Below are 47,282 nucleotides of genomic sequence, written 5' to 3'. Positions count from 1 at the left end.
CGGAGATCCGCGTCGTCGACATCGTCGGTCTCGACAAGCAGGCCGACGGCGGCACGCACGTGTCGTCGACTGATCAGGTCGGCCGGATACGCGTCGTCAAGACCGAGTCGAAGGGCAAGGGCAACAAGCGGATCCGCATCGAGGTCATCGACGCTTGAGGTCGAGCGAGCACGAGTTGATGCAGTAGCGCTGACCGGTCGGCGCCGGCCCGTCACCGAAGACGTGACCGAGGTGGCCGCCGCAACGCTTGCAGCGCACTTCGGTGCGCGTCATGAACAGGCTGCGGTCACGATGCAGCGACACGGCCTCGGCCACCGCGGGCTCGGTGAAGCTCGGCCAGCCGGTGCCTGAGTCGAACTTGGTGTCGGAGGCGAACAGCGGGGCGTCGCACGCGGCGCAGTGGTACATGCCGTCGTCGTGGCAGTCCCAGTACTCGCCGCTGAACGCACGCTCGGTGCCGGCCTTGCGCAGCACGTTGTACTGCGCCGGCGTCAACTCGGCGCGCCACTCGGCGTCGGACTTGGTGACTTCGGTATCCATGCTCGTTTCGTCTCCCACCGGGGGTGCACCGTTACGCTCGCCGGGTGATCGACGTAGCGGCATTCCAGCGCGACGGGTACGTCATCGCGCCGCAGCTGTTCAGCGCCGACGAGGTCGAGTGCTTCCGCGCCGCGCTGGCCCGCGTCGAAGCGGGGGAGTACCGGACCGGCCGGCGCCCGACGCTCGACCTGCCGATCCCGCCCGACCCCAGTGCGCTGCGCAAGATCGACAACGCGTGGTGGGCCGACCCCGATCTGGCGTCGCTCGCCACCGACAAACGCCTCGGTGAGATCGCCGCCGCGTTGCTCGACACGCCGACGGTGCGGCTGTGGCAGGACCAGCTGCTCGACAAGCCGCCGACGGGTGTGGATACGGGGAACATCGGCTGGCACCAGGACTGGGATTCGTGGAAGACCGTCGCGTCGCGCGACGCGTTCGTGACGGCGTGGGTGGCCCTCGACGACGTCGACGAGGTGAACGGCGCCATGCAGGTGATCCCCGGGAGTCACGCGTGGGGTCACGTGCCCGGCGCCAGCAACTTCCTCGGCACCGACGTCGACGCCCAGCTGGCGCGCCTCGGTGGTGAGCCGCGCCACCTGTGCATGCGCGCCGGCGAGGCGAGCTTCCACCATGTACTGACGTTCCACGGCAGCGGACCGAACAAGAGCAAGCGACCGCGCCGCTCGCTCGCCGTGCACCTCGTCGCCGGCGACGTCACCGCCATCGACGAGGGCGAGGGTTGGCGCCACTACAACCTCGGGTTGCTCCAGAGCCGCGGCCGCGGTGTGGGCGACGCCTACGCCGACGACGAGCTATGGCCCGTCGTGTTCCGCGCCTAACGCGTCAAACGACGCGCTCGCCGCGTAGCCACACGCCGCGCACTTCGGTGAGCGCCGCGCCGGTGGCGAGGACGTCGGCGTCGTAGCCCGGCGCCAGCCGTCCCTTCCGGTCACCGAGGCCGATGACGTCCGCTGACTTCGACGTCATCGCTTGCAGTGCCCGCTCCGGCGTCATGCCGATGCCAAGCAAGGTGTCGTACGCGTAGGGCAGCACGTCGTGCGGCTTCGGCGGGCCGATGCCGGCGTCGGTTCCGACGACCGCGGTGCCGCCGTTGTGCACGAAGAACCGGAAGGCGTCGAGCATCGTCTCGAAGTTCGCCTTGATCACCGGTGGTGGTTCGCCCCCCGGCAGCTGACCGAGGGTGACCGACACCGGGATGCCGGCGGCGATGATCGCGTGCAGCAGCGTCTCGTCGGGCTCCGACCCACCGCTTTCGGTGAAGAAGGTGCAGTGCTCGATCGTGTCCACACCGACTTCGACGGCCGACGCGATGCCTCCGACCCCGTGGCAGTGGGCGGCGACGGGGAGCCCGACGTCGTGGGCGGCGGCGACGACGGCGCGCAGTTGGTCGGTGGTGAATTGCGACCTCCACATGGGATACGTCGGCGTCAGCGCGCCGCCCGTCACCATGATCTTCACGACGTCGCAGCCGCGCGCCCGGCGCTCGCCCACGGCGGCGACGAGCGCGTCGGTGTCGCCGCACTCGCCGCCGAGAAACCAGCAGTGACCCTGTTCCGGCGTGAGCGGCGGCCCAGCGGCGAGGATCGTCGGGAGCGTCGCGTCGTCGCGTAGACCCACCGTGACGTAGTTGCGATCACCGAGGTCGCGGATGGTCGTGATGCCGGCGCGCAGGGCGCGCTGGGCGTTGGCGCGGGCGCGCTCGCGCAACTCGTCGTCCGACACGCCGGCCACTTGCTCTTCGAGCGTGCCCTGGGCGTTGAACACGAGGTGCTGATGCGAGTCGATCAAGCCGGGAGTGAGCAGCGCGTCGCCGAGGTCGACCACGTCGACGCCCGCGGGTACGGACTCGCCGACGTCGGTGATGACGTTGCCGTCGACGACCACGACGGCGTTGTCGAGGAACCGGTCGCCGTCGAAGGCGCGGGCGGCGCGCAGAGCAATCACGGTTGACTCCTTCCCTGGAGGATGCTGAGGGCGGTGGCGACGATCCAGGCGTCGCCGAGGGTGAGGCCGCTGCGCTGGAACAGTCCGGTGTGCGACTCGTCGACGATGCTGAGCACCAACGCGGCGGCGATAACGGCCGACAGCGCTTTGCCGCCGCGCCGGCCGTGCACCGCCGGCATGGCGGCGAGGGTGGCGTAGCCGGTGAAGGCCGAAGCGGCGTGGCCGAAGCTGCCGCCGAAGCCTTCGAGCGGAAACGCGGCGACGCCGATCGTCGCCGCCGCGTTGACTGCCGCGAGGGCGGCGACGCGTCGCGACAGGTGGTCGCGCGCGCTGAGCGCGTACAACGCCAAGCCGACGGAGAACGCCAGGAAGCCGGCGGTCATCGGCGCCCGCGTCGACGACCCGATCGCGGCGAGCCGGCTGATCGGATCGTGCAGCGGGTTGTAGTGCTTGAGCCGCGTGCCGAGCACGCCCCACGCACCGATGAACGCCGCCGGCCCGGCGACGCCGCCGATCGCCGCGAGTCGAGTCGGGCGGTGCACGGGCGCAACTGTATGGTCGGTCGCATGGTGGTGCTCCGCGACGTGACGCTGCGCGACGGCTTGCAGGACGAGGCACCCGTCAGCACGCAGGCCAAGCTCGAGCTGTTCGAAGCCCTCGTCGCCGCCGGCATCCGTGATCTCGAACTGACATCGTTCGTGCGGCCCGACCGCGTCCCGGCGATGGCCGACGCCGAAGAGATGGTCGCGGCGACCGCCGGGTCGCCCGTCACCCGCTGGGGACTCGTGCTCAACGAGCGGGGCGCGCAGCGGGCGCTCGCCGCCGGCCTCCGGCACCTGCAGTGGGTGATCTCGGTGTCGGAGGCGCACCAGCGCGAGAACGCCGGTCAGTCCGTCGCCGAGGGCCTCGCCGGTCTCGCGCGGGTCGTGGCGTTGGCCGACGCCGACGGCGCCGTCGTCGAGTTGACGCTCGCCACTGCGTTTGGCTGCCCGTTCACCGGTCCCGTCCCGCTGGACGACGTCGTGCGCGTGGCCGAGGCCGCCGTCGCCGCCGGCGTGAAGGCACTCGGCCTTGCCGACACCATCGGCACCGCCGTGCCCACCGAGATCGGCCCGGCGGTGACGCGCGTCGCCGCGCTGGGTCTGCCCGTCGGCATCCATCTCCACGACACGCGGGGCCTGGCCATCACCAACGCGTTGCGCGCCATCGAGGCGGGCGTCGAGCGCGTCGACGGCAGCGTCGGCGGGTTGGGTGGTTGCCCGTTCGCCCCCGGAGCGTCGGGCAACCTGGCGCTCGAAGACCTGGCGCACGCTCTCGACGCCATGGGCGTCGAGACGGGCGTCGACGTCGCCGGCATGGTCGAGGCGGCGCGCGTCGCCTGCCGCATCACGGGCCGGTCAGTGCAGAGCCACGTCGGCGTCGCCGGCCCCCGCTTCGCCGGCACCCCGTATGCCACCTCCTGAAACTTGTGTTCTGTGGCACACGAATCGTGTGCCACAGAACACAAGTTCGCGAGGGGTTAGGCGTCGACGGGGGTTTGGGCGGTGGCGGGGGCGTGCTTGACGTCGGACTCGTCGAAGGTCTTGGTCCAGCAGGCGAACTCGAGCTTCGTGCCGTTCGGGTCGTTGAAGTAGATCGAGCGCACGAACACGTCTCCGTCGTCGGTGGCCGGGTCGTAGTTCTCCTTGTGGCCGCCGTCGAGCGAGTCGCAGTGGTTGATCGTCATCGTGACTTCGACGCCCTTGTCGATCAGCTTCTGGCGGTAGGCGTCGAACTTTTCGGGGTCGACGTCGAAGGCGAGGTGGTTCATCGTGCCGATGGCGGTGATGCCGAAGCGGTTCTGGATCGACACGCCGCGCTCGGGTTCGGGCGCGTGCTCACCGAAGTAGAAGAACGCGATCCCGTCGACGCCGTTGCCCATGTCCATGAAGAAGTGCTGGCCGTGGCCGCCCGGTAGCTCGAGGGTCTTGACGAGCTTCATACCGAGCACGTCCTCGTACCACTCGACGGTTTCCTTCATGTCGCGGGCGACGAGGGCGAGATGGTTGAAGCCCCGGAGCTCGAATTCGGCGTTCGTGAACTGGGTACCGGCCATGAGGGCAATGTATACAATCCGCCGATGCCGCGGCTAGGACAGATCCCGAAATCGGACGACAACCCGAAGATTGTGCGCAGGATGTACAAGATCCTGTTCGGCGATCGCGACCCGGTCGCCGAGCCCGGCACCGCCACCGGCACCCCCGGCGACTGGTGGACGGTGTGGGCCAACTCGCCTGACGTGCTCGAACACGCGGTGGCCGGCTTCGCCCTTTACGCCAGCCCCGACCGCAAGATCAGCCCGCAGTTGCGTGAGCTCGGACAGACCCGCGGGGGCTGGGTCGTCGGCAGCCAATTCGTGTTCTCGCAGCACTGCAAGAGCTGCCGCGCCCTCGGCTTCTCCGAGGAGAAGATCGAGGCGATCAAGCATTGGCAGGTCAGCGATCAGTTCGACGAGCTCGAGCGCGCCCTGCTCGCCTACACCGACGCCCTCGTGCTCGCCCACGGCCGCGTCGCCGACGGCGTGTTCGCGGTGCTGAAGGAACACCTCAGCGACGAGCAGATCATGGAGTTCACCTACATCACGATGACCTACGTGCTGCACGCCGTGATGTCGGTGGCGTTGCGCACCGAGTACGACGAGCGCGAGGACCCGATCGTCGAGATCGCCGCGCCCGAGGGCTACGGCGCGGCCGACATCGGCCGCATGACCACGACGGGCGAGTAGCGGTTGACGGCTGGTCCCCTCGACGGCGTCCGCGTCCTCGAACTCGGTAACTTCATCGCGGGTCCGTTCGCCGGCCAGTTGCTCGGCGACTACGGCGCCGATGTCATCAAGGTCGAGTCGCCGGGCGACGGCGACCCGATGCGACGCTGGGGTGTCACCCGCGACGGCGACTCGCTGTGGTGGCCGAGCATCGGTCGCAACAAGCGCTCGATCGTGTTGGACATGCGGCAGGACGCGGCGCGCCAGATCGCCGTCGACCTCGCCAGCCACGTCGACGTGGTGGTCGAGAACTTCCGCACCGGCCAGCTCGACAAGTGGGGAATGGACTACGAGTCGCTGAGCGCGCGCAACCCGAAATTGATCCTCGTGCACGTGAGCGGGTTCGGCCAGACCGGTCCGCTGGCCAACAACGCCGGGTTCGGCAGCATCGGCGAGGCGATGGGGGGCGTGCGCTACACGACCGGCAGCCCCGACCGGCCGCCGGCGCGCACCGGCATCTCGCTGGGCGACGCGCTGGCGTCGGTCTTCGCCGTGATCGGCACGCTGGCGGCGCTCGTACGGGCGAAGGACACAGGCAAGGGCCAAGAGGTGGACGTCGCCATCTACGAAGCGGTCGCGGCGCTGATGGAGTCGACCATGGCCGATTACGAACTCGGCGGCGTCATTCGCACGCGCACCGGCAGCATCCTGCCCGGCGTCGCTCCAGCCAACGCGTACCCGACCGCCGACGGCGCCGAGGTCGCGGTCGCCGGTAACGCCGATGCCGTGTTCACCCGTTTGTGCGACGCCATGGGCCAGCCCGAGTTGGCGACGGACGAACGCTTCTCGTCGCATCACGCCCGCGGCGCCCACCTCGAAGAGATCGACGCCATCGTCGGCGCCTGGACCTCCACGCTGTCGTGCGAAGACGTGCTGGCCGTGCTCGAACGCCACGGCGTACCCGCCGGGCGCATCTTCACCGCGCCCGACATGCTCACCGACCCGCAGTACCTCGCCCGCGACATGGTGCGCCGCATCACCTCGTCACAGGGCTGGGAAGTGCCGGTCACCGGGGTGGTGCCCCGCTTCACCGAGACGCCCGGCACCATCCGCCACGCCGGCCCAACGCTCGGCGCGCACACCGACGAGGTGCTGCACGAGTTGCTCGGCCTCGACGCCGACGCCATCGCGTCGTTAAGGGCGCAGGGGGCGATCCAGTGACGGCCTACGACGCGGTGCGCGCCGCCATCGTCGAGAACCGCTACCCGCCGGGGCAGCGACTCGTCGAGCAGCGCATCGCCGAGGAACTCGGGCTGTCGCGCACGCCGGTGCGCGAGGCGCTGCGCCTGCTCGAGGCCGAAGGGCTCGTCGTCAGCGAGCGCAACCGCGGCGCCATGGTGCGCCGCCTGTCGGCCACCGAAGTCGCCGACCTCTACGGGCTGCGCATCAAGCTCGAGTCCTACGCCGTCGAGGTGGCCACCGAACGCGCCACCGAGGAGGCGTTGGGCGCCCTCGTCGCCGCCGCCGACGCCTTCGGCGAGGTGTGCCGCACGGTCGACGTCGACTCCGTCGCCGGCGTGCGGGCGTTGCACGAGGCGAACCGCCGGTTTCACGACACGATCATCGACGCGGCGCGCCACCGCCGCCTCGAGTCGATGCTGGCGCGCACCGTCGACATCCCGCTGGTGTTCCGCGCTTTCCAGTCTTTCGGCGCGGCGGAGATCGAGCGCTCCGACACGTTCCATCACCTCATCGCCGACGCGATGTGTCGCCGCGACGCCACCCGCGCCGCCGCGCTGATGGGCGAGCACATCGCGCAGGGCCGCGACGCGGTGCTGGACGCGCTGGCGGTGAGCGAAGGTGAAGCGCTCGAATGACGCGTGACTCGTTCCTGCGCAAGCTGTGCAACGACTTCTTCGACGCCCTCGAACGCGGTGATGTGGCCGCCGTCGCCGAGTTCTACGCGCCCGGCATGACGATGTGGGTCAACACCACGGGCGACACGATGACGCGCGAGGAGAACCTCGCCGTCCTCGAGCAGGGCAAGGGTCTCCTGCGACGCCGCCTCTACAACGACCGCACGATCAACACCTTCGACGACGGCTTCGTCGTGCAGTACACGTGCCACGTCGTGGCCAAGAACGGGACGCAGATCCCGCTGTCGTCGTGCCTCGTCGCCGAAGTCCACGACGACAAGATCAACAAGCTGTACGAGTACATGGACACCGGAAGGCTGGCGCGCGCATGAACGAGTACGAGATCCGTGACCTGTGCAACGAGTTCTTCGACGCCTACCAGGACGGGCGGGTCGAAACGCTGCGGCGCATCATGAGCGACGACTGCATCGTGTGGCACAACGTCTTCGGCAAGGAGACGACGCGCGACGAGAACCTCGCCGCGTATCCCGACAGTTATGCCGGCCAGCGCCGCCGCACCTACAACGACCGTCAGATCAACTGCTTCGAGGATGGTTTCGTCATCCAGCACTCGCTCAACGGCACGATGCACACCGGTCACCAGGGATCGATGCCGATCTGCATCGTCGGGCGGGTGCGCGACGGCCAGATCACGCGCATCGACGAGTACATGGACACCACGAAGTTCGCCGCCTGGATGGGCCAAGAGACGGGCCGCGAGAGGGGACTTGCCGCCGATGCGTAAGGACTGGCAGACGCTCGAGTTGTGCGACCGCTTCTTCGACGCGCTCGAGCGACGCGACTACGACACGGTCGAGAGTTGCTACGCGCCCGAGATCGTGGTCTGGCACAGCCACGATCAGCTGTACGAAACGCGCGAGTCGAACCTGGCCATGCTCAAACGCGGCATGCAGACGAATCCGAAGACGCGTTACAAGAACCGGCGCGTGCGGGTGTTCGAAGGTGGCTTCGTGCAGCAGCACACGATCTATGTCACCTACGAGAGCGGCTTCGTCGGGCAGATGGACGTGTGCTTCGTCGGCTACGTGCGCGACGGCAAACTCAGCCGCATCTACGAGTACTTCGACACCGGCCAGATCGGGAAGTTCCTCCCGCCGCGAGACAAGAAAGCAGGCAGCTAATGGCGCATCACATCGACATCGGCATCGTCGTGAAGGACCCGGACGCCTGCGTCCCGTTCTACCGCGACGTGCTCGGCCTCAAGTTCCTCTTCGACTTCGACCTGCCGACGGGCTCGCACATGTGGCAGTTCGCCGTGGGCGAGTGCGTGGTGAAGCTGGTGAAGCACAAGGAGACGCCGAGTGCGGCCAACCCGCCGGGCGGCTCGGCCGGCGGGACGGGTCTGCGCTACTGGACGATGGGCGTCGACGACATCGATCTCGCCATCGCACCCGCCGTCGAGGCCGGTTCGCCTGTCCCATTGCCCGTTACGCAACTTATGCCGGGAATTCGTATCGCCATGATCGAGGATCCCGAAGGAAACGTGGTCGAGCTTCTCGAACAACAACGAGCCGGCTAATGAGCGATTCGGGGGGACCGCCCGTAGCCGGACTCGTCGAGCGAGTAGCGGCGCTGTTGCCGATGATCGCCTCGAAGTCATTCGAGGCGGAGGCGCAGCGCCGCCCGCTCGACGAAGTGATCGAGGCGCTGAAGGAGACCGGCGTGTTCCGCTCCTTCGTGCCGAAACGCTACGGCGGCTACGAGATCGACATGGCGACGTACCTCGACATCGGCATCGCCGTCGCCACCGCCGACCCGTCGATGGGGTGGATCACCACCTTCTACATGGAGCACAACTGGCTCATCACCATGTTCGCCGAGGAGCTCCAGGACGAGATCTTCGGGCGCCGGCCCTACGTGCTCGCGCCCGGCAGCGTGAACCCGTCGGGCCGCGCCACGGCCAACGACGACGGCACGTTCACGTTGACGGGTCAGTGGAGTTTCGGCACCGGCATCTGTCACGCCGATTGGGCGTTGCTCAGCGGCAAGATCGAAGGCGACGCGACGGAGATGGCGCGCAACTTCCTCGTGCCCGTCGGCGAGGTCGAGGTGAAGGACACGTGGCACGTCGACGGCATGGCCGCCACCGGTAGCCGCGACATCGTGGCGAACGCGGTGACGGTGCCGGCGCGGCGCGTGTCGCTCATGCCGCCGCCCCACGTGCTGGCCAAGCCGGGCGATCCGTATTTGTTGCGGATCCCGATCCCGCCGTTTCTGTCCATCACCGCGGCCATGCCGGCGGTGGGTGCGGCCAAGCGCGCCCTCGAACTGTTCGAGCAGCGGCTGTTCGACCGCGTCATGTTCGGGACGCGCAAGACCCAGTCGGCGCGCGTGCCCACGCAGGTGCGATTGGCCAACCTGCGCGTCGAAGTCGACCACGCCGAGACGCTGCTGCGCGCCGCCGGCGACCGCATCCAGGCGCACGCGGACGGTGTCATCGACCTCGACCAGGTGGCGCAGCTCGAGTTGCGTCTCGGCATCGCCCACATCGTGCGGCGCTGCCGCGACATCGTGCGTGACGTCATGCAGTCGAGCGGCGCGTCGGCGCACTACCTCGACAACGAGCTGCAGCGGCTGCACCGCGACATCCACATGATCTGTGCCCACACCGTCTTCGACGTCGACCTCGTCGCCGAGGGGGTCGGGCGCGCCCTGGTCGCCCAGCACGAAAACTGACCCTTGCGCGGCTGTGCGTCGCGTGGTGAGGTAGCCGAGCCACTCCCCGTCATTCCTTTCTGACCGGGAGTTCTCCATGTCTTCGCAGCAGTTCCGGCGCGTGGCGCTGGCCGGCGCCATCACGGCGCTTCTCGTCGCGTGCCTGCCCAACGGCACGCCCAAAGTGGCGGCGGCCACCGCGTGTCCCAGCACCATCTCGTTCGGCACGACCGTGGCGTGCTCACTCGCCGCGAAGGGCGAGGTCGACGGCTTCGCCCTGAGAGCGTCGGCGGGCGACGTCGCCTACGTGCACGCCACCGGTGCCGCCGGGTCGGGCCTCGAGATGGACCTCGACGTACGCGACGCTGCGGGCAAGACGGTGTGCTCGGCTACCGCCGGGCCGAGCACCGAAGCCGTCTGCCGCTTGGCCTCTGCCGGTCGTTACACCGTGTCGGTGTTCGACTCGGGCAGCGACGACGTCGGCGGCTACCGCCTCGAGGCCCAGCGCGTCAATCGACCCGTCGGTGGGTTGGCGTTGGCCATGGCGCGGCCGCGGCAGGGTCTCATCGCCGTCGCCGGCGAGAACGACTGGTACACGTTCTCCGGTGCCGCCAACGCCCTTATGGTGGCGCGGGCAACCGTCGTCGGCACCTCCGTCATGGAGGCCGACCTCGACGTGTTCGCGCCCAACGGCGACGTCGTGTGCGCCACCCGCGCCGGCGTCACCGCGCAAGCCACGTGCACGCTGCCCAGCACGGCGAGCTACACGCTGCGCGTCGACGACTCTGCCGACGACGACACGGGTGCGTACGCGGTGACGATCCGTCCTGAGTGCACGATCAACGGGACGAGCGGTGCCGACACCATCACCGGCACGCAGGGCCCCGACGTCATCTGCGCCCTCGGCGGCAACGACAAGGTCGCGGGCGGCGCCGGCGACGACATCATCATCGGGGGAACGGGCGACGACGTACTCGACGGTGGCGCTGGGGCCGACGTGTTCCTCTCCGACCGCGTGGCCGACGGGGCCGACACGATCACCGGTGGCACGGCTACCGACGTGTTGTCCTATGCCGAACGGTCGGCGCCGATCTCGGTCGACGCCGACGTGCAGGCCGACGACGGCGCGGCCGACGAACACGACGACGTGCGCGCCGATGTCGAGACCATCCTCGGCGGTGCGGGCAACGACCACCTGGTCGGTAGCTCGCTCAAGAACATCCTCGTGGGCGGCTTCGGCGACGACGCGCTCGACGGCGGCAGCGGGGACGACACCTTCGTCGCCAACCCTGACCTCGACGGCGCCGACTCGTTCGTGGGTGGCGCCGGGCGCGACCTCGTCACGTGGTCCGAGCGCACCGCGCCCATCTCGGCGGACCCTGACGGCACCGCGGACGACGGAGCCACGGGTGAGCGCGACAACGTCGGCACTGACGTCGAGATGCTCACCGGTGGCCTCGGCAACGACACGCTGACCGGGGGCGCGGGCGACAACGTCATCAGCGGTGGTTCCGGCGATGACGTCATCGACGGGGGCGCCGGCAACGACGTCCTCTCGGGCGACGCCGGCGCCGACACCTTCGTCGTGCACGCGGCCGACGGCGCCGACACCATCGCCGGTGGCACCGCCGTCGACTCGATCAGCTACGCGGGCCGGGCCGCGCCCGTCTCCGTCACGCTCGACGGCGTGGCGAACGACGGCGAGGCCAACGAGCACGACAACGTGAAGGCCGACGTCGAGAACGTGACCGGCGGGTCGGGCGGCGACACCCTCACGGGCAGCCCGGCGGCGAACCGGCTCGACGGCGGCGCCGGCAACGACACGCTGCACGGCGGCGCGGGCAACGACACGCTCATCGGCGGTGCGGGCTACGACACCCTCGACGGCGGCGACGGCATCGACCGCTGCGACCCCGGCGCCGACGGCGCCCAGGTCACCTACTGCGACCAGGCGGCCTGACCATCCTCTTCCGATCCTCCTCCGAACTGGGCGTGCCAGCTCGTGCTGCGCACGAGCGGGCGCGCCCAGAACGGGGTTGGGAGTAGAACGGTCGCATGGACCGACTGGTGATTCGTGGGGGAACGGTGGTCGACGGGACGGGCGCGCCGGGCTACGCCGCCGACGTTGCCGTCGAGGCTGACCGCATCGTCGAGATCGGACCGAACCTGTCGGGCGACGACACGCTCGACGCGTTGGGCTGCGTCGTCGCGCCCGGATTCGTCGACATCCACACGCACTACGACGCGCAGGTGTTCTGGGACCCGGCGCTCACGCCGTCGAGCTTCCACGGCGTCACCACCGTCGTCGCCGGCAACTGCGGCTTCAGCCTCTCGCCGACGCGACCCGTCGACCGCGACCTCGTCGGGCGCACGATGGAGAAGGTCGAGGACATGGACCCGGAGTGCCTAGCGGAGGGCATCCCGTGGGACGAGTTCGAGACGTTCCCGCAGTATCTCGACTGTGTGCGCCGCCGCGGCAGTGCCCTCAACTTCGCCGCTTACATCGGCCACACGCCGGTGCGGCTCTACGTGATGCGCGAGGACGCGTCGGATCGCGCCGCCAAGCCCGACGAGATCGCCGAGATGGTCGGCCTCGTCGAAGAGGCGATGGACGCTGGCGCGGCGGGCTTCGCCACCAGCCGCGCCATCACCCACCTCGGCGCCGACGGCCGACCGATCCCGAGCCGCGTCGCCGAGCGCGAGGAGCTCGAGGCGTTGTTCGGCGCCGTCGGTCGCAGCGGCCGCGGCGTCGTGGCTGTCAACGGCGGCGAAGGCTTCGGCTTCACCGACTGCTACAAGGTGCAGCCGCAGATCGGCGCGCCCATCACGTACACCGCGCTGCTCACGTTCCCGGGCGGCGGCCATATGAAGGCGGTCGACATCCATCGGCGGAACCGCGAGCAGGGCGCCGACGTGTGGCCCCAGGTGAGCTGCCGCCCGCTGTCGTTCTCGATGACGATGGTCGAGCCCTTCACCCTCAACACCAACCCGGTGTTCGCCCAGCTGTCGGGGGCGTCGCTCGACGACCGCCGCGCCGCCTTCGCCAACCCGGCGTGGCGCGACCAGGTCAACGCCGCGTGGACGCTGCCGCCGCGGTGGCAGACCTTCGAGATCATGGAGTCGGCCAAACACCCCGAGCTCGTGGGGCGCACCGTCACCGACATCGCCGCCGCCCGCGGCGCCGAGCCGCTCGACGTCCTGCTCGACCTCGCCGTCGACGACCTCGAAGGGCTCCGGGTCAAGACGATCATCGCCAACGACGACGAGGAGGGCATCAGCGTCCTACTCAACGAGCCGGGCTGCGCCCTCGGGCTCTCCGACGCCGGCGCCCACGTCGGCCAGCTGTGCGACGCGCCCCTGCCCACCGACCTGCTCGGCCCCTGGGTCCGCGACAGACAAGTGATGTCGCTGGAGAAGGCGGTGCACAAGCTCACGCAGGAACCGGCGAACCTGTTCGGCTTCGCGGGTCGCGGCGTGCTGCAACCCGGTGCCTACGCCGACATCGTCGTGTTCGACCCGGCGACGGTTGGGCCGGGTCCGCTGCGCCGTGTCCGCGACTTCCCGGCCGACACGGCGCGCCTGACCGCGGATGCCCCCACCGGCATGCGCCACCTGCTGGTCAACGGCACGGCGACGCGCATCGACGAAGCACAACGCGCGGTGCGCGCCGGGCGCGTCGTCAGCCCGAGCCGGCGCGGCTGACCAGCGCGTCGAGCAGCGGCACCTGCCCGCCGAGGAGTTTCACTCGGGCGACCTCGATCGTGGCCCACATCGCCCGGTCGACTTCGGGGAATGACTGCCGGCGGCCCGAGCGCGGCGGCCACTCCATCTCGAACTCATTGCTGGTGATGGCGCTGACCTCCGCGTCGCCCGCCACCGCGAACGCGTGCACCCGCTTGCCGCCCGCCTGGAGCACCTCGCCGAGGTCGACGACGTCGCCGGCAGGAGGTGGTTGACCGAGCTCTTCGGCGAACTCGCGCCGCGCGACTGTGAGCGGGTCCTCGCCGTCGACGTACTCGCCCTTCGGCAACGACCACGCCCCGTCGTCCTTCTTGGCCCAGTACGGGCCGCCCGGATGCACGATCAGCACCTCGAGTTCCTCGCCCGTCCGGCGGTAAACGAGCAGCGCCGCGCTCTGCTTGGCCATGTGGTGAGTTTCGCCGACGGTCGCAGCATTGGGCGCGGGAGGTGGCGGCGCGCCAGTTTGCGTCGTAACGACGCGGCAGCCCGCCCGATAGGGGTCACGGGCGTCGAAGGCGGAGATGTCGATGCCACCAATCGCCTGCGCCATGCCCTCGATGAGTCCGAGATGAAGTCGGCACACGACGTCGCTTGCCTCGGCCGCGGCGTCTGCCAGCGGGCATGTTCGCAACACGACGTTGGCGCCGCCGTCCTCGCGTTGGACGACGACGGGGTCGAAGCCACCGCGTCGCAGTTGCGCGGCCAGGGCGTCCACCGGTGTGTCGGTTGTCGGCGACGCCGTTGCCGCGCCCGCGGCGCGGCCGACGGCCTCGGGGGATTCCCCGCGGCTGACGACGCGTGCGAGCAGGGTCGCGGTGCGCCGGTAGGGGTCTTCGTTCGCTCCGGCGGCCGGCCGGTACACGAGGCGCGGGCGCCCGCGCGCGTGGCGTTCCTCCTGTGCCTCGGTGACGAGTCCGGCGCGGACGAGGAGGGCGAGGTGCTTGCGCACCGCGTTCTGCGTGAGCCGTAATGCGCCGGCGAGTTCGGCCACAGTCACGTCGCCGGAAGCGGCGTCGACGATGCGCACGATTTCGCGGCGCGTCGTGTGGCCCAGCGCACGGGCTTGGTCCTCGCTGAGACGCGCAACGGTCATCACCCGTGACGGTACGGATATTTCCACCTTGTGGTGGAGATAAGGGTCGTTTGGCCCGCCACCTGGGACCTGCGGCCCCTACCTCGCCGCGGGGCGGCAACCGACGATGGCTATACGAACGAACGAGGAGGCCCTCGATGACGCAGACCGCACTTCCGCCGCGCCGCGACGGAAACAACGGCGCCGGCAACAGCACCGGCACCGGCAACGCCCCGGAGGTCGAAACCCAACTCCGCGCGCTCCGAGACGAGATCGACCACGGGCGCGACGTGCAAGGCGCGTGGATGCTGTTCACGATCGGCCTCGCCGTCATGGCGATGCTCGTCGCGCTGGTCGCGGGTTACGCGGCGATCCGGCATACGACGGGTCGCGCGTCGGCACCCTCGACGGGCACTTCGTCGCAGTCGTTGCCGGCCACCGCGAAGGTGAAGCTCAGCGAGTTCGCCCTCACGCCGAACACCGTCACGGTCGCCGAAGGCGCCACCCTTACGGTGACCAACGGCGGCACCGTCGAGCACAACCTCGCCATCAAGGGTCAGACGGCGGCCACCGCCATGCTGAAGCCCGGCGACTCGGCCAAGCTGTCACTCGCGGGCCTGGCGCCCGGGATGTACACGATGTTCTGCGCCGTTCCCGGTCACGAGGCCGCCGGCATGACCGCCATGCTGCACGTCGGCAACGTGGCGACCGCCACGGCGACAAAGGGATCCGCCGCCAAGGACGCCACCATCGATTTCAACGCCATGCCCAAGGCGAACTGGCACGCGTTCGACCCGACGTTGCAGCCGAGTGACGGCGGCTCGGTTCACGACGTCACGTTCCACACCACCGACAAGCTGATGGAAGTGGCGCCGGGCGTGAAGCAGCTGATGTGGACGTTCAACGATCAGGTTCCCGGCCCGACGCTGCGCGGCAAGGTCGGCGACGTGTTCAACGTGACGCTGGTGAACGACGGCACGATGGGCCACTCGATCGACTTCCACGCCTCGAAGGTTTCGCCGAGCGTCCAGATGCGCACGATCAATCCGGGTGAGTCGCTCGTGTACCAGTTCAAGGCCGGCTACGCCGGCATCTTCATGTACCACTGCGGCACCGCCCCCGCGCTGCACCACATCGGCAACGGCATGTACGGCGCCGTCATCATCGACCCACCGGCGCTCGACCCCGTCGACCACGAGTACGTCATGGTGCAGTCCGAGCTCTACCTCGGTCCGCAGGGTCAGCCGGGCGACCTGGCGAAGATGCAGGCGGTCAAGCCGGACGCCGTGGTCTTCAACGGCTACGTGAATCAGTACAAGTTTTCGCCGATCAAGGTCAACGCCGGCGATCGCGTGCGGGTGTGGGTCCTCGACGCCGGACCGTCGGAGAACTCGTCGTTCCACATCGTGGGCACGATCTTCGACACCGTCTACAAGGAAGGCGACTACACGTTGCGCCCGGGTCCGGGTCACGGCGGTTCGCAGGCGCTCGACCTCCAGCCGGCCCAGGGCGGCTTCGTCGAGTTCACCCTCGACGACGACGGCAGCTATCCGATGGTGACGCACAAGTTCGCCAACGTCATGAAGGGCGCGCTCGGGCTATTCCAAGTCGGCGACGCCGCTCCGATGAGTCACTGAGGTAACGACGCGAACGCCGTCAAACGAACTGGCGCTCGAGGCGCCGATCGGGGATCAGCCAGATCAGCGCCACGGTGACGTACAGCGCCACCGCGATCCAATGGTTCACGAACGCCAGTGGAATCGCCGACGCGTACAGCACGGGCGACGCCTTGCCCTTGAGGTCGCGCCCGAGTGCGGCGGCGAGGACCGAGTCGTGTCCGTCGACGCGCACGATCATCGTCTGCAGCAAGTAGTAGGCGAGGGCCGCACCGAGGGCGACGACGCCGTAGACGGCGGCCGGCGTGCGGGCGAAGTGGTTCTCGCCCATCCACTCCGTCACGAACGGGAACAGCGACAGCCAGAACAGCAGATGCAGGTTGGCCCACAGGATGCCGCCGCTCACGTGCGTCGTCGCGTGCAACAGGTGGTGGTGGTTGTTCCAGTAGATGCCGAGGTACACGAAGCTCAACACGTAGCTGAAGAACACCGGTACGAGCGGGCGCAGGGCGTGGAGGTCCTGGCCCTTCGGCACGTGCAGTTCCAGCACCATGATCGTGATCAGGATCGCGATCACGCCGTCGCTGAACGCTTCCATCCGCCCCTTGTGCACGCCGCAGTTCTAGTGCTCGTGCAGCGCCAGCAGCTTCGCCTGGCCCGTCCACGGGTGCTTGCCGGCGAGCCACTTCTGCGTCCACGCATATGACGCGTCAATCAGTTCGCGGGTGTGGGAAAAGTCGAGCGGCGTCGTGGCGATCGGGCACAGCGGCGGGATGAGGCGCAGGTCGACGACCGACTCGTAGCGGGCGACGTCGACGGCGAGACGCTGGTTGATCGTCAACGTCAAGGCATGGAGGGCAATGGACAAGGCGCCGCGGGGCGGTTTGTCGAGCGAGCAGGCGTAGCCGGTGGGCAGCACCCACACGACGTCGGCGCCGAGGTCAACCGCATCGGCGATCGGCGTGTTGTTGACCACGCCGCCGTCGATGAGCGCCTTGCCGTCGATCATGACCGGCGGGAACACGCTCGGGATGCTGGCGCTGGCGGTGATCGCTTCGAGGGCGTCGCCCGTCGACAAGCGGGAGTCCTTGCCCGTCAGCAGATCCGTCGCCACGACGTGCAGCGGGATCGGTGCGTCCTCGAGGCGTGCGAAGTCGAGATGGGCGCTGATGAGTCGCCGCAACCCCGCAGCCGACACCAGGCTTTGGCGGCGGCCGACGAAACCGAGCAGTCCCTGGCCGAGCTGGCGTGGGAACACGTCGCGCGCTTTGAGCGACGACCACAGGTCGGCGAGTGCTTGCACGCCGACGAAATCCGGGCGGGAAGCAATCCACGCGCCGTTGATCGCACCGACGGAGGTCCCGACGATCATGTCGGGGCGCTCGCCCCGCTCGGCCAAGGCCAGCAGCATGCCGACCTGGACCGAGCCGAGGCTCGCACCTCCGGAGAGGACGAACGCGGTGGTCACCCTCTCATTGTTGTTGCTGGGACTAGGCCGTCGGCGAGGTGGACGCCGCCGGGGGCTGACCGCCACCACCGTGACCCATGCCGCCGGCGGGGCCGGACTCGGTCGAGGTCACGTTGAAGTCCTTGTCGAACTTCACGGTGACGGGGTTGCCCGAGGCGTCGAGCATGTGCGCCTCGTAGGCATCACCGTCGGCGTCGGTCTCGACCCGCTGGATCGTGCCGCCGGGCACGGCCTTGAGCGCCGCGGCCGTGGCCTTCTCGGCGTCCGTGCCGGTGAGCAGCGTCTCGGTGATGCCGTTGGCAACGTGGTGCGCCTGGCTCGGGTCGAAGTTCGGCGGCGCCTGCCCACTCGGAGTGGCGGTGCCGTTGGTGGAGCTGGGAGCGGTGGTGGTGGTGTTGGTCGCGGCCGACGCGGACCCGTTGATGAGAGCCGCGCCGAATGCGCCACCCGCCATCGTCGAGACCACGAGAGCGCCGCCGATTACCGCCTTGCGGAGGGGGTTCATGGTTCGGATAACTCCTTGATCGGTGCGCCCGGTCGTTCCGGGCACAGGACAAGGATCGGTTCCGAACCTCTGACGGGCGTGAGCGCTATCTGGGAATTCACCCAGATTCGCCGCCTGCGATCAGGTCGCCGCCGCGCCCATGCAGCGCCGCAACGCGTTCGACAGCGCGGTGCGGTCGATCGGCTTCGCGAGGTAGTCGTCCATGCCTTCGGCGAGGCAGCGTTCACGATCTGTTGCCATGGCTGACGCCGTCATGGCGACGATCGGCGTGTGCCGGTCGGTCTCGCGCCGGCGGATCTCGGCGGTGGCCTCGTACCCGTCCATGCGCGGCATCTGGCAATCCATCAGCACCACGTCGTACTGCGAGCGGCTGAGCGCTTCGAGCGCTTCGACGCCGTCGATGGCGGTGTCGACGGCATAGCCGAGCTTGTCGAGCAGGGCGACGGCGACCTTGCGGTTGACGGCGTTGTCTTCGACCACGAGCACACGGCCGGCGCTCGCGGGCTGCGAAGGCGGCTTGGCGGCGTCGGTGGACTCGGTCCGCGCCGGCGCGTCGGTGATGACGAAGGCGAGGCAGTCGCGCACGGTGGCGTGCCGCAGCGGTTTGGACAGCCAGGCGTTGGCGAGCGCGGCATCGCCTCGTTCGTGTGCCGGGCTGAGCCCGATCACGCGCACGCGTCCGGCGCGGCGCAGTTCGGTCAGGGCGTCGACGTGTGACGCGTCGTCGAGTTCCGTGTCGACCATGACGACGTCGAAGCTGCGGGCGGCGAGGGCGTCGCGCGCGTAAGCCATGCCGCTCGCGCATTCGACGCTGAGCGACCAGTGTCGTAGCGCGTCGGCGAGCGCGTCGCGCAGCGAGGCGCGGCTACCGACGACGAGCACCCGCATGGGGGGCAACGTGACGCGGCGGGCCGGCTCGGCGCGGCGCGCCGGCGCCAGCGGTACGACGAAGGAGAACGTGGAGCCGTGCCCCAGGCTGCTCTCGAGGTGGATCTCGCCTTGCATGAGCTCCACGAGCTGGCGGCAGATGGCGAGACCGAGGCCGGTGCCGCCGTAGCGGCGCGTCGTCGACGAATCGGCCTGGGTGAAGGGCTCGAACAGCAGCGACTGTTGCTCCGGCGCGATACCGATGCCGTCGTCGCGCACGTCGAAGCGGACGCCGTCGCCCTCAGCGTTGCTCACGCGCACGACCACTTCGCCGCCTTCGGTGAACTTGATGGCGTTGGCGATGAGGTTCGACAGCACTTGACGCAGGCGCAGGCGGTCGCCGACGACGACGTCGGCCACGTCAGCGTCGAAGTGGGTGATCAACTCGACGCCCTTTTCGTGGGCCCGCCCGGCGAAAATGCTGACGGCGGCGTCGACGGCGAAGCGCAGGTCGAATGGCCCGCTGTCGAGGGTGAGCTTGCCCGCTTCGATCTTGGAGAAGTCGAGCACGTCGTCGATGATCGAACTGAGGCTCTCGACCGAGCCTGCCATCGTCTCGGCGTAGTCGCGTTGCTGCTGGTCGAGCCCGGTGTCGAGCAGCAGGCCCAGCATGCCGGTCACGCCGTTCATCGGCGTGCGGATCTCGTGGCTGAGATTGGCGAGGAACGCCGACTTCATGCGCGACGCCTCCTGGGCCTCGCCCAACGCGACCGTGAGTCGTTCCTGGAGTGCGCCGCGCTCCATGGCGATGTCGGCGAAAGCGCCGAGGCCGTCGATGAGGCGGAACTCACCGGGCCCGAAGAACGGCGCGTACGCGCTCGTCCAGATGACGAGCGTGCCCGTCTTCAGCTCGAACCGGTGCGCGGTGGACACTGCACTGTCGGTGCGCCCGTACTCGCCGAGCACGCGCCCGTCGCGGGCGATGAACGAACCGCCGCCGGCGCCGACGACGCGTACACACGGCGGTAACAGCACCGCCGCCATGTCGGTTTGCGTTTGTGCGCGGAACAGCGCACCCATCGCGTCTTGAAAGGCGCGACTCTCCGGACGGCGCCACAGGTCGACCATCCAGCGCGGCGGCAACAGGCCGATGAGGAACATGATCGTGGCGCCGAGGAACATCAGCTGCGTCACCAGGATGAAGTCGAGCGTCTGGGGCGTTTTGGCGACTCCCGACAACAGCGTCGCTGCCATCATCGTGCCGGCGGCCAGCGACAGCACCTGCATGCGCCGCCGCGGCACCGTCGCCTCGCCGCGGCTGTCGAGCCACATGCGCGCCGCGATCGACGCGAACAACACCGTCCACTGCACGAGGATCGCGATCCGGTAGGCGTTGAACGTCCACGCGATGGGTTGGCCGGGCAGTGGGAAGCGCGGCAGCAGAATCGTCCACCCGACGACGACCGCCGTCGTCAGCCGGGCGGCCCACCGTTCGACCACCAGCGACCGCCCGAAGCTGGTGGCGAACAGGTGGAGGAAGTAGGGGAAGAGCACGAAGATGACGAGCACGCCCTTGGCGATCCACACGAAAAGGTGCTGCGCCGCCGCCTGGGTGAGCGCCAGGCTCAGCGTCTGCAGCAGGGTGAGCGTGCCGAAGGCGGCGGCGGCGAAGCGCATGTTGCGCCGGTGCCCCCGCAGCCAGTGCCACATGCACGCCGCCGTGAGGACGACGAAGACGCCGAGATTGGCGTAGCGAGTGGCGGTGAGCGTTTGCTGAACGGTGGCAATCATCGAGGTGCGTCGCCTCAGTGTCGACTGATGACCAAATCGGTACGAAAGTCCCGAGACCACGTAGCGCGAACGGGTCAGATCCTGTGACCCGGTTGCACCGGTTCCTCAACTTTTTTTCCGGCGACGTGTCGATCTCGCCCAGCGCCGTTTGTCTCTTGGGCAAACATCTCCCAAGGAGGAACGCCATGAAGTACATGCTTTTGATCCACCAGGGCTCGGCGCCGACGCCGCGTGACCCCGAGGCCTGGGCGACGCTGTCCGAAGCCGAGCAGCAGCAGGTGTACGCCGACTACGGCGCGCTCAACCAGACGCCGGGGGTGACGCCGGGCCACGGACTCGACGCCCCGGAGACGGCCACGACCGTGCGCGTCGAGAACGGCAAGACCCTGACCACCGACGGCCCGTTCGTCGAGATGAAAGAAGCAATCAACGGGTACCTGCTGTTCGACGCCGCCGACCTCGACGCCGCCATCGAACTCGCGGCGCGCATCCCGGCGGCGCGCCTCGGCGGCGCCGTCGAAGTCCGGCCGGTTATGGAGTACTAGGGATTCTCGAACGCGTCTACCGCGAGCAGTGGGGGCGAGTCGTCGCCACGCTGGTCGGCCTCCACGGCGCCTTCGACCTCGCCGAGGAGGCCGTCCAGGAGGCCTTCGCCATTGCGGCCGAACGCTGGCCCCGCGACGGCGCGCCCGACAACCCGCGGGCGTGGCTGGTGGCCACGGCGCGCAACCGCGCCGTCAACCGCATCAACCGCGAACGCCGCTTCGCCGACAAAGCGCACCTGCTCGTGAGCGACGACCACGCCGACATGACGCCTGATTCCGCCATCCGCGACGAGCGACTCGAGCTGATCTTCGCCTGCTGCCATCCGGCGCTCGCCCTCGACGCCCAGGTGGCGCTGGTGCTGCGCACCCTCGGCGGCCTGTCGACCGAGGACATCGCCCGCGCCTTCCTCGTCGCCGAACCGACCATGGCGCAGCGCCTGGTGCGGGCGAAGCGCAAGATCCGCGCCGCCGGCATCCCGTTCCGCGTCCCGCCCGATCACCTGCTGCCCGACCGGCTGGCGGCGGTGCTCGGCGTCATCTATTTGATCTTCAACGAGGGCTACAGCGGCCGGGTCGACCTGGCGACGGAGGCGTTGCTGCTCGGCGAGGCGCTCATCGAGCTGATGCCCGACGAGCCCGAGGTGCGCGGCTTGTTCGCCTTGATGCTGCTGCTCCACGCCCGGCGCCGCGCCCGCCACGACGACAAGGGCGACGTGGTCGCGCTCGCCGACCAGGATCGGTCGCGCTACGACGCGGCGGAGATCGCACGTGGCCGAGAGGAACTGGACCGGGCGCTGGCGCTGCTCGGCCGCGGTCCCTACGTCGTACAGGCCGCCATCGCGTCGCTGCACGCCGCGCGCGAACCCGACTGGGCCCAGATCGCGGCGCTGTACGCCGAGTTGTCCCGGCTCACGCAGTCGCCCGTCGTCGAGCTCAACCGCGCCATCGCGGTGGCGGAAGTCGACGGGCCGGCGGCCGCCCTCGCCATCGTCGAGGAACTCGACCTCGCCGGCTACCGCTACTTCCACGCGGCGCGTGCCGACCTCCTGCGTCGCCTCGGTCGCACCGACGAAGCCGCCGCCGCCTACCGCGCCGCCCTCGACCTCACCGCCGACGACACCGAACGCCGCTTCCTCACCCGCCGCCTCGCCGAACTCACCTAACCCAACAGTTTTTGTGTCCTCAGATCGGGTCTTGCGGGTCTGGGGACGCAAAAACCGGAGGGAGTTGGGGTTGTTACCGAACTGTGGATGCGGCGTACCCCGCATGTGGGGGGGCTGTGGAAGGGACCTTCGTACCTTGCTCCCCATCGGGTCGAGCGGCCCGCTCAGACCAAAAGCCCTTAGGAGAGGACCCCACAATGAACAAGCGCAACATCACCACCGCCACCGAAGCAGTTTCCCGCAGCGCCAAGTGGCGCAAGGCCCTGATCCCGCTGACCACGCTGGCCGCCGCCGGCGCGCTGGCCATCGGTTCGGGCGCGAACTTCACGTCGAACTCGGCCAACGCCGCCAGCGTCGTCGCCTCCGGCTCGCTGACCCAGTCCAACAGCAAGTCGGCCGCCGCGATCTTCAACGTCACCAACCTCAAGCCGGGCGACACCGCCAGCGGTGACGTCACCATCACCAACACCGGCTCGCTGCCGGCGGTGTTCTCGGTGACCGAGACGGCGACCAACGGCTTCACCGACAAGACCAACCTCGTGATGACCGTCACGCAGGGCTCGACGACCGTCTGGACCGGCACGTTCGGCACCATGGGCACCCAGGCCCTCGGTACCTTCGCCGCCGGCGAAGCCCGCACGTACCACTTCTCGAGCCAGCTCAAGTCCACCGCCGGCAACGCCGAGCAGGGCAAGAACGCTTCGGCTTCCTACAGCTGGGATGCCGCCCAGACCTCGACGGCCGCCAACGTGAACCAGCCTGCCGCCACCCCGGCGAACGCCACGGCCGCCAACTAACCCCCCCAACACACAAATCCCCCCACACAAGATGCCCAGTCCTCACCGCTCTGACGCCGAAACCACAGGTCGGCTTCTGCGGTGGGGGCTGGGCATTCTTGGTGCGCTCGTCGTGTTCATGGCCCTTCCCGGTGTGGGATGGGCCTTGTTCACGTCCAACTCCACGAACACCTCGTCGGTGAGCTCCGCCATCGACTGGACGCCCCCGACCGTCACGCTCGCCGATCCCGGCGACGCCATTCGCGGCACCGTCACGCTGAGCGCGTCGGCGTCGGACGCGGAGACGGACGTCAAGAACGTCGTCGTCGCGTGGGCGCCGAGTGGCACCACGGGCTGGACGACGATCTGTACGGACTCGACGAGCCCGTACACGTGCTCGTTCAGCACCACCGGCCTGGCCGAGGACGACGTCGACCTGCAGGCCACGGCCACCGACAACGCCGGTTACACCGCCACGTCGCTGGTCGAAGGCGTCCTCGTCGACAACACCGCTCCCGCCGGCTCGCTCGACAGCATTCCGAGTCCGATCAGCGGCGTCGTCACCATCTCGGCGACGGCCACCGACGGCGAGTCGGGCGTCGCCAGCGTCGCCATCCAGCGAGCGCCGAGCGGCTCTACCAACTGGACCACGATCTGCACGTCGTTCGCCGTGCCTTTCGGCTGCCGATTCGACTCCACCCAGGTGACCGACGGTGCCTACGACTTCCGGGCGATCGTCACCGACGTCGCCGGCAACCCGACGACCACCGCGACCGTCAAGAACCGCATCGTCACCAACACGATCGTCGAGTCGGTGTCGGTCAACGACCCGGGCGCCTACCTGCGGGGCACGGTCTCGATCAACGCCAACGCCAACGCCTCCGTCGGCGTCGTCTCGATCAAGCTCCAGCGCCAGACGACGGGGTCGAGCACGTGGGTCGACCTGTGCACCGACACGACGGCGCCCTACAGCTGCCCCTGGGACACCACGACGGTCACCGACGGCGGGTTCAGCTTCCGGGCGATCCTCACCGACACGCTCGGCCTGACGACGACCTCGGCCACCGTCGGCCCGTCGCTGGTCGACAACACGGCGGTGCGGGGCACCGACGTCCATGCCGCTGCCGGCGGCCAGGCCGGCAAGCTGAGCTCGGGCGACACGCTCACGCTCAGCTACAGCGAGACGATGAAGCCGAGCACCGTGCTCGCCGGCTGGACCGGCACGTCGACGCCGGTCGTCGTACGCCTGCGGGACGGCCTCACCCTCGGCCTGACCACCAACGACGACACCCTCGACGTGTTCACCTCCAGCGCCTACACGACGGCGGTCAACCTGGGTTCGGTGAACCTCAAGGGCAACTACGTCAAGAACAACAAGGTCGTCCCGTTCAACGCCACCATGGTCCAGAGCGGATCGACGATCACCATCACGCTCGGTTCGGCCATCAGCAACGCCGGTCAGCTGCGCACCGTTGCGTCGGCCACGATGGTGTGGACGCCAGCGAGCACGGCGACGGATCTCGCGGGCAACAAGTGCTCGACGGCGCCGGTGACGGAGTCCGGATCCAAGGATCGCGACTTCTAACCCGTATCCTTACGACCGGGATGGCGGTCAAGTTGTTGCTGGTCGAAGACGACGACGGGATCGCGGCGCCGCTGCAGCGGGCGCTCGCCCGCGAGGACTACGACGTCACGCGCGCGCCGACGGGCGCTGACGCCCTCGCCGCCATCGCCGGCGACGCCCCACCCCAGCTCGTCATCCTCGACCTCGGCCTACCCGACATCGACGGTCTCGACGTGTGCCGCCAGGCGCGCGCCGGAGGGTTCGACGGCGCCATTCTCATCCTGACGGCCCGCGGCGACGAGCTCGACCGCGTCGTCGGGCTCGACACCGGCGCCGACGACTACATGAGCAAGCCCGTCGCCCTCGCCGAGCTGCTGGCGCGGGTGCGGGCGTTGCTGCGCCGCTCCGGACGGGTGCCGACCGAACCCGCCAGCGCCACCGACGCCGCGGCCCCGGCGACGATCGACGGGTTGCGCGTCGACGAGGGGAGCCGCCGCGTGTTCGTCGGAGCGGCCGAAATGCACCTTTCGGCCAAAGAGTACGACCTGCTGGCCCTACTGGCGCGCGACGCCGGCAAGGTCGTCACACGCGAGCGGATCATGGACGAGGTGTGGGACGAGCACTGGTTCGGCTCGACGAAGACACTCGACGTGACGCTCGGCCGTCTCCGTTCCAAGCTGGCCGATGCGGCGGCGCCCGTTGAGGTCGTCGCGGTGCGCGGCGTCGGGTTCCGCCTCGAGTCCAGCGCCGGATGAGCGACGAGCGCGACATCCTCGCCGACGCGTCGCACCAGCTGAAGACGCCGCTCGCCGCACTGCGCCTGCGCCTCGAGGACATGTCGCTGTGGCACGAGGCCGGCCCGTCGCTGCGTGACGAACTGCTCGAGTGCGTCAAGGAGGTCGACCGCCTGACCGGCATCGTCGAGGACATCCTGGCGCTGTCGCGCGCCGGCGAGGACCCCGAGATCACCAGCGTGGATCTGTCCGACGCCGCGGCGAGCGCCGTCGCCCGTTGGCGCAAGCTGTTCGCCGACAAGGAGCGGACGCTGCGATTCCACGCCCCGCCCGAACCGGTGGTGATCACCACCGCCCCGCGGCCGCTGCTCCAGGTGATCGACGTGCTGCTGGAGAACGCCCGCAACCACGGCGCTGGCGAGGCGTCGGTGGAGGTGCTGGCGACGGCGACGCACGGGTTGCTGCACGTCGGCGACGAGGGCCGCCTCGAGCCGGCCGTCATGGACCGCATGTTCGAGCGCACGTACCGGTCGGCCACGAGCGCCGGTTCGGGCATCGGCCTCGCCCTCGCCCGCACCATCGTCGACGCCACCGGCGGGCGCCTGCGGGTGTCGAACGCCGATCCGACGTGCTTCGAACTCAGCTTCCGGTTGGCGTGACCGGGCGAACTGTTACCGAACTGTGGATGAGGCGTTGGTGACGCGAGCGACCGATTTCCGCAGACTTGGGACATGGCAAAAACGCGTCGCATCCTGGGCTGGACCGCCTGGCTCGCCGTCATGGGCGCCATCGCCGCGCTGGTCGTGCCCAACTTCCTCGGCTACGACCGGTATGTGATCGTGAGCGGTTCGATGACGGGCACCTTCAACCAGGGCAGCGTCATCTTCGACAAGCCCAAGCCGACGGCCGATCTGAAGGTGGGCGACATCATCACCTACACGCCGCCGGCGCCGACGGGTATCAACCACCTCGTGTCGCACCGCATCCACTCGATCAAGCTCGCCGACGACGGCGTGACCCGCGTGTACCGCACCAAAGGTGACGCCAACCCCGGCGCCGATCCGTGGACCTTCGCGTTGAACGCGCCGACGCAGAACGTCGAGCACTTCTCGGTGCCCTACGTCGGCTACGCGCTGATGGCGCTGTCGAACCCGCACATCCGCATGGCCCTCATCGGGTTGCCGGCGGCGGTCATCGCGCTGATGGCGTTGATGGACGTCTTCGACATCGCCGTGCCATCCTTGCGCCGACGCGTACGGACGGCGTAGATGACGATGACCGGTTGGCCCCTCGACTCGCGGCAGCGCCTCTTGGCCCTTGAGGAAGTCGACGTCTTCCCCGGGGCGCCGTCGCCTACCTTCGCCGTGTACGCCAAGCTCGTGGCGCGGGTCCTCGACGTGCCGACGGCGCTGGTGTCGTTCGTCTCCGAGGATCGCCAGTTCTTTCCCGCGCTCGTCGGTCTCGCCGAGCCGTGGGCGACGCGGCGCCAGACGCCACTGTCGATGTCGTTCTGCCAGCACGTCGTCACCACCGACGCCGACCTCGTCGTCACCGACGCCGTCAACGACGAGCGGGTGAAGGACAACCTCGCCATCGACGAGCTCGGCGTTCGCGCCTACCTCGGCGTGCCGATGCGCGCCCCCGGCGGCGAAACCCTCGGATCGTTGTGCGCCATCGACAGCCGCCCCCGCCAGTGGACCGACAACGATGTCGCCACGATGCACGACATCGCCGATGCGCTGATGACGACGATCGCGTGGCGCACCAGCGAGCACCGCGCCGCCTGCCTGGCGTCCACCGCGTCGCACGAGCTGCGCACGCCGCTGACCCGTCTGCGTTTCGAACTCGAAGAGCTCGGCCATTCCGTCGCCGTCGACGCCGCGGTCCGCCACCTCGCGGACGTTTCCGACGCCGTGGACCAGGTGGCCAACGCCGTGAGCCGCGACCGCGTTCGGGCGCGCGAACTCAAAGTCGACCTGCTGACGGTGTGCCGTGACGTGGCGTCGCAGCGGTCGCTCAGCGCCGCGCCGCTGCGGGTCGAGGGCGTCCCCACCGTCGTGCGTTCGCTGCCGGCGATCGTGCACCACGTCATCGCGTTGCTCGTGGGTGCGGCCGCTGAGCAACCGGTGGGTCTGGTCGTCGGCGGCAACGACACCGTCGGTCGCGTCCAGATGTTGAGTGCGGCGCCGCTCGCCGATCCGTCGGTGATCGAGCCAACGCGCCAGCTGCTCGTCGAACAACTCGGCGGCCGGCTCCTCGAGCGCCCGTCGCCCGAGGTCGCCCTCGAAGTAATCCTGCCGCGTTAGGCGACGGACGCCGCGAGGTGACTCGCCAGGTCGCCGGTGTCGGCGGAGGCGCCGTGAATGAAGGTCGAGCGGCGGCGGCGGAGGAGTGGGAGCCCAAGGACGTACACACCCGGTGCGTCCTGCACTACTCCGCCGTCGTGCTTGATCCGACCGTGGTGGTCGAACACCGGGAGTTCGAGCCACGAATAGTCGGGCTGGTAGCCCGTCGCCCACACGATCGTCTGGATCTCGCCGCCGCGTAGGTCGATACCAAGGCACGGCGTCGCGTCGAGCGCCGTGGGTTCGGGCCGCAATGCGTCGTCGCGCGTGAAGCCGGCGAATTCGTCGATCGTGTTGAGCAGCCGGTGCATCTTGAGATCGGACAGCTTCGCGATATTGCCGAGCGAGCCGGCGAAGTGGGCGCGGCCGTCGACGATGGTGCTCAGCTTGCCGACGACGCGCACGCCGATGGTGCGCAGCGAGTTGAGGTCGAGCGACGCCTTCTCGGGCGTGCCGATGAGCTGCGGCGACGGCAGGTGGCGGGCGCGCACGAGGTCGTCGATCTTGTCGTAGCGCTCGTCGAAGATGCCGACGCGGTCCATCCAGTAGAAGATGTCGCGGTCCCGATACGTGCGCGGCAGGCGCACGAGCTCGCCGGTGGACAACGTGACCGGTCGCCCCGACAGGTGGATTTCCTGGGCCAGTTGCGCACCGGTGGCCGAACCACCCACGACGAGCACGCCCCCGTCGCGCAGCGCGTCGGCGCCGCGGTAGTCCATCGGTGTGAGCGTGGCGACGCCCTCGGGCACCGCGGCGGCGCACGCCGGCGTGACGGCGCGATTGCACGCGCCCGTCGCCAGCACGACGCAGCGCGCGTCCCACAGGCCCTGGTCCGTGACGACGCGGTAGCCTTCGCCGTTGGCGTGCACGGACTCGACCGTCGTGTGCGTCTGCACCGGCGCAGCGACGTGCTTGGCGTACGTCGCGATGGTGTCGACGACCTCGGTCACCGCCATGAAGCCGTCGGGATCGTCGCCGTCGTAGGCGAAGTCGGGCAGCGTCGTCTGCCAGTTCGGCGTCAGCAGCCGGAGGCTCGGCCAGCGCTCGGTGCGCCACGAGTTCGCCACCTCACCGCGTTCGAGGACCACGTGGTCGATCGAGCGCTCGGTGAGGCGGCGACTCATGGCGAGCCCCGCGTGGCCGGCGCCGACGATGACGGTCGTCGTGCGCACGTTGGACCTACGCCAACTCGACGCTGACGATGGTCGGGCTGGTGAGGAGGTCGTAGACGGGTGAGCGCTTCTGCGACTGCGCCAGCACCGCCTCGAGGTCCTCGCGCGACGCGTCGTCGGCGTCGATCTGGTAGCGCACGCGGACGGCGCTGAAGCCGTTGCGGACCTCAGGGTCGACGCCGATGCTGCCGCGCACGTCCATGTCGCCTTCGATGACGGCCGTGACCGAGCGCAGCTGGATGCCGCGCAGTTGCGCGATCGACGCCACGCCGGCGGTCAGGCAGCCGGCGAGGCCGACGAGCACCATCTCGACGGGCGTCGCGCCGTTGTCCTCGGCGGCGAACAGCTCGGGATGGTCGATGTCGTAGGCGAAGGGCTGCTTGTGCGTCTGCTCGCCGCCCATGCCGCCGAACTTCTCGACGGTGGCGACGCTGTGGGTGCCCCACTTCCACGTGTTGGTGACGCGCCACTCGAAGCGTGCGAGTTCCGGCTGCTCGCCCAGAACCGTGCGGGCTTCCTTGAGTGCTTCCAGGTTGACGCCGTTGTCCACGGCGTTGTCGGTGATGGTCATTTGGGTTCCTCCCTCTTGTGAATGTCGGTCTTGAAACTGGTTGGGCGCGTTACGCCTGCGCTACTTCGCGTAACCCGCGGCGCCCTGGAACTCGACGGTCACCATCGGTTGGGGGCCGTCGACCCACGCGTCGTGACCCGGCGCGATGCGATAGACGTCGCCCGCCTTCACGTCGGCCTCGGTGCCGTCGTCGTGCTTGACGTGGATGGCGCCCGACAGGCAGTAGCCGACGTGCTCGACCTGGCACGAGTCGGTGCCGGCGACCGGCTTGATGCACTCCGACCAGCGCCAGCCGGGCTGGAAGGTGTAGCGGCCGATCTCGCCGCCGCCGATCTTGACGATCTCGACGGTCGTCTTGTCGGGCGAGCGGACTTCGTCGGGCTGGCTGAAGTCGTTGTATTCCACTCCGGGCATTGCTGTCTCCTTGATTGTCTGGTGGGTGAAGCGCAGGTGGGCGAGGGTCATCGCCGGGACCATGAACGTCGGGCTGGCGGTGTCGGCCAGCACGGCCTCTTGCTCGGGGCTCAGCCAGTAGCGGTGCGTCAGCGCGCTGAAGTGGCAGTAGCCGGCTGCACACTGCGCGTCGAGCCACTCCTGCACGAAGTGCACGTCGCCGCCGGCGAAGGGGGCCAGGTCCGTGGCATCGGACGGGCCGAGATAGGCGAGGGCGCGGTACAGGCCGAGGCGATCCCCGGCCACGACGGTGGCGGCACGCGTGGCCGCCGCGACGTCGTCGGCGAAGCGTTCGACCAGTTCACCGAGGCGCCTCTCGTCCACGTCCATCGTGGAGAAAGGCGCGACAGTGCGTGTCGCGACGCGACACGGCGAAATTTCTGCTCTACGTGGTCCAGCGGATGGGCTCGGCGGGCCGGTAGGCGCACCACGTTCCGGTGTCGACGGAGCGCTCGAGGTGGCGACCCAGGTCGGGGTGCGCCGCCTTCACTGTCGCTATGGCCCGGCGGATGCGGGTCGACACCGTCTTGCGCGCCCGCTCGACGGGGTCGTCGACGCGCCGGGCGCGCCCGCCGAGGCCGAGGTCGCGCGCCACGTGCTCGGCGAGCTGTTGCAGTTCCTCGCGTGCCAGCGCGGCACGCTCGCCGTCGTCCGCCGACTCGGCATCCGCGATGGCGGCGTCGAGGGCGTGCATGCGGTCGCGGATCTCGCGCCTGGCGCGGTCGTCGAGGGCGGCGGGGCCGCGGCTCGACGTGGCGTCGGCGCCGTCGCCCAATAACTCGAGCACCGAGACGGCCTCGTTGGGGCGCTGCAACAGCACAGCAAGGTCGACCAGACCGCGCGAGTGCACCAGACGCGTCGTGGAGGCGCCGAACGTCACCTCCCACGCGGCCCCTTGCCGGAGGAAGACGGCGGCCGCTGGTTGTGGCCGCGGCGAGGGCGGCGCCTGCAACCACCCGCGGGCACCGAGTTGCGCGTCGAGGGCGTCGGCCGCCGCATGAAGCTCGCTCGCATTGTCGGCCTCGCCGAGCGTGGCGTGCAGCCAGGCGCGGGCGCGGTCGGTCGCTCCGAGGCAAACCGTGGCCAACGAGACCATCACGCAGCGCTCGCTCGGCGCGGTGTCGAGCAACGTGCGCGCCAGCTCGCGGCTGCCGGTGCACTCGGCGGCGCGGGCCAGCTGAAACCACGAGGCGGGCCAATTGCGGTCGTGCAGCGCCAGGAGCGCCTTGTCGTCGATGGCGCCGAGCATGGTGCGGGCCTCGTCGAGCCGCCCGATCTCGGCCAAGAGAAAGATGAGCGCAACGCGTACAGCGGGGATGTCGGGGTTCGACGCTACGAAGTCGCGCGTCGCCTGCTCGACCTCCGCGAAGCGGCCTTGCTGGCGGCGCAGGAAGAACAGCTGGAACGACAGGTTGGTGAACGAGTTGGTAGGCGACGACACACGGCCGATCTCGAACGCGGCGGTGGCACGCGACTCCGCGTCTTCGAGCGGGCCCTGGAGCAGCGTGCGCATCGCCGACCACAGCGCCGGCCACCACGCCAGCGCCGGCGCGTCGCCGTAGGTCCCGAGCACGCGACGGAACTCGAGGATCTCCGCGTCGACGCCGGCGATGTCGCCCGCGGCCAAGTGGTCGAACACGCGGGCGCGATGGGCGGTGAGCACGGCGAGGGGAGAGCCGGACGCGCGCGCCAGGGCCAACAGGTCGGCGGAGCCCTGTAGCTGCTCGTCGAGCGGGCGCTGCCCGACGACGAAGGCGTCGTGGTTGACCGCGCCGGCGATGACCATGGCCCGCTGGTCGCCGAGGCGACGGGCGCCGGCCAAGGCGTCGGCGATGAGCGACTGGCCGCGGGCGCGGTCGTGGGAGAAGTACAGCTCAGCCGCGAGGCGCGACTGGAGGCGCACGCGCATCACCGAGTCGGCCCCCGCCGGCTGCGCGGCGAGGGCGCGGTCGAGCAGGTCTGCGGTCATCGGGTCGCTGCTCCGGTAGGCGATGCCGAGATCGGCGCCCGGGTCGGCGTAACCGAGCGCAGCCCGCGCCAGTAGCCCGGGGTCGTCGGTGGTCTCGGCCGCTGCGAGGAAGCGTTGTTGCGCGGTCGTCACGTCGCCGATGTGCCGGCGCGCCTCGCCGGCGAGAACGAGCCACTCGGGGCGCGCTGGGTTGCCGGCGTCGCCGGTGGAGTCGAGCGCCAGGTCGAACCAGCGCAGCGCCTCCTCGTGGGCGTGGTGGGCCCGCGCCGCTTCGCCGGCGCGCACCGCGAGTTCGGCGGCGCGGAGTGGCTCGACCAGCGGGACGGCGGCGAACGCGTGATGGGCGAGCAACGCCGGTGGCGCGGTGTCGTGGGTGAGCGCCGCCTGCAATGCGCCGGCGTGCAGCCGGGCGCGCTCCGCGGCCGTCAGTGTGCTGTACACGGCGTCGCGCACGAGCGCGTGCCGGAACTGCCAGCGGGCGCCGGTAGCCGTCTCGACGAGGCGGGCGGCGCGTGCCTGTTCGAGCAGGTCGAGGGCGTCGTCGACCGACACGCCGTGCGTCTCCGCCAGCGCGCGCGTGTCGCCCGCGCTGCCGAGCACGCTGGCGTGCACTACGAGGTCGGCCACCGGCGCCGGCAGCCGGTCGAGGCGACGGGCGATCAGTTCGGACACGCGGGTCGGCACGTTGCCGCTGAGTTGCTCGCGCAGGCGGTCGTCGTGCTGATCAGCCCGCACCGAGCGCACCAGCTCGGTGACGTACAGCGCGTTGCCGCCGGTCCGTTCGCACACGAGGCCCACGAGGTCGGCCGCGGCGTCGACGTTGGCGGCGTGCAGCAGAGCGGCGACGTCGTCGTGGTCGAGTGGGGGGACGGGGCGCACCTCGGCCGAGCGGCGCACGTCCTCGAGGGCGTCGTCGAGCGCGTTGGCGATCGGTTCACCGGTGCGCAGCGTCGCCAGGACGAGCAGCGGCGCGGTGTCGACGACGGTGCCCACGTGGGCGAGCAATCGCAGCGAGGCCACGTCGGCCCACTGGAGATCCTCGATCACGTGGAGGAGGGGTCGTTGTCGCGCCGCCGCCAGGATTTCGTCGCGCATGCGGTTGAGCTGGGCAAAGCGCTCGGCGCCCGCGGCGGCCGAGCCGAACACTTCGTCGACCGAGGCGTCGGTATCGGGCGCCGTCACCAACTCGAGCCACGGCCAGAACGGCGGCGCGCTGCGGTCGGCGACGCAGTTGCCATACGTGACGCGCCACCCCTCACCGAGCGCGCGCGTCGCCGCGCGCGTGACGTTCGTCTTGCCGATGCCGGCTTCGCCGGTGAGCAGCACGATCGCGCCGGTGCCGCGGGCCGCGGCGTCGGCCACCGACCGCAGCTCGTGCAGCAGGGCCTCGCGCACGGTCGTGCGCTACCGCTTGCGGGCGATCGTGAGCCCGTCGGCCACCGGCAGGATGACGGACTCGAGATTGGGGTGGGCGGCCACGAAATCGTTGGTGCGGCGAATGGCGACGGTGTTGTCGTCGGTGTTGCTGGCGTCGATCACCGCACCGCCCCACAACACGTTGTCCACGAGCAACACGCCATTCGACCGCAATCGCGGCACGATTTCCTCTATGTAGTTGACGTAGTTCGGCTTGTCGGCGTCGACGAACGCGAAGTCGAACTGCTCGTCGCGGGGGAGCGCCCGCAGCGTGTCGACCGCGGGCGCGATCCGCAGGTCGATCTTGTGATCGACGCCGGCGCGTGCCCAGTGCTCGCGCCCGATGCGCGTCCACTCGTCGCTGACGTCGCAGCACAGCAGCGTGCCGTCGCCGGGTAGCGCGCGGGCCACGCACAGTGCGGAGTAGCCGGTGAACGTGCCGACTTCGATGCACCGGCGCGCGCCCGTCAGCTTCACCAACAGCGCCAGGAACGCGCCCTGGTCGGGTGCGATCTGCATGCCGCTCACGCCACCGAGGGCGACGGTCGCGTCGATGAGCGACTGCGCGACCTCGTCGAGCGGCGCCATATGCGCCAGCAGGTAGGCGTGGAGTTCGTCGGTCAGGAGAAAACTGCGCGGCGCCATCGCCGCGGACGCTACCGCGATACCCGGCAATGTGAGCCGGTGCCGACTTTGTGTATCTGAATGCGCGACGGTGCGCGCTCCGATACACAAAGTCCGTCGGGCAAGCATTGGCTGACCCGCCGGCGCGCTAGTTGACGTGCACCCAGGTCTCGGTCGAGGCCGTTGCGCCGTCGTCGTCGGTGACCGTGAGCACCACGCGGTAGGTGCCGGCGTAGGCGTATGTGTGCGTCGCCGACTTCGTCCGAGCGGTGCCGCCTGCTTTGTCGCCCCACAGCCATTGGTAGGACGCGACCGTGCCGTCGGGATCAGTCGAGCGGGCGCCACTGACTTGCAGCGTTCGGCCGCTCGTCGCCAGCGTGATGATCGGCTTCGGCGCGGCATTGCTCAGCACTGTCGTCGAGGTCGTCGAGGTCGTGGTGGTGGTCGTTGTCGGAAGGTTCGCGGCGGTCAGCGGCTGCCACTGCGGGTCATCATCATCGGAACCAGAGGTCAGCTGGATGAGATTCGTACCGTCGATAGCCACGCTGTACAGGCCGGGGCTTGCGCCACTCGCCGCAAACACCAGCCGCTGTCCGTCGGGCGAAAAGCTGGGCGACCCGAAACCGGTCGCGGGCAGTGTTACGGGAACGTCCGTGACCTCGCCGCCGGCGTCGCCCACGAGGAAGAGGTGTGGCTGATAGACGCCGTCACCGAGATACTCGGTGCCCGCGAACGCGATGCGATGCCCGTCGGGCGAGAACGACGGTGGACTGGACCCGGAGAACGGAGGAAGTGCGGCGACGAAGTGTGCGTTCGCGCCGTCGCTGTCGGTGACCCACACTTCGCGACGTCCGCTGCTCGGGATCCTGATGTAGGCGATGCGACGGCTGTCGGGTGCCCACGTCGGAAACCATTCGCCCTCGCCGCTGTCGGGGAACAGGCGGTGGGTTCCCGAGCCGTCGAAGTTGACCGTTTCGATCTTCGCGTTTGAGTCGTCGCCGGCCTCGTACATGAAGTGCGTGCCGTCGGGCGATACGCGCAAGTAGAGCCGGGGAGCGATGCCCGGTAGTGCCTGCTTCCCCGATCCATCGGGGTTCATCGTGGCAGCGAGGTCGCCGGAGTAGGCGATCTTCGAACCGGCGGCGAAGAAACTGGGGAACGCTGCTTGCTCCGGCGCCTGCGTGAGCGGGTGGAGGCCGGTGCCGTCCGGGTTTACGGCGAACAGCTCGTATCGGTAGTCAGGCATCCGCCGCGTGAAGACGATCTCTCCGTTGCCGCCTGGTTGTGCCGCGCCCGCCGGCAACCCGAACGTCGCGGCGCCGACCGCGGCGACGACTCCGGCAACGCACAGGCCGCGGTTGACGCGGCGAAGCAGAAGGCGCACGTCCGCCTATCGGCGGAGAAACCCAACGAGTTGAGGACTACCTTCGTGGCGTCGGTTCGGTCGAGACGTCCCCGCAGGAACGCGATCCGAACGAAGTCGTCGGTTCCCCGCGCGCCGCGTGAATCTCCACCTTCACGACGATCGGATCCGGGTTACTGAGGGTTGGAGCCAAATCCGCCGAGGAGTTCGGCTCAGCGGCGCTTGTCGCGCTGTACCCGTTCGGGTCGTCGCGTCGCGAAACTGGGGAAGAGTCCACACTGTGGACTGATGCTGGGAAAACGTCGGGCTACGCGCCCGCCAGTTCGTTCAGGAGGTCGCGCGTGCGCCGGCGCGACGCGCTTCTGGCCTCGCCGACCACGAAAGGCGCGCACCACACGTCGGTGGCGCCGGCCTCGAACAGCGCCGTGATCTGCGCGGTGACCGATGCTTCGTCGCCGACGATGGCGGCGTCGGCCGGTTCGGCGGCGCCGCCGATGTCGAGGATGCGGCGGTAATTCGGCAACTCGCCGTAGTTGGCGAAGTCCTTCGCTGCCTGCGCACGACCTTCGGCGGCGTCGTCGCACACGGCAACGGGCAGGCCCGCCACGATGCGCGGCGCCGGTCGGCCGGCGTTGGCCGCCGCCTTGGTGATGCGCGGCGCGACGTGGGACGCCACCGCCTTGGCGTTGGCCATCCACAGAATGGTGCCGTCGGCGTGCTCGCCGGCAACGCGCAGCAGCCGCGGCGCCAGCGCCGAGAGCATGAAGGTCACCGGCTTGTCCTTGAGGAGGGCGCCGACGGTCTTGGCGTAGGTCTCGGTGTGCGCGCCGACACCCTCGTACGACAAGCCGAGGTAGTCCTCGACAACGGGCTTGTGCGACGGACCGACGCCGAGGGTGAGCCCCGGCCGGTCCATGGTCGCCGCCGTCGACAAGGCGCGGTTGGCCTGGAGGATCGGGTGGCAGGCGTAGGTTACGAGGACGGAGGTGCCGAGTTCGATCGACGTGGTCGCCTTGCCCGCCAGGGCCATCGGCGCCAGTGGGTCGCCCAGCACGGCGCTCGGGAACCACAGATGGCTGAACCCGTCGGCCTCGGCCTGCTGTGCCTGCTCGACGATGCGGTCGGCACTGCTGCCTCCGCCGGTCAGTCCAATGCGCATTACGGCAAAGTAACCCCTGTGGAGATCGACCTCTCGGCGTTCGCGCCCTTCGACGACCTCGCAGAGCGGGCGCAGGTTGCTTACCTCGTCGAGATGGATCACTGCATCGCCGAGAAGTCGCCGTTCCGGCTGGCGTGCATCCGCTATCTCGCCGCGCGCGGCTGGCGTTGGTTCGGCGAAGAGGTTGACCACCGCATCGGCGCGCGGCTCGACGCCGGGGACTACCGGCCGGTGCGTGACGAGCCCTGGTACACGAGCGGTGTCCTGGCGGCGACGGCGGGCTCCGCGGCGGCGATCGAACTCGACCAACGAATGCAGCGTGACCGCGCCCGGCTCGTGCAGCGCGTCCGCGATTACGTGCCTGACGCGCGCTGGTTCGGCTTCGACATCGGCTTCGACGACAAGGACTACCTCGCGACCGCCAACGCCGCCGACACGTACGAGGCGCTGGCCGACGCGATGGCGCTACGCGAGCGCATCATCCACGCGCGCGTCGACGCGTGGTTCGCCGCGCACCCCGGCGAGAAGGTCGCGTTGATGGCCGGCAGCGTGCACCTCGCCAAGAACGACGCCAAGCTCAGCGCGCCAGGCATGACCGGGCCAGGCGGCGGTCAGGTGCCCTCGATCGGGCATCACGTGGCGACGTCGATCGGCGGTCCCGTGCTGTCGTTCTGGCTCCTGCACGGTGAGGGTGCGACGGCGAGCCCGTTCGTCCCCGGCGGCGCACTGCGGCCCGGTCCGGGCAGCTGGAACGCCGAGTTGCTGACGCGCTACGGCGCGCCGGTCGTCCTGCGCGTCGACGGCGACACCGAGCACCGCACCATCACCCACATGCACAATCTCGACCTTCGCTGCCGCCTCGCCGATCAAGCCGACGGCGTCGTCTTCGTGCCGACGGTGACGCCGCTGCCGTAGCGGGCAGTGCTCAGACCCGGCGCCACTTCGCAGTCGCGCTGGTCAGCACCTCGTCGTCGGTGCCGGTGATCTCGGCGACGGCGTAGTAGTCCTTGCCGTAGGCGCCGATGACTTCGGCGCGCACGCCGACCTCGATGCCGACGGGAACGGGGCGGCGGTAGCGCAGGTCGAACTCCATGGTGGCGACGTTCTGCCAGCCGGCTTCGTCGGCTCCCAGCTCTCCGTTGGACGCGTGCATGGCGTGCATGGCGAAGCCGATTGCCTCGTCGAGCAGCGCCGCCTGCACACCGCCGTGCACGACCCCCGGGGCGCCGCACGTGTGCGCGGGCGCGGTGTAGCGCGTGGCGACGCCGCTGTGGCTCACCTGCGTGAACCGCAGCTGCAGGCCGCGCTCGTTGGTCGGGCTGCAGCCGAAGCAGTTGTTGTCGGGGAAGTCGAACACGATTTCCTTGCCGATCGCCATGGCATGGAACGCTACGGCAATGAGCGATCTCGACCACTCCGTTGACCCCGCCGACGAAGGCCGGCACGAGCCGGGACCCGAGGAATGGTGGAACGAGTCGTGGTATCTCGACTTCGTCGACGGCGACGGCGAACTCGCCGGCTACGTCCGCCTCGGCCTGCACCCGAACCAGGGCGTGGCCTGGTGGACCGCTGCGGTTGTCGGCAAGGACAAGCCGTGCGTGATGTCGACGAACTACGCGTTGCCGCTCCCGGCGCCCGACGCCATGTCGGTCGCCGCACAAGACGTCACCGTCGACTGCATCGTCGACGAACCGTTGCAGCACTTCCGCGTCGTCGCGAGCGCGCCCGCCAAAGTGCACCCGACGGCCAACGGCGTGTACGACAACTCCAACGCGGAGGAGACCACGGTCGCCTTCGACGTCACGTGGACGACCGACGGCGTGCCGTATCACTACGTCCTCTCGCCGCGCTACGAGATCCCGTGCACCGTCGCCGGGACGATCACGGTCGGCGACGAGACCTACACCGTGAATTGCCGCGGCCAGCGCGATCACTCGTGGGCCAACCGCGACTGGTGGTCCTTCGAGTGGTGCTGGTTCGCCGGGTGGTTGGACGACGGAACCCGCGTGCACGGCGCCGACATCCGGCTCAGCCCCGACTTCCGCTTGAGCTTCGGCTACCGGCAACACGATGGCGAGGTCGTCGCCGTCGAAAGCGAACTGGTGACCACCGAAGAACTCGGCGACTACGGCATGCCGACGCGCGGCACCGTCACGTGCGCGCCTGCGGGCATCGACCTCGTCGTCGACCCCATAGCGTTCGGTCCGCTGCTCCTCGTCGACCCGAACGGTCAGCGCGCCCACTTCAATCGCGCCGCCACGCGCTTCACGACCCGCGCCGGAGTCGCGGGCTTGGGGTGGATTGAGTGGAATCAGGTCCAACGGCCCTAAGTAGCCAAGGAAAACCCAACGCCGTGGCATTCCTGCTCAGCCTCTTCTGACCTCCGCCGATCAGGGGGTTATCGAACAAGGAGGCCATATGAGGAGGCCACGTACGCGGCGCGCAGTTGCCGCCGCCGTCGTTGTTGTCGCGACCGCAGTGTTCGCGGCACAAGTCCTGTCCGCCAGCGCCGACGAGACGAAATCCGTCGACGTTGCCGTTGTTCGCCTCGACAGCGCCGGGTTCCCGTTGGGCGTCACGCTCAACGCGTTCACCCGCACCTACAGCGACAGCGGATCCAAAGACAGCGCCAACGCGTCGACGCTCGATCTGAAGGACGGACTAGTAACCGTCAACGGCGACCATCGCGCGCTGCCGGTCGTGGTGCATACGCACTACTTCCTGAACGGCACCGAGGTCTCCGCGCAGGACATCGCCGGCAAGTCCGGTGACTTCAAGGTCGAGTGGGATGTCACCAACCGCACGCAGAAGACCGAGGAGGTCACCTACACCGACTCGGTCACCGGCAAGGAGAAGACGGTCACGGCGGCGACGATGGTGCCCTTCACCGTCGACCTGTCCGGTCTCTCGCTCCCCGACGCGTCCTTCGACAGCCTGACGAGCAACGGCGTCCTGTCGCGCTCGTCGGCCAACGACGCCACTGTCCTTTCTTGGACGTCGGTCCTCGCGCCGCCGGTGTTCCCCGGCACGGCGAACTTCACCGTCGAAGGCAAGACCAACAACTTCAAGCTCCCCGAGACGCAGATGGTCGCGACCCCCGGCATCAGCGGCGCGCTGCCCAAGGCGGCGAGCGACGCGGCCGAGAAGGGTGGCGCCGCCACCGCGACCGTGCGCGGCTACATCGCCCAGTTCGGCGACGGCTTCGCCCAACTCGACGGCGGCATCTCACAACTGAAGGGCGGCCTCGACCAGATCTTCGCCGGCATGAACGACACGTTGAAGCCCGGCCTGACGAACACGAAGTTCGACAAGCCCCTCTACGCCGAAGACTCGACTCTGGCCTACAACCAGCCGGGTCTCCTCGAGGCGCTCAGCCTCCTCGGTGACGGCTTGGGCACGATGATCACGGGCGCGGCACAGATCCGCGCCGGCCTCAAGACCGGCGACGCCTCCAACCCCGGTGTCGTCGAAGGCCTCAACCAGGTCATCTCCGGCATCGGCCAGGGCAACGAGTTCGACGGCAACGGCAACCCGCTGACCGTCCGGGCGTCGCTCAACGCGCTGCGTCTGGGCATCTCGTCGGGCGACGTGAACGCGCCCGGCCTCGTCGAAGGGCTCCAGCAGATCTCCGACGCCATCGGCGCCGGCACCGAGTTCAACGGCACGACGCCGCTCACGATTCGGGCGTCGATCAACGCCGTCCGCGCTGGCCTGTCGTCGGGTGACATGAACAACCCGGCGATCATCGAGGGTCTCCAGACGATCTACGCGTCGATCGGCAACGGCACCGAGTTCAGCGGCACCACGCCGCTGACGGTCGCCGCCGGCCTCGCCGCCATCCACGGTGCGCTGTCGTCGGGTGACATGAACAACCCGAAGATCATCGAGGGCCTCCAGACGATCTACAACTCGATCGGCAACGGCACCGAGTTCGACTCGAACAACCTGCCGCTCACGCTCGCGGCGTCGCTCGCCGCCGTGCGCGCCGCGCTGTCGTCCGGAGACGCCAACAACCCCGCAATTCTCGAAGGCCTCCAAAAGATCTACGCCGGCATCGGAGCGGGCAACGAGTTCGACGGCAGCGGCAACCCGCTGACGGCTCGGGCGACGCTGAACGCCATCCGCGGCGCACTGTCCACGGGCAGCATGGTCGATCCCGGCATCATCGAAGGCGTCGAGCAAGTCGTCGCCGGCATCGGGCAGATGAAGACGCAGCTCGACGGGTTCGCGTCAACGTTTGTCGCCACGGTTAACGGGCTGCTCGGCCCGCTCGCTCTCGACCTCACGCAGGGCGGCGCGGTCCAGGGTGTCCTCGACACGGCAGTTGGCCAGTTCAAAGCGGCGCTCGACACGATGAGCGCCGGGCTGGAGTCGGGCGACGTGAACAACCCCGGAGTCCTCGAGGGCCTCCAGAAGATTTACGCCGGCATCGGCGACGGCACCGAGTTCGACGCCAACCAGAATCCGCTCACGTTGATGGCGTCGATGGTGGCCATGCGCGCCGGCCTGTCGTCGGGCAGTCAGGTGACGCCGGGCATCATCGAAGGCGTCCAGCAGGTGTTCGCCGCCGTCGGTGACGGTTCTGAAGTCGTCAACGGCGTGCCGAAGTCGATCCGCGCCGGCGTCGACGCGATCCGCGCCGGCCTGTCGTCGGGCAGCATGCAGAACCCGGCGGTCATCGAAGGCCTCCAGCAGATCCTGGCGGCAATCGGTACCGGCAGTGAATTCAACAACGGCCTGCCGGCATCACTGCGGGCGAGCCTCAACGCCATCCGCGCCGGCCTGTCCTCGGGTGACGTCAACAATCCCGCCGTCGTCGAAGGCCTGCAGCAGATCTACGCGTCGCTCGGCCTCGGCAACGAGTTCAACGGCGCCACGCCGCTGACGATCCAAGCGTCGCTCGTCGCCCTCCAGCAGGGTGTCGCGCAGCTCCAAGGTGGCGCGCAACTCGCCCACGACTCGATCGGTACCGGCGGCGCCAGCGACTTCGGTTCCGACGGCACGCCGTTGACGATGCAAGCGGCGCTCGTCGCCATGAGTTCGGGCGTGTCGCAACTCGTCGGCGGGATCGACCAGATCGTCGCCGGCCTCGGCAACGTCGACGCCAGCGGCAAGCCGGTGAAGAACGTGACCACCCGCACGTCGAAGTACGGCAACGTCATCGAGACGCCGGCTGACCTGCTCTACGCCTTGCAGTCGTCGAAGGACGCGGTCATGAACCAGTTCGTCGCCGGCGTCGCCCAGATCGTGGACGCTCTCGGCGACCCCAACGTCAGCGCGGCGACGATCTTGGCTGGTCTCAAGCAGGTGAGCGACGGCCTCGGCCTCGCGAACGGCGGCGCCTCGACGGGCGCCACCGGTGCCACCACGCTCAGCCATGTCGTGTCGAGTTCGGTCAACAGCGCCGACGTCGCCACTGCCCTGCACCAGGCCGGGGTAACCCGCGCCGAGCAGTACCAGGGCTTCGGCAGCGCCAGTGGCGACAAGCACCGAACAATCTTCGTCTTCCGGGAAGGAGGCGTGGGATGACCCGGGCCCGGAAAGCGGCCGCAGCGGCCGTCTGCGTCGCCGTCGCCCTCGCGGGTGTGGCGTGCAGCAGCAAGACCAAGACCAACACCGAGGGCGAGAAGGCCCGCTCGACGAACCTGTCGGGCGCCCCGGCCATCGCTCTGCAGACGACCGTGAAGGACGCCAAGGTCGGCCTCATCGTGTCGAGCGCCGGTCCCGGCGCCGACCTGAAGGACATGGCGGCCGGCGCGTACATCGCGGCCTTCCGCCTCAACGAAGCCAAGACGGGCAACAGCCACGTCGAGCTCGCCGTGCAGGACGACAACGGCACGCCGGACGGCGCGACCGCGGCGGTGAACAACCTCGTCGACCAGGGCGTGATCGGCATCGTGTACGCGTCGACCGGTGAGCAACTGCTCGCCGGCGCCGCCACCGCCGCCGAGAAGGGCGTCGCCGTCGTGTACCCCTACGCCGACGATCACCGCATCGTCGACCAGGGCGCCACCTCGTACCTGGCGTCACCCACGATCGAACAGGTCGCATCCAAGCTCGCCGACAAGACCAAGGACGCCGGCAAGATCGCGCTGCTGCGCCAAGCCGGTTCCTACGGCGACGCCGGCAAGGCGGCGCTCGTCGCCGACGGGTTGTCCTTCGTCAGCGACACGCCGATCACCGCGACGGATCCGATCTCGGCGACGGGCATCGTCGCCGGCGCGCCGGACGCGGTGATCGTGTTCGCCGACGCCGCCACGTCGCTGGCGGCGGCCGACGCGCTGTCGACGGCCGGCTACAGCGGCGCGCTGCTCTTCGGCGATCGCGCCGCAGTACCCGCCTTCGGCCACGGTGTCGCCGGGTCGCTCGCACCCGCCGTCAACGACGGTGCGCTCTCGGTCGGAACCTGGGCCGGTCCGGACCTGCCCACCGCCGCCGCCGACGCGTTCTACCTCGCCCGCGACAAGGCGGTGTCGAGTGGTGCGGTGAGCGCCGACCTGACGTTCGCCGACTTCCGCAGTCACGACGCTGTGCTCGCACTCGTCCACGCGGCTGAGGCGAAGGCCGATCGCGCCGACGTGCTCGACGCCATCAAGAACGTGGCCACCGACGCCGTCACGGGCACGGTCGGAGCGCCAGACGACTTCTCGCAGCAGCTCGCCTTCAACGACAAGAACGTGGCGTTGCTGACGTACTCGTCGCTCAACGACGGCGGCGGGCGCTACCCGACCGACGCCACCGCCGGCGGTCACTGGATCGCCGTCGCCGGGTCGTACACCCCACCCGCCGCGCTCGCGGGTCTCGACAATCCATACGGAGGCTAACGATGGACGAACAGAAGGAATTCTCCCGACGAGACTTTGTGAAGTGGGCCGGCTCGGTCGGCTTCGGCACGATGTCGGTGCTCGCCCTCACCGCTTGCGGTGGTGGCGGTAACAAGAACGACCAGTCGTCGGCCACCACGGCGGCCGACAAGTCGCGGGGCTTCACCGCTTCGGGCGACACGCTGAAGGTCGGTGTCGTCGGCATCTTCTCCGGCGTCGGCGCCTTCGTGGGCCGCATCGTCAACAACTCACTCGACGCCGCCGTCGCCCAGATCAATGCGACGGGCGGCATCGGCGGGCGCAAGGTGGAGGTCATCAAGCGCGACACGGGTACCGACCCGCAGGCGGGCGTGAAGGCGTACCAGGCGTTCGCGTCGGACTCGAGCGTCATCGGCATCCTGTGGTGCGGCGGTGCCGGCCTCGACGAGAGTCGGGCGCAGATCAAGCGCGACAACATGCCCGTCATCGCGGTGTTCAACGACTTGTACTCGTCGAAGAGCCTGTACCCCAGCGCGCCCGAGCGGTCGATCTTCCAGATGCTCATGCCCGACTCGATGGCCTTCGACGTCCTCGCCAACTACGCCAAGAACGACCGCGGCTACTCGAAGGTCGGCCTCATCTACGACACGCTGATCGGCGCCAACGCCAAGGAGTACTTCACCGCGTCGATGAGCAAGTACGGGATGTCGACCGCCGGCATGGAGAGCTACCAGCTCGGCGACGCCGACTTCGGTCCGCAGATCAACCGGCTCAAGGGTCAGAAAGGTCACTCCCTGTTCGTCTGGGGTATCGCTGGTGACACCGCCGGCATCGCCAAGGCGATCGACAAGGTGGGCGGCGGCTACGTCGACACCCCGACGGCGAAGGCCGGCGGTTGGAACCCGCACATCATGGGGTCGCCCGGTGGCACCGGCGAGCACACGTGGGCCGACCTCGCCGGCTCCGCCGCCAAGATCGGAACGCTGACGGCGTGGCATGTCGGCGGGCTCGTCTCGCTGCCCAGCTTCGCCATCCGCGGCTGGATGCAGAAGTTCCTGAAGAAGGGCGTCACCGGTGGCGAAGAGTCGCCGGCCGACGGCCTGTTCGCGCTGCTCAAGGCCACGCAGAGCGCCGGGTCGACGGATCGTCAGAAGATGGTCACCGCCCTCGAGACGATGGGCGATATCAAGTTCGCGTCGCTGCCGTTCAGCTTCAGCGCCGACCGCCACCTCTCCAAGACGATGGACGACCTGCTGATCGTCACCCTCGAGAAGTCGTCGGGGCCGGCCAAGACGACGCCGGCGTACGAACTCGGCGCGGAATGGAAGAGCGTGTTCCCCGCGGGCTACGTCGGCCCTACGCACCTCGTGCGCCCGACGCTCGAAGCAAACAAGCGCGCCCATCCGGACACGATGGCGGAGGTGTTGCGCCTCGGCTACGGCACGCAGTGCACCAAGCACGCCGACGGCACGCTCGGCAACGAGTGCAAGATTCACTAGTCGCCGCCGAACCGTGAGCAACCTCGTACAAATAGTCGTCTACGGGATGACGGTGGGGTCGGTGCTGGCGCTCGTCGCGCTCGGCTACAACCTCGTGTTCGCCACGAGTCGCGTCGTGAACTTCGCCCAGGGCTCGATGCTCGTCGTCGGCGGCTACATCGCCTTCGCCTTCGTACGCGCCGGCGTCCCGTTGTGGGGTGCGGTGCCGCTCTCGGCGCTCGCCGGCGCCGCCGTCGGTGTCGCCATCGACGTCGTGGCGATACGGCCGCTGCGCGAGTTCGACCCGGGGACGAGCGTCGGGTGGATCCTCACGACGTTCGCTGCCGGTCTCATCCTCCTCGACGTCATCAAGCTCACGATCGGCGCTGAACCGCGCACCATCCCGGCGCTGGCCGACTCGGTGTTCGGTTGGCGCGGCTCGACAGTGGCCGGCATTCCGATCGTGCCTGCCGACGTTTTGATCGTCGTCAGCGCGCTGGTGTTGATGGTGGTGGGCGAGTACGTGCAGCGCCACACGATGGCGGGCCGTGCGTTGCGCGCCGTGTCGCAGGACCGCGCCGCCGCGTCGCTCATGGGCATCAACCCGCGCTTGACGGTGACGGCCAGCTTCGCCATCGCCGGCGCCCTCGGCGCGCTGGCGGCCGTGTTGCTGGCGCCGCGGCTGTTCGTCAAGTTCGACAACGGCACCCTGCTCGGGATCCAGGCGTTCGTCGCCGCGGTCATCGGCGGTCTCGGTTCGACGCGGGGTGCGGTACTCGGCGGATTCGTGCTCGGCTTCGTCGGCGCCATCCTGCGCGTCGTGTCCTCGAGCGGAGGCCAGTACGAACCGCTCGTCATCTTCGTGGTGTTCCTGCTCGTCCTGGTCGTGCGGCCCACTGGTCTGCTCGGCTTGCCCGTCGTAGAAAAGGCGTAACGCGTGGCCACTGCTCACCTCCCGGCAGTGAAGCTGCCGCGGTTCCACGTGCCGGCGGCGCTGTCGCGCTTCGTGCCCGCCGCCGCGCTGGCGGTGTTCTTGATCTGGTTCGCCAACGTGCCGGGTTCGTCGTCGCGGTCGTGGCTCGACATCGGCGTCGAGGCCACCTACCTCGCCGCCATCGCGTTGGGCGTCAACCTGCTGACCGGCTACACCGGTTTGCTGTCGCTCGGCCACGCCGGGTTCTTCGTCGCCGGCGGGTACGCCGGCGCGGTGTGGGCGCCGCAGTGGGGCCTGTCGCCCTGGTTCGGCCTTCCCGTCGCGTTCGCCTTCGGCGCGCTGATGGGCACCCTGCTCGCCCTCCTGTGCTGCCACCTGCGCGGCTTCTATCTCACCGTCGTCACCCTGGCGTTCGGGGCATTGCTGCCTGCGCTCGTCGTGGTGCTCAAGACGATGCTCGGCGGCACGAGCGGGCGCAGCGTCGACCACCCGATCAACGTGGCCGGGTTGCCGTTTGCGCACGGCGACTCGTATCGCGGCTTGTTCATCCTGTCGTCGGTCTTGCTGTTCCTGACGCTGTGGCTGTGCTGGAACCTCGTGCGTGGCAAGTGGGGCCGGGCGAGCATGGCGATTCGCGAGTCCGAACTCGCGGCGGAGGCGTCGGGCGTCGGCACGTACCTGCACAAGGTGTCGGCCTTCGCCCTCTCGGCCGGCATCGTCGCCGTCGCCGGTGTGGTCGCCGCCGAGCGCTTCCTGCTCGTGAGCCCCGGTTCGGGCACGCAGGAACAGTCCTTCCGCTACGTCGTGGTGATCGCCCTTGGCGGTCTCGGAACTCTCGCCGGCCCGATCATCGGCGCCATGGCGGTCACCTTCGGCTTCGGCATTAGCTGGGTGCAGACCCACCTCGTCAACGAGCAGAACCTCGTTTTCGGCGTCCTCGGTCTCGCCGGTGTGGCCCTCGCGCCGGAGGGAACGATGGGCAACATCCGCAAACTGATGAACAGCCGCGCCAAGCCGGCGGTCATCGACCCGAACGTCGCCGCCGCCGCGTCGGCCACGGCCGGCACCGTGTTGCGTCACGTCGAGCCGGGCGAGAGCGCCGCGCTCGAGCTCATCGGTCTCACCAAGCGTTTCGGTGGCCTGGTGGCCCTCGACGGTATCGACCTCGTCGTGGCGCCGGGCACTGTGCACGGCCTCATCGGTCCCAACGGTTCGGGCAAGACGACGCTGCTCAACCTCGTCTCGGGTGCTTCACCGGCCTCAGGGGGACGAGTCCTGATCGGCGGTCGCGACGGTGGGCAGGCCTCCGCCCA

General features: G+C 69.2%; 45 protein-coding genes. 28 read left to right on the top strand and 17 right to left on the bottom strand.

The annotated features are described in order from the left end of the window. Positions 1 to 144: 144 nt before the first annotated feature. Complete coding sequence (gene msrB / locus VHC63_12575; GenBank protein HVV37435.1) at positions 145 to 540, bottom strand: peptide-methionine (R)-S-oxide reductase MsrB; 396 nt, start codon at positions 538 to 540, stop codon at positions 145 to 147. Between the two features lie 44 nt (positions 541 to 584). On the opposite strand from msrB, the gene VHC63_12570 reads away from it, so the two are divergent. After that, a complete protein-coding gene (locus VHC63_12570; GenBank protein ID HVV37434.1) occupies positions 585 to 1,379 on the top strand; it encodes a phytanoyl-CoA dioxygenase family protein in 795 nt (264 codons plus the stop codon). Between the two features lie 4 nt (positions 1,380 to 1,383). On the opposite strand, the gene VHC63_12565 is transcribed toward VHC63_12570, so the two are convergent. After that, positions 1,384 to 2,505, bottom strand: coding sequence for an amidohydrolase family protein (locus VHC63_12565; protein HVV37433.1), 1,122 nt, complete (start codon positions 2,503 to 2,505; stop codon positions 1,384 to 1,386). Further along, positions 2,502 to 3,047, bottom strand: a complete 546-nt coding sequence (locus VHC63_12560) for a DUF998 domain-containing protein (GenBank protein ID HVV37432.1) — start codon at positions 3,045 to 3,047, stop codon at positions 2,502 to 2,504. The genes VHC63_12565 and VHC63_12560 overlap by 4 nt, the downstream gene beginning before the upstream one ends. Before the next feature lie 24 nt (positions 3,048 to 3,071). On the opposite strand from VHC63_12560, the gene VHC63_12555 reads away from it, so the two are divergent. Further along, positions 3,072 to 3,968, top strand: coding sequence for a hydroxymethylglutaryl-CoA lyase (locus VHC63_12555; protein HVV37431.1), 897 nt, complete (start codon positions 3,072 to 3,074; stop codon positions 3,966 to 3,968). A 56-nt stretch (positions 3,969 to 4,024) separates the two neighbouring features. Here the strand turns inward: VHC63_12555 and VHC63_12550 are convergent, their stop codons facing one another. Then, entirely contained in the window at positions 4,025 to 4,600 is a 576-nt protein-coding gene (locus tag VHC63_12550) for a VOC family protein (protein ID HVV37430.1), read from the bottom strand. Between the two features lie 24 nt (positions 4,601 to 4,624). On the opposite strand from VHC63_12550, the gene VHC63_12545 reads away from it, so the two are divergent. The 10 genes from VHC63_12545 to VHC63_12500 all read left to right on the top strand — a co-directional run bounded on the left by VHC63_12545 (position 4,625) and on the right by VHC63_12500 (position 13,542). After that, positions 4,625 to 5,269: a carboxymuconolactone decarboxylase family protein gene (locus VHC63_12545; GenBank protein ID HVV37429.1), complete on the top strand. Its 645-nt coding sequence runs from the start codon at positions 4,625 to 4,627 to the stop codon at positions 5,267 to 5,269. Between the two features lie 3 nt (positions 5,270 to 5,272). After that, the gene (locus VHC63_12540) at positions 5,273 to 6,469 is read left to right on the top strand and encodes a CaiB/BaiF CoA-transferase family protein (protein ID HVV37428.1); all 1,197 of its coding nucleotides are present in this window, start codon (positions 5,273 to 5,275) and stop codon (positions 6,467 to 6,469) included. Then, positions 6,466 to 7,125 carry a GntR family transcriptional regulator gene (locus tag VHC63_12535; GenBank protein HVV37427.1) on the top strand — a complete coding sequence of 220 codons (660 nt, stop codon included), beginning with the start codon at positions 6,466 to 6,468 and terminating at the stop codon, positions 7,123 to 7,125. The genes VHC63_12540 and VHC63_12535 overlap by 4 nt, the downstream gene beginning before the upstream one ends. Beyond that, complete coding sequence (locus VHC63_12530; GenBank protein ID HVV37426.1) at positions 7,122 to 7,496, top strand: nuclear transport factor 2 family protein; 375 nt, start codon at positions 7,122 to 7,124, stop codon at positions 7,494 to 7,496. Before VHC63_12535 ends, VHC63_12530 begins: the two co-directional genes overlap by 4 nt. Further along, positions 7,493 to 7,909, top strand: coding sequence for a nuclear transport factor 2 family protein (locus tag VHC63_12525; protein ID HVV37425.1), 417 nt, complete (start codon positions 7,493 to 7,495; stop codon positions 7,907 to 7,909). The genes VHC63_12530 and VHC63_12525 overlap by 4 nt, the downstream gene beginning before the upstream one ends. Further along, entirely contained in the window at positions 7,902 to 8,306 is a 405-nt protein-coding gene (locus VHC63_12520; GenBank protein HVV37424.1) for a nuclear transport factor 2 family protein, read from the top strand. Before VHC63_12525 ends, VHC63_12520 begins: the two co-directional genes overlap by 8 nt. After that, positions 8,306 to 8,704, top strand: coding sequence for a VOC family protein (locus VHC63_12515; protein HVV37423.1), 399 nt, complete (start codon positions 8,306 to 8,308; stop codon positions 8,702 to 8,704). Before VHC63_12520 ends, VHC63_12515 begins: the two co-directional genes overlap by 1 nt. Then, entirely contained in the window at positions 8,704 to 9,861 is a 1,158-nt protein-coding gene (locus tag VHC63_12510; protein HVV37422.1) for a hypothetical protein, read from the top strand. Before VHC63_12515 ends, VHC63_12510 begins: the two co-directional genes overlap by 1 nt. A gap of 76 nt (positions 9,862 to 9,937) precedes the next feature. Next, positions 9,938 to 11,800, top strand: a complete 1,863-nt coding sequence (locus tag VHC63_12505; protein ID HVV37421.1) for a calcium-binding protein — start codon at positions 9,938 to 9,940, stop codon at positions 11,798 to 11,800. Positions 11,801 to 11,895: 95 nt separating this feature from the next. Next, positions 11,896 to 13,542, top strand: coding sequence for an amidohydrolase family protein (locus VHC63_12500; GenBank protein ID HVV37420.1), 1,647 nt, complete (start codon positions 11,896 to 11,898; stop codon positions 13,540 to 13,542). Here the strand turns inward: VHC63_12500 and VHC63_12495 are convergent. Then, positions 13,520 to 14,674: an NUDIX domain-containing protein gene (locus tag VHC63_12495; protein HVV37419.1), complete on the bottom strand. Its 1,155-nt coding sequence runs from the start codon at positions 14,672 to 14,674 to the stop codon at positions 13,520 to 13,522. The genes VHC63_12500 and VHC63_12495 overlap by 23 nt on opposite strands. Before the next feature lie 137 nt (positions 14,675 to 14,811). Here VHC63_12495 and VHC63_12490 point away from each other — a divergent pair, with 137 nt between their 5' ends. Continuing rightward, positions 14,812 to 16,290, top strand: a complete 1,479-nt coding sequence (locus VHC63_12490) for a multicopper oxidase domain-containing protein (GenBank protein HVV37418.1) — start codon at positions 14,812 to 14,814, stop codon at positions 16,288 to 16,290. A gap of 19 nt (positions 16,291 to 16,309) precedes the next feature. Here VHC63_12490 and VHC63_12485 read toward each other — a convergent pair whose 3' ends face one another. The 4 genes from VHC63_12485 to VHC63_12470 all read right to left on the bottom strand — a co-directional run bounded on the left by VHC63_12485 (position 16,310) and on the right by VHC63_12470 (position 20,900). Then, entirely contained in the window at positions 16,310 to 16,882 is a 573-nt protein-coding gene (locus tag VHC63_12485) for a TMEM175 family protein (GenBank protein ID HVV37417.1), read from the bottom strand. A gap of 9 nt (positions 16,883 to 16,891) precedes the next feature. Next, positions 16,892 to 17,737: a patatin-like phospholipase family protein gene (locus tag VHC63_12480; GenBank protein HVV37416.1), complete on the bottom strand. Its 846-nt coding sequence runs from the start codon at positions 17,735 to 17,737 to the stop codon at positions 16,892 to 16,894. A 22-nt stretch (positions 17,738 to 17,759) separates the two neighbouring features. Further along, positions 17,760 to 18,242, bottom strand: a complete 483-nt coding sequence (locus VHC63_12475) for a hypothetical protein (GenBank protein HVV37415.1) — start codon at positions 18,240 to 18,242, stop codon at positions 17,760 to 17,762. Positions 18,243 to 18,362: 120 nt separating this feature from the next. Next, on the bottom strand, positions 18,363 to 20,900 hold the full coding sequence (locus VHC63_12470; protein HVV37414.1) for a response regulator: 2,538 nt from the start codon (positions 20,898 to 20,900) through the stop codon (positions 18,363 to 18,365). Between the two features lie 185 nt (positions 20,901 to 21,085). Here VHC63_12470 and VHC63_12465 point away from each other — a divergent pair, with 185 nt between their 5' ends. From VHC63_12465 to VHC63_12430, 8 genes are all read left to right on the top strand, one after another. Further along, positions 21,086 to 21,445: a YciI family protein gene (locus VHC63_12465; protein HVV37413.1), complete on the top strand. Its 360-nt coding sequence runs from the start codon at positions 21,086 to 21,088 to the stop codon at positions 21,443 to 21,445. Between the two features lie 2 nt (positions 21,446 to 21,447). Beyond that, a complete protein-coding gene (locus VHC63_12460) occupies positions 21,448 to 22,608 on the top strand; it encodes a sigma-70 family RNA polymerase sigma factor (protein ID HVV37412.1) in 1,161 nt (386 codons plus the stop codon). A 197-nt stretch (positions 22,609 to 22,805) separates the two neighbouring features. Further along, positions 22,806 to 23,405, top strand: coding sequence for a TasA family protein (locus VHC63_12455; GenBank protein HVV37411.1), 600 nt, complete (start codon positions 22,806 to 22,808; stop codon positions 23,403 to 23,405). Positions 23,406 to 23,523: 118 nt separating this feature from the next. Continuing rightward, positions 23,524 to 24,969: an Ig-like domain-containing protein gene (locus VHC63_12450; protein HVV37410.1), complete on the top strand. Its 1,446-nt coding sequence runs from the start codon at positions 23,524 to 23,526 to the stop codon at positions 24,967 to 24,969. 20 nt (positions 24,970 to 24,989) lie between these two features. Beyond that, positions 24,990 to 25,703, top strand: coding sequence for a response regulator transcription factor (locus tag VHC63_12445; protein ID HVV37409.1), 714 nt, complete (start codon positions 24,990 to 24,992; stop codon positions 25,701 to 25,703). Then, complete coding sequence (locus VHC63_12440; GenBank protein ID HVV37408.1) at positions 25,700 to 26,341, top strand: HAMP domain-containing sensor histidine kinase; 642 nt, start codon at positions 25,700 to 25,702, stop codon at positions 26,339 to 26,341. The genes VHC63_12445 and VHC63_12440 overlap by 4 nt, the downstream gene beginning before the upstream one ends. 72 nt (positions 26,342 to 26,413) lie before the next feature. Continuing rightward, positions 26,414 to 26,950 carry a signal peptidase I gene (locus VHC63_12435; GenBank protein HVV37407.1) on the top strand — a complete coding sequence of 179 codons (537 nt, stop codon included), beginning with the start codon at positions 26,414 to 26,416 and terminating at the stop codon, positions 26,948 to 26,950. After that, complete coding sequence (locus VHC63_12430) at positions 26,951 to 27,988, top strand: GAF domain-containing protein (protein HVV37406.1); 1,038 nt, start codon at positions 26,951 to 26,953, stop codon at positions 27,986 to 27,988. On the opposite strand, the gene VHC63_12425 is transcribed toward VHC63_12430, so the two are convergent. From VHC63_12425 to VHC63_12395, 7 genes are all read right to left on the bottom strand, one after another. Beyond that, positions 27,985 to 29,199 (bottom strand): NAD(P)/FAD-dependent oxidoreductase, encoded by a 1,215-nt coding sequence (locus tag VHC63_12425; protein ID HVV37405.1) that lies wholly within the window; start codon positions 29,197 to 29,199, stop codon positions 27,985 to 27,987. The genes VHC63_12430 and VHC63_12425 overlap by 4 nt on opposite strands. Positions 29,200 to 29,206: 7 nt before the next feature. Then, entirely contained in the window at positions 29,207 to 29,770 is a 564-nt protein-coding gene (locus VHC63_12420; protein ID HVV37404.1) for an OsmC family protein, read from the bottom strand. 60 nt (positions 29,771 to 29,830) lie between these two features. Continuing rightward, positions 29,831 to 30,547, bottom strand: a complete 717-nt coding sequence (locus VHC63_12415; protein ID HVV37403.1) for a cupin domain-containing protein — start codon at positions 30,545 to 30,547, stop codon at positions 29,831 to 29,833. A gap of 61 nt (positions 30,548 to 30,608) precedes the next feature. Beyond that, positions 30,609 to 33,587 (bottom strand): AAA family ATPase, encoded by a 2,979-nt coding sequence (locus VHC63_12410; protein ID HVV37402.1) that lies wholly within the window; start codon positions 33,585 to 33,587, stop codon positions 30,609 to 30,611. A gap of 9 nt (positions 33,588 to 33,596) precedes the next feature. Beyond that, a complete protein-coding gene (locus VHC63_12405; protein HVV37401.1) occupies positions 33,597 to 34,253 on the bottom strand; it encodes an O-methyltransferase in 657 nt (218 codons plus the stop codon). A gap of 127 nt (positions 34,254 to 34,380) precedes the next feature. Further along, a complete protein-coding gene (locus tag VHC63_12400; protein HVV37400.1) occupies positions 34,381 to 35,616 on the bottom strand; it encodes a PKD domain-containing protein in 1,236 nt (411 codons plus the stop codon). Between the two features lie 286 nt (positions 35,617 to 35,902). After that, positions 35,903 to 36,856 carry an LLM class flavin-dependent oxidoreductase gene (locus tag VHC63_12395; protein HVV37399.1) on the bottom strand — a complete coding sequence of 318 codons (954 nt, stop codon included), beginning with the start codon at positions 36,854 to 36,856 and terminating at the stop codon, positions 35,903 to 35,905. Here VHC63_12395 and VHC63_12390 point away from each other — a divergent pair. Then, positions 36,773 to 37,669: a hypothetical protein gene (locus VHC63_12390; protein HVV37398.1), complete on the top strand. Its 897-nt coding sequence runs from the start codon at positions 36,773 to 36,775 to the stop codon at positions 37,667 to 37,669. The two genes, VHC63_12395 and VHC63_12390, sit on opposite strands and share 84 nt — an antisense overlap. A gap of 10 nt (positions 37,670 to 37,679) precedes the next feature. Here the strand turns inward: VHC63_12390 and VHC63_12385 are convergent, their stop codons facing one another. Continuing rightward, positions 37,680 to 38,132 carry a PaaI family thioesterase gene (locus VHC63_12385; protein HVV37397.1) on the bottom strand — a complete coding sequence of 151 codons (453 nt, stop codon included), beginning with the start codon at positions 38,130 to 38,132 and terminating at the stop codon, positions 37,680 to 37,682. 19 nt (positions 38,133 to 38,151) lie between these two features. On the opposite strand from VHC63_12385, the gene VHC63_12380 reads away from it, so the two are divergent. The 6 genes from VHC63_12380 to VHC63_12355 all read left to right on the top strand — a co-directional run. After that, the gene (locus tag VHC63_12380) at positions 38,152 to 39,084 is read left to right on the top strand and encodes a hypothetical protein (protein HVV37396.1); all 933 of its coding nucleotides are present in this window, start codon (positions 38,152 to 38,154) and stop codon (positions 39,082 to 39,084) included. 88 nt (positions 39,085 to 39,172) lie between these two features. Further along, positions 39,173 to 42,283 (top strand): hypothetical protein, encoded by a 3,111-nt coding sequence (locus VHC63_12375; protein HVV37395.1) that lies wholly within the window; start codon positions 39,173 to 39,175, stop codon positions 42,281 to 42,283. Then, positions 42,280 to 43,578: a hypothetical protein gene (locus VHC63_12370; protein HVV37394.1), complete on the top strand. Its 1,299-nt coding sequence runs from the start codon at positions 42,280 to 42,282 to the stop codon at positions 43,576 to 43,578. Before VHC63_12375 ends, VHC63_12370 begins: the two co-directional genes overlap by 4 nt. Positions 43,579 to 43,616: 38 nt before the next feature. Then, positions 43,617 to 45,056, top strand: a complete 1,440-nt coding sequence (locus VHC63_12365; protein HVV37393.1) for an ABC transporter substrate-binding protein — start codon at positions 43,617 to 43,619, stop codon at positions 45,054 to 45,056. A gap of 13 nt (positions 45,057 to 45,069) precedes the next feature. Continuing rightward, positions 45,070 to 45,969, top strand: a complete 900-nt coding sequence (locus tag VHC63_12360) for a branched-chain amino acid ABC transporter permease (GenBank protein ID HVV37392.1) — start codon at positions 45,070 to 45,072, stop codon at positions 45,967 to 45,969. Between the two features lie 3 nt (positions 45,970 to 45,972). Then, positions 45,973 to 47,282, top strand: a 1,310-nt coding sequence (locus tag VHC63_12355; protein ID HVV37391.1) for an ATP-binding cassette domain-containing protein, incomplete at its 3' end; no start/stop codon positions are given.

The sequence above is a fragment of the Acidimicrobiales bacterium genome (assembly GCA_035546775.1).
Classification (GTDB): domain Bacteria; phylum Actinomycetota; class Acidimicrobiia; order Acidimicrobiales; family JACCXE01; genus JACCXE01.
The sequence above is the reverse complement of the archived record's forward strand: the minus strand, read 5'-3'. Positions and strand labels throughout refer to the sequence as shown.

What these genes read in the sequence shown, in the direction of transcription:
- VHC63_12370 (HVV37394.1), top strand. Translation starts at nt 42,280, where the DNA reads ATGACCCGGGCCCGGAAAGCGGCCGCAGCGGCCGTCTGCGTCGCCGTC.
- VHC63_12555 (HVV37431.1), top strand. Translation starts at nt 3,072, where the DNA reads ATGGTGGTGCTCCGCGACGTGACGCTGCGCGACGGCTTGCAGGACGAG.
- VHC63_12440 (HVV37408.1), top strand. Translation starts at nt 25,700, where the DNA reads ATGAGCGACGAGCGCGACATCCTCGCCGACGCGTCGCACCAGCTGAAG.
- VHC63_12455 (HVV37411.1), top strand. Translation starts at nt 22,806, where the DNA reads ATGAACAAGCGCAACATCACCACCGCCACCGAAGCAGTTTCCCGCAGC.
- VHC63_12495 (HVV37419.1), bottom strand. Translation starts at nt 14,674, where the DNA reads ATGACCGTTGCGCGTCTCAGCGAGGACCAAGCCCGTGCGCTGGGCCAC.
- VHC63_12505 (HVV37421.1), top strand. Translation starts at nt 9,938, where the DNA reads ATGTCTTCGCAGCAGTTCCGGCGCGTGGCGCTGGCCGGCGCCATCACG.
- VHC63_12435 (HVV37407.1), top strand. Translation starts at nt 26,414, where the DNA reads ATGGCAAAAACGCGTCGCATCCTGGGCTGGACCGCCTGGCTCGCCGTC.
- VHC63_12470 (HVV37414.1), bottom strand. Translation starts at nt 20,900, where the DNA reads ATGATTGCCACCGTTCAGCAAACGCTCACCGCCACTCGCTACGCCAAT.
- VHC63_12450 (HVV37410.1), top strand. Translation starts at nt 23,524, where the DNA reads ATGGCCCTTCCCGGTGTGGGATGGGCCTTGTTCACGTCCAACTCCACG.
- VHC63_12545 (HVV37429.1), top strand. Translation starts at nt 4,625, where the DNA reads ATGCCGCGGCTAGGACAGATCCCGAAATCGGACGACAACCCGAAGATT.
- VHC63_12385 (HVV37397.1), bottom strand. Translation starts at nt 38,132, where the DNA reads ATGGCGATCGGCAAGGAAATCGTGTTCGACTTCCCCGACAACAACTGC.
- VHC63_12420 (HVV37404.1), bottom strand. Translation starts at nt 29,770, where the DNA reads ATGACCATCACCGACAACGCCGTGGACAACGGCGTCAACCTGGAAGCA.
- VHC63_12530 (HVV37426.1), top strand. Translation starts at nt 7,122, where the DNA reads ATGACGCGTGACTCGTTCCTGCGCAAGCTGTGCAACGACTTCTTCGAC.
- VHC63_12515 (HVV37423.1), top strand. Translation starts at nt 8,306, where the DNA reads ATGGCGCATCACATCGACATCGGCATCGTCGTGAAGGACCCGGACGCC.
- VHC63_12445 (HVV37409.1), top strand. Translation starts at nt 24,990, where the DNA reads ATGGCGGTCAAGTTGTTGCTGGTCGAAGACGACGACGGGATCGCGGCG.
- VHC63_12510 (HVV37422.1), top strand. Translation starts at nt 8,704, where the DNA reads ATGAGCGATTCGGGGGGACCGCCCGTAGCCGGACTCGTCGAGCGAGTA.
- VHC63_12430 (HVV37406.1), top strand. Translation starts at nt 26,951, where the DNA reads ATGACGATGACCGGTTGGCCCCTCGACTCGCGGCAGCGCCTCTTGGCC.
- msrB (HVV37435.1), bottom strand. Translation starts at nt 540, where the DNA reads ATGGATACCGAAGTCACCAAGTCCGACGCCGAGTGGCGCGCCGAGTTG.
- VHC63_12405 (HVV37401.1), bottom strand. Translation starts at nt 34,253, where the DNA reads ATGGCGCCGCGCAGTTTTCTCCTGACCGACGAACTCCACGCCTACCTG.
- VHC63_12380 (HVV37396.1), top strand. Translation starts at nt 38,152, where the DNA reads ATGAGCGATCTCGACCACTCCGTTGACCCCGCCGACGAAGGCCGGCAC.
- VHC63_12550 (HVV37430.1), bottom strand. Translation starts at nt 4,600, where the DNA reads ATGGCCGGTACCCAGTTCACGAACGCCGAATTCGAGCTCCGGGGCTTC.
- VHC63_12500 (HVV37420.1), top strand. Translation starts at nt 11,896, where the DNA reads ATGGACCGACTGGTGATTCGTGGGGGAACGGTGGTCGACGGGACGGGC.
- VHC63_12375 (HVV37395.1), top strand. Translation starts at nt 39,173, where the DNA reads ATGAGGAGGCCACGTACGCGGCGCGCAGTTGCCGCCGCCGTCGTTGTT.
- VHC63_12465 (HVV37413.1), top strand. Translation starts at nt 21,086, where the DNA reads ATGAAGTACATGCTTTTGATCCACCAGGGCTCGGCGCCGACGCCGCGT.
- VHC63_12490 (HVV37418.1), top strand. Translation starts at nt 14,812, where the DNA reads ATGACGCAGACCGCACTTCCGCCGCGCCGCGACGGAAACAACGGCGCC.
- VHC63_12475 (HVV37415.1), bottom strand. Translation starts at nt 18,242, where the DNA reads ATGAACCCCCTCCGCAAGGCGGTAATCGGCGGCGCTCTCGTGGTCTCG.
- VHC63_12525 (HVV37425.1), top strand. Translation starts at nt 7,493, where the DNA reads ATGAACGAGTACGAGATCCGTGACCTGTGCAACGAGTTCTTCGACGCC.
- VHC63_12520 (HVV37424.1), top strand. Translation starts at nt 7,902, where the DNA reads ATGCGTAAGGACTGGCAGACGCTCGAGTTGTGCGACCGCTTCTTCGAC.